Annotated in this window: 46 protein-coding genes and 1 pseudogene (1 of these 47 running past the window's edge); 19 read left to right on the plus strand and 28 right to left on the minus strand. The window is 39.5% G+C overall.

Going from position 1 to position 57671, the window contains the following annotated elements:
- Window positions 1–411 (plus strand): annotated as a pseudogene (locus ACSHXM_RS03505) (hypothetical protein); the annotation flags it as partial.
- A gap of 64 nt (window positions 412–475) precedes the next feature.
- Here the strand turns inward: ACSHXM_RS03505 and ACSHXM_RS03510 are convergent.
- Entirely contained in the window at window positions 476–913 is a 438-nt protein-coding gene (locus ACSHXM_RS03510; RefSeq protein WP_435687341.1) for a DUF3010 family protein, read from the minus strand.
- A 232-nt stretch (window positions 914–1145) separates the two neighbouring features.
- Here ACSHXM_RS03510 and ACSHXM_RS03515 point away from each other — a divergent pair, with 232 nt between their 5' ends.
- Window positions 1146–2084, plus strand: a complete 939-nt coding sequence (locus ACSHXM_RS03515) for a hypothetical protein (RefSeq protein ID WP_435687342.1) — start codon at window positions 1146–1148, stop codon at window positions 2082–2084.
- A 123-nt stretch (window positions 2085–2207) separates the two neighbouring features.
- Here the strand turns inward: ACSHXM_RS03515 and ACSHXM_RS03520 are convergent, their stop codons facing one another.
- Complete coding sequence (locus ACSHXM_RS03520) at window positions 2208–3050, minus strand: LysR family transcriptional regulator (protein ID WP_435687343.1); 843 nt, start codon at window positions 3048–3050, stop codon at window positions 2208–2210.
- Between the two features lie 115 nt (window positions 3051–3165).
- On the opposite strand from ACSHXM_RS03520, the gene rimK reads away from it, so the two are divergent.
- From rimK to ACSHXM_RS03545, 5 genes are read left to right on the plus strand one after another with little or no spacing between them, the layout of a single operon-like run.
- A complete protein-coding gene (rimK, locus tag ACSHXM_RS03525; RefSeq protein WP_435687344.1) occupies window positions 3166–4071 on the plus strand; it encodes a 30S ribosomal protein S6--L-glutamate ligase in 906 nt (301 codons plus the stop codon).
- 19 nt (window positions 4072–4090) lie between these two features.
- Window positions 4091–5125, plus strand: a complete 1035-nt coding sequence (locus tag ACSHXM_RS03530; RefSeq protein WP_435687393.1) for a succinylglutamate desuccinylase/aspartoacylase family protein — start codon at window positions 4091–4093, stop codon at window positions 5123–5125.
- Window positions 5122–5556 (plus strand): ATP-dependent zinc protease family protein, encoded by a 435-nt coding sequence (locus ACSHXM_RS03535; protein ID WP_435687345.1) that lies wholly within the window; start codon window positions 5122–5124, stop codon window positions 5554–5556. The genes ACSHXM_RS03530 and ACSHXM_RS03535 overlap by 4 nt, the downstream gene beginning before the upstream one ends.
- A 31-nt stretch (window positions 5557–5587) precedes the next feature.
- Entirely contained in the window at window positions 5588–6448 is an 861-nt protein-coding gene (locus ACSHXM_RS03540) for a mechanosensitive ion channel family protein (RefSeq protein WP_435687346.1), read from the plus strand.
- A 28-nt stretch (window positions 6449–6476) separates the two neighbouring features.
- Complete coding sequence (locus tag ACSHXM_RS03545) at window positions 6477–7400, plus strand: CorA family divalent cation transporter (protein WP_435687347.1); 924 nt, start codon at window positions 6477–6479, stop codon at window positions 7398–7400.
- A 124-nt stretch (window positions 7401–7524) separates the two neighbouring features.
- Here ACSHXM_RS03545 and ACSHXM_RS03550 read toward each other — a convergent pair whose 3' ends face one another.
- Window positions 7525–8922 (minus strand): PhoH family protein, encoded by a 1398-nt coding sequence (locus tag ACSHXM_RS03550; RefSeq protein WP_435687348.1) that lies wholly within the window; start codon window positions 8920–8922, stop codon window positions 7525–7527.
- A gap of 235 nt (window positions 8923–9157) precedes the next feature.
- Between ACSHXM_RS03550 and rapA the strand changes: the two genes are divergently transcribed.
- From rapA to ACSHXM_RS03570, 4 genes are all read left to right on the plus strand, one after another.
- On the plus strand, window positions 9158–11992 hold the full coding sequence (rapA, locus tag ACSHXM_RS03555) for an RNA polymerase-associated protein RapA (RefSeq protein ID WP_435687349.1): 2835 nt from the start codon (window positions 9158–9160) through the stop codon (window positions 11990–11992).
- Window position 11993: 1 nt separating this feature from the next.
- On the plus strand, window positions 11994–12650 hold the full coding sequence (gene rluA / locus ACSHXM_RS03560; RefSeq protein WP_435687350.1) for a bifunctional tRNA pseudouridine(32) synthase/23S rRNA pseudouridine(746) synthase RluA: 657 nt from the start codon (window positions 11994–11996) through the stop codon (window positions 12648–12650).
- Between the two features lie 491 nt (window positions 12651–13141).
- Entirely contained in the window at window positions 13142–13999 is an 858-nt protein-coding gene (locus ACSHXM_RS03565) for a DUF3530 family protein (RefSeq protein ID WP_435687351.1), read from the plus strand.
- Between the two features lie 123 nt (window positions 14000–14122).
- Window positions 14123–14455, plus strand: a complete 333-nt coding sequence (locus ACSHXM_RS03570; protein WP_435687352.1) for a hypothetical protein — start codon at window positions 14123–14125, stop codon at window positions 14453–14455.
- A 48-nt stretch (window positions 14456–14503) separates the two neighbouring features.
- On the opposite strand, the gene ACSHXM_RS03575 is transcribed toward ACSHXM_RS03570, so the two are convergent.
- From ACSHXM_RS03575 to ACSHXM_RS03585, 3 genes are all read right to left on the minus strand, one after another.
- Entirely contained in the window at window positions 14504–15754 is a 1251-nt protein-coding gene (locus ACSHXM_RS03575; RefSeq protein ID WP_435687353.1) for an AmpG family muropeptide MFS transporter, read from the minus strand.
- Window positions 15755–15826: 72 nt separating this feature from the next.
- Window positions 15827–16780: a diguanylate cyclase gene (locus tag ACSHXM_RS03580; RefSeq protein WP_435687354.1), complete on the minus strand. Its 954-nt coding sequence runs from the start codon at window positions 16778–16780 to the stop codon at window positions 15827–15829.
- A gap of 11 nt (window positions 16781–16791) precedes the next feature.
- Window positions 16792–17808, minus strand: a complete 1017-nt coding sequence (locus ACSHXM_RS03585) for a response regulator (RefSeq protein ID WP_435687355.1) — start codon at window positions 17806–17808, stop codon at window positions 16792–16794.
- 555 nt (window positions 17809–18363) lie between these two features.
- Here ACSHXM_RS03585 and ACSHXM_RS03590 point away from each other — a divergent pair.
- The 4 genes from ACSHXM_RS03590 to ACSHXM_RS03605 all read left to right on the plus strand — a co-directional run bounded on the left by ACSHXM_RS03590 (window position 18364) and on the right by ACSHXM_RS03605 (window position 24279).
- Window positions 18364–18963 carry an RNA polymerase sigma factor gene (locus ACSHXM_RS03590; RefSeq protein ID WP_435687356.1) on the plus strand — a complete coding sequence of 200 codons (600 nt, stop codon included), beginning with the start codon at window positions 18364–18366 and terminating at the stop codon, window positions 18961–18963.
- Window positions 18960–20153 (plus strand): FecR family protein, encoded by a 1194-nt coding sequence (locus tag ACSHXM_RS03595; RefSeq protein WP_435687357.1) that lies wholly within the window; start codon window positions 18960–18962, stop codon window positions 20151–20153. The genes ACSHXM_RS03590 and ACSHXM_RS03595 overlap by 4 nt, the downstream gene beginning before the upstream one ends.
- 95 nt (window positions 20154–20248) lie before the next feature.
- On the plus strand, window positions 20249–23080 hold the full coding sequence (locus ACSHXM_RS03600; protein ID WP_435687358.1) for a TonB-dependent receptor domain-containing protein: 2832 nt from the start codon (window positions 20249–20251) through the stop codon (window positions 23078–23080).
- A 386-nt stretch (window positions 23081–23466) separates the two neighbouring features.
- Entirely contained in the window at window positions 23467–24279 is an 813-nt protein-coding gene (locus tag ACSHXM_RS03605) for a lysostaphin resistance A-like protein (protein ID WP_435687359.1), read from the plus strand.
- Between the two features lie 182 nt (window positions 24280–24461).
- Here the strand turns inward: ACSHXM_RS03605 and ACSHXM_RS03610 are convergent, their stop codons facing one another.
- The 9 genes from ACSHXM_RS03610 to rppH form a co-directional block, all read right to left on the minus strand.
- Entirely contained in the window at window positions 24462–25679 is a 1218-nt protein-coding gene (locus ACSHXM_RS03610; protein WP_435687360.1) for an MFS transporter, read from the minus strand.
- A gap of 114 nt (window positions 25680–25793) precedes the next feature.
- Window positions 25794–27752, minus strand: coding sequence for an SDR family oxidoreductase (locus ACSHXM_RS03615; RefSeq protein WP_435687361.1), 1959 nt, complete (start codon window positions 27750–27752; stop codon window positions 25794–25796).
- A 32-nt stretch (window positions 27753–27784) separates the two neighbouring features.
- Window positions 27785–29041 (minus strand): Tm-1-like ATP-binding domain-containing protein, encoded by a 1257-nt coding sequence (locus ACSHXM_RS03620; protein WP_435687362.1) that lies wholly within the window; start codon window positions 29039–29041, stop codon window positions 27785–27787.
- 77 nt (window positions 29042–29118) lie between these two features.
- Window positions 29119–29988: a phosphoenolpyruvate hydrolase family protein gene (locus tag ACSHXM_RS03625; protein WP_435687363.1), complete on the minus strand. Its 870-nt coding sequence runs from the start codon at window positions 29986–29988 to the stop codon at window positions 29119–29121.
- 44 nt (window positions 29989–30032) lie between these two features.
- Window positions 30033–30911: an alpha/beta fold hydrolase gene (locus ACSHXM_RS03630; RefSeq protein ID WP_435687364.1), complete on the minus strand. Its 879-nt coding sequence runs from the start codon at window positions 30909–30911 to the stop codon at window positions 30033–30035.
- 216 nt (window positions 30912–31127) lie between these two features.
- Entirely contained in the window at window positions 31128–31877 is a 750-nt protein-coding gene (locus ACSHXM_RS03635) for a helix-turn-helix domain-containing protein (RefSeq protein WP_435687365.1), read from the minus strand.
- A 108-nt stretch (window positions 31878–31985) separates the two neighbouring features.
- Window positions 31986–32837, minus strand: coding sequence for a thymidylate synthase (locus ACSHXM_RS03640; protein WP_435687366.1), 852 nt, complete (start codon window positions 32835–32837; stop codon window positions 31986–31988).
- Window positions 32838–32892: 55 nt separating this feature from the next.
- On the minus strand, window positions 32893–35181 hold the full coding sequence (ptsP, locus tag ACSHXM_RS03645; protein ID WP_435687367.1) for a phosphoenolpyruvate--protein phosphotransferase: 2289 nt from the start codon (window positions 35179–35181) through the stop codon (window positions 32893–32895).
- 22 nt (window positions 35182–35203) lie between these two features.
- Window positions 35204–35734: an RNA pyrophosphohydrolase gene (gene rppH, locus ACSHXM_RS03650; protein WP_435687368.1), complete on the minus strand. Its 531-nt coding sequence runs from the start codon at window positions 35732–35734 to the stop codon at window positions 35204–35206.
- Window positions 35735–35835: 101 nt separating this feature from the next.
- On the opposite strand from rppH, the gene mutH reads away from it, so the two are divergent.
- Window positions 35836–36519 (plus strand): DNA mismatch repair endonuclease MutH, encoded by a 684-nt coding sequence (gene mutH / locus ACSHXM_RS03655; RefSeq protein WP_435687369.1) that lies wholly within the window; start codon window positions 35836–35838, stop codon window positions 36517–36519.
- Between the two features lie 541 nt (window positions 36520–37060).
- Here mutH and ACSHXM_RS03660 read toward each other — a convergent pair.
- The 3 genes from ACSHXM_RS03660 to ACSHXM_RS03670 form a co-directional block, all read right to left on the minus strand.
- On the minus strand, window positions 37061–38491 hold the full coding sequence (locus ACSHXM_RS03660) for an aldehyde dehydrogenase family protein (RefSeq protein ID WP_435687370.1): 1431 nt from the start codon (window positions 38489–38491) through the stop codon (window positions 37061–37063).
- Window positions 38492–38500: 9 nt separating this feature from the next.
- Window positions 38501–40144 carry an acetolactate synthase large subunit gene (locus ACSHXM_RS03665; RefSeq protein ID WP_435687371.1) on the minus strand — a complete coding sequence of 548 codons (1644 nt, stop codon included), beginning with the start codon at window positions 40142–40144 and terminating at the stop codon, window positions 38501–38503.
- 192 nt (window positions 40145–40336) lie between these two features.
- A complete protein-coding gene (locus ACSHXM_RS03670; protein ID WP_435687372.1) occupies window positions 40337–41410 on the minus strand; it encodes an inorganic triphosphatase in 1074 nt (357 codons plus the stop codon).
- Window positions 41411–41600: 190 nt separating this feature from the next.
- Here ACSHXM_RS03670 and ACSHXM_RS03675 point away from each other — a divergent pair, with 190 nt between their 5' ends.
- A complete protein-coding gene (locus ACSHXM_RS03675; protein ID WP_435687373.1) occupies window positions 41601–42212 on the plus strand; it encodes a TIGR04211 family SH3 domain-containing protein in 612 nt (203 codons plus the stop codon).
- A gap of 69 nt (window positions 42213–42281) precedes the next feature.
- Here ACSHXM_RS03675 and ACSHXM_RS03680 read toward each other — a convergent pair whose 3' ends face one another.
- The gene (locus ACSHXM_RS03680; RefSeq protein WP_435687374.1) at window positions 42282–43421 is read right to left on the minus strand and encodes an enoyl-CoA hydratase/isomerase family protein; all 1140 of its coding nucleotides are present in this window, start codon (window positions 43419–43421) and stop codon (window positions 42282–42284) included.
- A 162-nt stretch (window positions 43422–43583) separates the two neighbouring features.
- Here ACSHXM_RS03680 and ACSHXM_RS03685 point away from each other — a divergent pair, with 162 nt between their 5' ends.
- A complete protein-coding gene (locus tag ACSHXM_RS03685; RefSeq protein WP_435687375.1) occupies window positions 43584–45239 on the plus strand; it encodes a response regulator in 1656 nt (551 codons plus the stop codon).
- Here the strand turns inward: ACSHXM_RS03685 and ACSHXM_RS03690 are convergent.
- The 6 genes from ACSHXM_RS03690 to ACSHXM_RS03715 all read right to left on the minus strand — a co-directional run bounded on the left by ACSHXM_RS03690 (window position 45236) and on the right by ACSHXM_RS03715 (window position 52638).
- Complete coding sequence (locus ACSHXM_RS03690) at window positions 45236–46558, minus strand: allantoate amidohydrolase (protein WP_435687376.1); 1323 nt, start codon at window positions 46556–46558, stop codon at window positions 45236–45238. The genes ACSHXM_RS03685 and ACSHXM_RS03690 overlap by 4 nt on opposite strands.
- 3 nt (window positions 46559–46561) lie before the next feature.
- Window positions 46562–47641 (minus strand): adenosine deaminase, encoded by a 1080-nt coding sequence (locus ACSHXM_RS03695; protein WP_435687377.1) that lies wholly within the window; start codon window positions 47639–47641, stop codon window positions 46562–46564.
- Between the two features lie 5 nt (window positions 47642–47646).
- Window positions 47647–48891: a pyridoxal-phosphate-dependent aminotransferase family protein gene (locus ACSHXM_RS03700; RefSeq protein ID WP_435687378.1), complete on the minus strand. Its 1245-nt coding sequence runs from the start codon at window positions 48889–48891 to the stop codon at window positions 47647–47649.
- Between the two features lies 1 nt (window position 48892).
- Window positions 48893–49726, minus strand: a complete 834-nt coding sequence (locus ACSHXM_RS03705) for a sulfite exporter TauE/SafE family protein (protein ID WP_435687379.1) — start codon at window positions 49724–49726, stop codon at window positions 48893–48895.
- Between the two features lie 65 nt (window positions 49727–49791).
- Window positions 49792–51366 carry a gamma-glutamyltransferase family protein gene (locus ACSHXM_RS03710; protein WP_435687380.1) on the minus strand — a complete coding sequence of 525 codons (1575 nt, stop codon included), beginning with the start codon at window positions 51364–51366 and terminating at the stop codon, window positions 49792–49794.
- Between the two features lie 93 nt (window positions 51367–51459).
- Entirely contained in the window at window positions 51460–52638 is a 1179-nt protein-coding gene (locus tag ACSHXM_RS03715) for an amidase (RefSeq protein ID WP_435687381.1), read from the minus strand.
- Between the two features lie 441 nt (window positions 52639–53079).
- On the opposite strand from ACSHXM_RS03715, the gene puuE reads away from it, so the two are divergent.
- Window positions 53080–53997, plus strand: coding sequence for an allantoinase PuuE (puuE, locus tag ACSHXM_RS03720; protein WP_435687382.1), 918 nt, complete (start codon window positions 53080–53082; stop codon window positions 53995–53997).
- Window positions 53998–54086: 89 nt separating this feature from the next.
- Here the strand turns inward: puuE and ACSHXM_RS03725 are convergent, their stop codons facing one another.
- The 3 genes from ACSHXM_RS03725 to ACSHXM_RS03735 all read right to left on the minus strand — a co-directional run.
- The gene (locus ACSHXM_RS03725; protein ID WP_435687383.1) at window positions 54087–55076 is read right to left on the minus strand and encodes an FHA domain-containing protein; all 990 of its coding nucleotides are present in this window, start codon (window positions 55074–55076) and stop codon (window positions 54087–54089) included.
- Window positions 55067–56353 carry a S1 family peptidase gene (locus ACSHXM_RS03730; RefSeq protein ID WP_435687384.1) on the minus strand — a complete coding sequence of 429 codons (1287 nt, stop codon included), beginning with the start codon at window positions 56351–56353 and terminating at the stop codon, window positions 55067–55069. The genes ACSHXM_RS03725 and ACSHXM_RS03730 overlap by 10 nt, the downstream gene beginning before the upstream one ends.
- A gap of 93 nt (window positions 56354–56446) precedes the next feature.
- Window positions 56447–57671 carry the 3' portion of an alginate lyase family protein gene (locus ACSHXM_RS03735; protein WP_435687385.1) on the minus strand. 113 nt of this gene lie beyond the right edge of the window, so the window shows 1225 of its 1338 coding nt (coding positions 114–1338); its start codon lies off the right edge, out of view — the gene reads right to left on this strand; the stop codon is at window positions 56447–56449.

Genomic DNA, 57671 nt, shown 5'->3' on the forward strand with positions numbered 1-57671 from the left:
ATTAAAGCTTATGACTTGCCTAAAAATACCTTCTCCGCAATAGTTCCATCTAAAAAGTTAATTCGTCCTTTAAAAATAATTTGCGTCCTAGGCCTAATAATTGGACTGACATTATTTTTCTGTGGTTACTTCGAATTGTTTTATCAACAAAACTATTACACTTATCAAACGACTAACCTAACGCCTGATAAAGGCCCATCATTGTCTTTTCATCTTACCGATAAATATCATGGAGAAAATTATGAAAGCGTGTTCGCTAAACATGTTTATAGTTACAAGTTGATTGGAGTTAGAAATATCCCAAGACCAGAAAACAATTGGTTAAAAGCCATAGGTTGCTTAGTCTTACTTGTAACCATAGGAGTCATAATAAGAAGGTGGTTGGAGATAAAACATAATAAATCCCCCTAATAATCTAAACGTTACTTACGTTGAGCCCAAACAAATTTAAACATAGCGAGACCTTAGGCATATCTTATATTTCGTATTTGTCTTTCATTAAATAAGCAAAGGCTGTGTTAAACGCTGTTTCTTGGAACATTTTTAATCCAGTCTCAGCCATAGGCACATGTACAGGATTACGTTTCAAAGATTCTTTAATCTCAGTTGGGCCAAGTACGATCACTTCTACATCGTCTAACAATTCTAAAGCGGCTTCTAATTTAAAACCCACAGCGCCACCAGCAAATTTGCCTTTCATTGGGCGTTGACGAATAACAATTTTGTCAATTTTGTAATCTTGTACTAATTGGGCAAAAGACTTTTGGAAATAGCGCAAATCTTTGGCAATAGCATTTTTAGGTAGGCTTAGTTTTCTGGCACGGCAATCTGGAATTTGAAACACTTCATCGGCCAAAGATAACAAACATAAGTTTGCATCGTTACTACTTAATTCAACACCACATACACGCATGACTTTACCCTCAAATTTAATTGAGCAGATTATACCGTAAAGATGAAACCGCCGTTATCTAATATTTGATCAATTCAAATACGATATTATTTTCTTACGATTGGGAGCCTTTAGCAGATATTTAGACGTTTGATTTTTATAGTAAAATTGTAATCTTGGTCAATTTAGGATAAAAATTAACCTATACTAATAATCACTATCGATAAGTAGTCATCAGATCATGGTCTTATTTATGAAACGATTCGTCTCTATTTTAATATTTAGCTTCTACTCCATGTCTATCTATGCCGTGCAATTGACTCATGATACGTCTAAGCAAGATGGTAAAATGTTTTTTAATTACCAATGGGAAGATCATCAAAAACAAACCCAATCACTAAATTTTGATTTACCTCTTAACAGCATTAATAAAAAACATCACAAAAGGTTTGTACCCGAGTTAGCCCACCAGTATGTGTATATTGAGTTGCACAAAGCAGCGAGAGCTATTAACCCAAAAGAAGCCAGTGTCAAGATCCGCCGCAAAGCCAGAGACATAGAAATAAAAGTCACCAGTCGCTCACAAAATTTATTAGATAAATGGCAACGTTCAATGAACCAAAGCCGCGAGAGTGCGTTTGATCAATACCTTGAAGACAACTACCTCAGCCACTTTCGAACTCACTTAGGACAAAAGGTAATTAAGCCCGATCATTTGCGTTACATTGCCGAGAGTAAATCGCCTTTATTGCCTATTGCTCAAGCGCTATATCAAAAAGTGCCAGAAAATAGTGAAACGCGCACATATATCAACTTACTGTTAAGTTGGGTACAAAGTATCCCTTACAGCACCTTAGAAGACAGATCCACATCTAACGGTGCTGGATATTTACCCCCACCACTTGTTGTAGCAAGTAACCAAGGAGATTGTGATAGTAAGTCTGCGTTAATGGCGAGTTTAGTCCGCTCATTACTGCCTGATGCAAAAATGATCATGCTGTATTTACCGAATCATGCTTTATTGGGGATTAGCCTGCCCTTCAGAACAAGTGAAAGAAGACTTAACATTGATGGCACAGAATATTTGCTGATGGAACCAACAGGCCCGGCTAATACAAAATTAGGTGAAATTGCGAATAGTAGTAACAGCGCGATAAATGGCAATCAACACAGTTACGAAATTATCCCTTAGATGTTAGAGCGTGTTGATCTTTGCTGATCTCAAGTTTTATTGTTCAAATAAATTAAATAAAAAGGTTAAATTCACTATTTGATAAAAATAATTTATTAAAGTATTAACTTTAATTAAACAACTTTATCCTCGAACATATGGAAATAAAATCAAAGCGTCTTGTATAAGTTGATATTTATTACTCTTAGCTAAATATATCGCATAGACTTCTCGGCTGTATTCATGTGAACCTTTGACTTTAAATAGTTTATTTTTTCTCAGATACTCAAAGCACATTTGTCGAGGTAAATAAGCACATCCACCAGCTTCAAGAATAAAGTTTAGCGCTATTCGAGGTTGGCTCATATTGTGACGGAAGATAGTATGCTCACCATAATCACGCTGAATCTGACTATTAACTGATTCTCCGTAATCTACCAATACCATATTTTTTATTTCATCAATGACCAAATTTGGATCTGTAGAAACCAGCTGGAGCGGCACGGTTGCCACTTTTTCTGTGACAATATCTTCTATATAAGGTGGTTCAAATATAAATGCAATATCAACTAAACGACCGACTATTTGCTTTCTTAATTCTAGTGGTGAATAGGTGTGTGTAAACAAGTGAACATCATCTAAGTTTCGGTCGATTTTTTGCAGCCAATCTTGTAAAACGATATCCCAAATTGACATCATAGAGCCTACAAATAATTGACTGGCATTGTCTTGGGCAACACCAACATCTTGTTTGATTTTTTGCCACATAATAAGCATCTCGTTTGCATGCTTTGTTAGCCTATGTCCTTCAGCCGTTAACTTTAAACGTTTTTGACTTCGGTCAAACAGTAGCACTCCAAGCTCTTCTTCTAGCTGTTTAATTCTGCTGCTAATAGCGGCTTGGGTTAGAAACAAATTCTCCGCAGCGATTCTGACGTGCAACGTTTGGCTAACTTCAAGGAAGGTGGTTAAGAGTTCAATTTTCATAATTTTAATAAAAAATATTTATCAAATAATGCATTTTATTTTGTTTTATTTTTTAAAAACTTTCAACTAAATTTCTCTCAACAAAAACATCCCCCTAACTTCGTTGGAACAAATAATGAAAATTGCAATTTTATCTAGAAATCAAAATCTATATTCTACTCGCCGCTTAAAAGAGGCCGGTGAACTACGTGGACATGAAGTTGACATTATCGACACATTACATTGTTACATGGACATCACAAGTAATTGCTCGGCGGTTAGGTATCACGGTAAAGAGCTTCCTAAGTATGATGCAATTATTCCTCGAATTGGCTCTTCAATTACTTTTTACGGCACGGCGGTTGCTCGCCAGTTTGAAATGATGGGAACATTCAATGTGAACGAGTCAGTAGCGATAAGCCGCTCTCGCGATAAATTGCGTTCTCTGCAACTACTTTCCCGTAAAGGCATTGGCTTACCGCGAACTGGTTTTGCAAGTAAACCAGATAATATTAAAGATTTAATTAAGAACGTTGGTGGAGCCCCACTCGTTATTAAATTGCTTGAGGGAACCCAGGGAATTGGTGTGGTTTTGGCCGACACCGCTAAAGCCGCAGAAAGTATTATCGAAGCTTTTATGGGATTAAAAGCCAATATATTGGTTCAAGAGTTTGTTAAAGAGGCTGGTGGTGCTGATATTCGTTGTTTAGTGGTGGGTGGACGTGTTGTAGCGGCGATGAAAAGACAAGGAGCTGAAGGAGAGTTTCGCTCTAACTTACACCGAGGCGGCAGTGCTGAAGTAATCAAGCTAACCAAAGAAGAGCGCGAAACTGCAGTTAATGCTGCCAAAGTTATGGGTTTAAATTTTTGTGGTGTGGATTTGCTTCGCTCTCATAACGGCCCAATGGTTATGGAAGTTAACTCATCTCCAGGTCTTGAAGGTATTGAGGTAGCAACTGGACTCGATGTAGCCAGTAAATTAATTGAATTTATTGAAAAAAATGCCAAGCCTAATGCCAATAAAACCAGAGGCAAGGGATAACAGTTAAAGAGAAACTATGATGCATGAATTGAAAATAGGCGAATACACCATTTTACCTGGGCAGACTAAAAAGATTAATCTGCCTGTGGCAAAGCTATATACAGATGCTGATGTACATTTACCGGTTTACATCATAAGAGGCAAAAAGCCAGGCCCCACTATTTTCGTGAGCGCTGCGGTTCATGGTGACGAATTAAATGGCATCGAAATAATTCGCCGCTTGATTAACTTAAAAGGCTTCAAAATTTCCTCAGGGACGTTAATTGCAGTACCCATGGTAAATGTGTATGGCGTGGTTAATCAATCACGTTATATGCCAGATAGGCGAGACTTAAACCGCAGCTTTCCAGGCTCTTCAAAAGGATCTTTAGCAGCACGAGTGGCTAACATTTTTTTGAAAGAAATTGTTAGCCATTGCGACTATGGAATTGATTTACACACGGGTGCTATACATCGCTCTAATTTACCTCAAATAAGGGCTCAACTAAAAGACGAAGAAACGATAACACTAGCCAAAGCTTTCGGTGTACCAGTAATTTTAAACTCTGAGATTATTGATGGCTCTTTAAGAGATGCTGCGGTTGCTAGCGACACGAAAGTTTTACTTTACGAAGCGGGCGAAGCCTTACGTTTTGATGAGTTTTCAATTCGAGCTGGTATCCAAGGCATAATAAATGTTTTACGTCATTTAAAAATGATCCCTAAGGGACGAGTAAGCAAGAAAAAAGTGAATCACTTTATTGCAAATAATAGTGGTTGGGTGCGAGCCACAAGTAGTGGTGTTGTCACACATCACTATGGATTAGGAGACCAAGTTGTAAAAGGAGATGTACTTGCTGAAATAGGCAGTCCTTATGGCGAAGTATTAGGTGAGGTGTTAGCCAATAAAAGTGGCGTCATTATTGGAAAACAAAACATCCCGTTAGTACAGGAAGGAGAGGCTATGTATCACATTGCCTATTTTAAAGAAGATGATGAACAAATAGTGGAACATATCGGTAACATCGAAGCCGATCTAATTAACGGCAAAGAGAACAGTGAGGAACTATTATGACCAACAGAATGGTAATAGGCCATATTGAGAATTTAGATTTACCTGAGCTAGGCATTTCACAGCTCACAACACGGGTAGATACAGGCGCACAAACGTCATCTTTACATGTCGATAATCTGCAACGAACATTTATTAAAACTAAGCCAGCTGTGTCTTTCGATATCCATCCAGAAATTCACAATGTAAAAAAAGTGACTTCTTGTATTGCTTTGTTGCATGATGTTAGAAAAGTAAAATCATCTAACGGTATCAGTGAGCAACGTTACGTAATAAAAACGCCAGCAATACTTGGGGAACATACTTGGGATATTGAAATCACCTTAACCGATAGATCTGATATGACCTATCTGATGTTATTAGGTCGCCAAGCTTTAGGTAATAGTTTTTATATCGACGCGTCAACCGCGTTTGTCGCGTCACATAGTGATTAAGCAGTGCATGAGTAGATATTAAGGAAATGAGATGCTTGAACAAATAAAGTACTGGTTAGGTTATCCTCTTTTTACGTTTAATGAAAGAACTGTCACACTAATTGAAGTACTTTCTGTACCTTTGTGGCTGATTCTCAGTGTTTGGTTTGCACACCTGTTTATTAGTAAGTTGGGAAATAAATTACGCACCAATAATAAAGACCCTAATGTAGTCCATTTAGTACAAAGGCTCTTATATATTGTGGCTTTAGCTGTCATATTTATTACAACTTTATCCATGCTTAATGTGCCTGTAACAGCCTTTGCCTTTTTATCAGGCGCCATAGCGATAGGCTTTGGTTTTGGCGCACAAAACATCATTAATAACTTCATCAGTGGCTGGATTCTAATGGGTGAGAAGCCAATTAGAATAGGAGACTTTTTAGAGGTTGAAGGTGTTAAAGGTGTGGTAGAAGAAATTAATACTCGCTCTACTCGTGTCAGAAGAGTTGACGGGGTACATATGTTAATTCCTAACAGTAAGTTATTAGAAAATACCGTTATCAATTGGACATTGCGAGATAAGCTGATTAGAGGAACTGTCGAAGTAGGTGTTTCTTATGGTAGTGATTGTGAAAAAGTCAGAGAAATCATGCTTAAAGTGACTAACGATCAACCTGAAACTCTGACAGACGATGGAAGAAAGCCTCAAGTGTTTTTTAAAGAGTTCGGCGATAACGCTTTACTATTTGAGGTGTACTTTTGGATAAACTCTCAGGTTGAAGGGGGATTAAGGTTAGTCGCAAGTAACATTCGCTTCGATCTTGATAGCGAGTTTAATAAGCAAGGAGTTGTGGTGGCATTCCCACAACGAGATGTGCACCTTGATGGTGTGATTCAACTTAAACGCTAATATCTAATTAGCTAGGAAATTAGAGTAGATGAACAGTTCAACCTCAACCTTTACCTACACATTAGGCACACCAGGTGCTGCCTTTACTTGGCATCACTTAATTAGTGACGAACAAGCTTCAATTTCAACTTTAGACACGTTAAACATCCCAAAAGCGGCAAAAGAAGGATTACTTGCAGACGAAACCAGACCAAAATGTTTTGAGATAGACAACGGCTTTTTTGTTTGTTTACGAGCGATTAACTGTAATGGCTCAGCAGAGCCTGAAGATATGGTTTCTATACGTATTTGGCTAACCAAAGAAAAAGTCATTACCACAACAAAAACTGAGCGAGGACTTAAGTCTATCCAAGAGTTGTGCAAGGATATAGAAAAAGAATATCCGATCAAAGATGTTGGCGTGTGGTTTTGTAACTTGCTCGAAAAAGTTAGCCACAAAATTAGTGAACAGGTTGATGAAATTGAGTTCGCTCTTGAAGCACTCGAGGAACAATTAAATGCAGATCCTGATAGTGTCAACAGACAAGCCGTCATCAATATTAGAAAACAAGCTGCGCACATTAAACGCTTTATCTCTCCACAAAGAGAAGCACTTGAAATACTTCACTTTTCTTGTGATTTTATTAGCCAAATTCAAACCTTTAGAATAAAAGAATACTCAGACCGGGTGCTGAGGTTTTTAGAAGAATTAGAATTGGTGAGAGAACGCAGTATATTAATTCTAGAGGAGCTCAGGTATGCAATTGCCGAAAAACAAAATGAGCGCATGTACGTATTATCTCTAGTTACCGCGATATTTTTGCCTTTGTCTTTCCTAACCGGAGTGTTTGGTATGAATGTTGGGGGGTTACCTGGTGTAGAAGAACCCACTGCCTTTATCATATTGGTTATATTTATGGCTTTAGTTGCAGCTTTGATTTTTGTCACGATGAAATTTAAACGCTGGATGTAACCCTAAAAATTCAGCATTTTTCACCACGGTAGTTTAGCTATTACATACTCGTGAGCATATTAACAATACCTAAAAACAATCAATACCAAACCAATGGTATTGATTGTTTAGAAGAAGTAGAAACTTACAACTGCTCTTCAGCAAACTCTGCTAGTCGACTACGCACAACACCATCCAAATTAAGCGTGGCACTGCCCGAAAAGTTTTTAAACTTCTCAACTATGTAGGTCAAACCCGATGTCACTGCGCTTAAATAATTACTATCGATTTGCGCTAAGTTACCACTACAAATTAGCTTAGTGCCTTCACCACAACGAGTGATAATAGTCTTAAGCTGTGCGGCGGTCAGGTTTTGTGATTCATCAAGTATAACTATGGCATTTTGAATACTACGACCACGCATAAAGTTCACAGATTTAAACTGAATATTGGCTTTTTCCATGATGTAACTCATAGAGCCTTTCACGTTTTCATCGTTTTTATGCAACACTTCTAACGAGTCGGTAATCGCAGCTAACCAAGGTGCCATTTTTTCTTCTTCGGTACCTGGTAAAAAGCCAATCGACTCGGCTATTTCTGGGGTACTACGGGTAACAATAATTTTGTCATACATGTTACGTTCGACCACCATTTCTAAAGCTGCCGCCAAAGCCAACAATGTTTTACCACTACCTGCTGGTCCAGTTAACACCACTAAGTCAATATGTGGATCTAATAAGGCATGTAAGCCCATTGCTTGGCCGATATTTTTAGGCGTAATTCCCCACGCTCTGCGCCCCATTAAACGTTCATAACCTAAGTCGAGCACCTCTAAATGGTCATTCGTTACCGACTCCACTAATCCGGCAAAATGTTGACTATCATCTAACAAAAATTCATTAACGTAAGCTTCGGGTAAAACCTTACGATCTATAGTATGAATGGTATCCCTGCCTTCGGTACGACTGTCCACAGCTTTCACTGTCTCCCAAAAGTCACCTTCAAACTGGTGATAACCTTTAGACAAGTATTTAATATCTGTGACAAGTTGGTCTGTACGATAGTCCTCTACATGCCCCAACCCAGCACCTTTAGCTTTAAGGCGCATATTAATATCTTTGGTCACCAGTACCACTTGTCGTGGACTGTTTTTAGCTTGAAGGTGTAGGGCACAATTAATGATACGGTTATCATTTTCATTGCTGGTAAAGACTTGTTGTGATGCAGGCATGCCCAAATCTACAAAAATCGACAAGCTCCCGGTTGGCGCATTGTCACCAGCGGCAAGCCCTTGCATGGATACCCCTTTCATTAACTCTTCTGGGGTAGCATCGTGAAGTAAATCTTCCATTGATCGAATAGATACGCGAGCATCCCTAGCCACATCTTTTTTGCTGTCTTTAATATGATCGAGTTCTTCTAGAACTGTCATAGGTACAACAACATCATTTTCTTTGAAAGACAAAAAGGCAAGGGGTTCGTGAAGGAGAATATTGGTATCTAACACATAAATTTTTGAATCTAGTGCTTCTTTTTTTGGCATCCGGCGCTCCTAAAGATTTGGAAAACAAACCTGTAAGTGCATATTTGAATAAGTCTCAAGTGCCTTGGGTAAACCACTGAGCTGAAACAAACGAACTACAGGTTTACATAAAACCAATTTTTAAATCGGTTAACACAACAATAAACCACTTTCTTCTGACATTCATCTACTTTTAGAAGTACAGGCCAAAATTTTTGGTACAATGCGCGCCGCGAATTTTTAGGAGACTCACGCTATGGCTAAGCCACACATTTTTGCCCTCGGACAACGTTGGTTAAGCGACACTGAAACCGAATTAGGGTTAGGCACCATAGTGTTATTGGAGGCTCGTAGCATAACGGTACTGTTTCCAGCCACGGGAGAAACCCGCGTTTACTCTGCCCAAACCGCACCGTTAACACGCATAGAGTTTGTTGTAGGTGATACGGTTAATAGCCACGAAGGCTGGGAAATGTTAGTTGAGCACGTTGAAGAAATCGACGGCCAATTAATTTATATCGGTGAAAGGCCCGACAATAAAGAAGCGGCGATTTTAAAAGAAACCTTTATCGACCATCAGTTTCAACTTAATCAACCGGAACAACGTTTACTTAATGGCCAATTTGATCACCCCAAATGGTTTGATTTACGTGAACAATGTTTGACTCATCAATTTGCACACAGCACCTCACCTTTACTGGGTTTTGTAGGGGCTCGGGTAGATTTAATTCCTCATCAGCTGCATATCGCCTCAGAAGTGGGCAGTCGTCACGCACCAAGAGTGTTATTAGCTGACGAAGTCGGCTTAGGTAAAACCATAGAAGCCGCCTTGATTATTCATCAACAATTACTCACCGCTCGTGCACAAAGAGTATTAATTGTTGTGCCTTCTAGCTTAGTGCATCAATGGTTAGTCGAGATGTTACGTCGGGTGAATTTAGCTTTTTCTGTGTTTGATGAAGAGAGATGTGAGGCCATGGCAGAAGATGCCAGCAATCCATTTGAAGCCGAACAATTGGTTATTTGTAGTTTAGACTTTTTAACCCACAACAGCCGTTATTACCAACAAGCTTTAGAGGCTGAATGGGATTTAATGGTAGTGGACGAAGCCCATCATTTAACCTGGTCTGAAGGACAGCCTTCCCAAGAATATCAAGTCATTGAAGGTTTGGCTAAAGCGACTAAAGGCGTATTACTGCTTACCGCTACACCAGACCAACTTGGTCATAAAAGTCACTTTGCTCGACTACGGTTACTTGACCCTGCACGTTTTCATGATTATCAAAGTTTTGTGGATGAAGAAAAACAATACAGCCAATTGGCCACCGCGATTAATCCACTCTTAAGCGGCAATACCCTTAGCCAAGATGATCTAGCTGCGATTGAGAAATTTGCCGATGCTGATATGTTACAAGGGATCAATCAAGCCAGTAACCAAGAAAAAACCAAACTATTACACACTTTATTAGATCGCCATGGCACAGGTCGAATGTTGTTTCGAAACAGTCGAGCTGGGGTCAGTGGTTTTCCAGATAGAAAATTATTTAGTTATTCACTGATTCAACCTGAAGAATACGAAAATATATTGGCAGAAGATCCCACCAATTTACAACTTCAACTTACTCCAGAAAGACATGCTGATGTGGTGAATACTTGGGTTGATTTTGACCCAAGAGTGGAATGGTTCATCAATCAATTAAAGTCACTAAAAGGTGAAAAAGTTTTAACCATTTGTGCCAACGCTAGTACAGCGATGCAATTATCAGAAGCATTAAGAATCAAAGCTGGTACTCGCTCTACTGTATTCCATGAAGGAATGAGCGCGGTAGATAGAGACAGAGCCGCACACTATTTCTCTCAATCAGAAGACGGCGCTCAAGTGTTAATCTGTAGTGAAATAGGCAGTGAAGGCCGTAACTTCCAGTTTGCTCACCACTTAATATTGTTTGATTTACCATTAGTGCCTGATCTATTAGAACAACGCATAGGACGACTCGATCGAATTGGACAAAAACATGATGTGTGTATTCATGTGCCTTATTTTGACATGAGTGCCCAACAAGTTTTGTTGGATTGGTATCACCAAGGATTAAATGCATTTGAGCATACCTGCCCTACCGGTATGACTGTGTATGAAGAAACCCAAGAGTCGCTTGAATATTGTATTGAGCAACCCCAAGACTTTGCCGCTTGTGAAACTCTTATTAATCAAACAGCGAGTTTGCACAAAACCTTAAAACTTAGATTAGAAGAAGGTCGTGACAAACTTTTAGAACTCAACTCTTCAGGCCAAGGCCGTATAGATGCGTTTCTAGGGCAAATATTAGATGCTGAACAATCGCCCAAATTAGAACTTTTTATGAGTCGTTTGTTTGATGCCATTGGTTTTTTACAAGAAGACCATGGCGAAAGCTGTTATTTGTTGCGCCCAACTGAAACCATGCTCAGCCCACTGCCCGGCTTAGATGAGGAAGGCATGACGGTCACGTATGAACGTACCACAGCCACGTTAATAGAACATGTGCACTTTTTAAGCTGGGATCATCCTATGATCCAACATGCAATGGACATGTTAACCACAGATGTAACGGGCAAAAGTTCGGTGGCGTTTTGTCATGACAAAAGCCTCCCTGCAGGTGCCTATTGGATAGAGTGTTTATTTGTTTTATCTGCCAAAGCAGATAGGCATTTGCAACTGTCTCGCTTTTTACCACCGACACCAATTAAAGTGTGTATCGATGCAAATAAAACCATTATCGACAAACAGTTTATTCAATTAGACAGCGTGCAATCAAAAATGGGTAACCAGTTAATCAATGCTCTCAAACCACTATTAGAGAGCTGTTTACAACATGCACAAATCCAAGCTGATAACCAAGCTAAAACCATCAAAGATTCTCGTATCGAGTTAATGCGCGAATTATTAGGTGATGAGTTAAGCCGATTACAAAGTCTACAGAAAGTGAACCCAGCGATCCGTAACGAAGAAATTAAACACGTGAGTAATCAAATCAGTGATCTACAAGATGTCATGGCTGAGGCTAAATTGAATTTAGAAGCGGTTCGTTTAATAGTGAATAACCCGAAATAACATGGCATTACTCAACTACAATCCACCTACAACACCTTATTTAACCATCGTTTTTAAGGATGAAGACATTGTAGTTTTAAACAAACCAAGTGGATTATTAAGTGTGCCGGGTAAAGCACTAGAACATAGGGACAGTTTACAAAATCGCGTTCAACGAGTTTTTCCGACAGCGACCGTAGTCCATAGACTAGACATGGCCACATCTGGATTAATGATCATGGCCTTAAATAAAGCCGCTCATAGGCACATTTCAAAACAATTTGAATTACGTGAAACTCACAAAACCTACCAAGCCATAGTGTATGGAAAAGTGACTACTAAAAGTGGCGAGGTTGATTTACCCTTAATATGTGACTGGCCTAATCGCCCCAAACAAATGGTCGATCATGAAAGAGGTAAAAAAGCCTTAACTCAATGGTCGGTATTAGAACACTTTGATAACAGTACCCGAGTTGAATTAAAGCCAATAACCGGTCGTTCTCATCAATTACGTGTGCATATGCTGAGCCTAGGCCATCCCATTATTGGTGATCGTTTGTATGCCTACCCAGATGCCCTCGCCATGGCTTCACGCTTGAATCTACATGCAAAAACCTTAAGTTTTAGACACCCCCAAACAGAACAAACCTTAAACTTTGATACTGAAGTACCATTTTAAAATTTCTATCTTTAACAAAAAAACTTGTCACTAAAAGAATGCCCAGTTTACGCAACACATGCTTTTGATTTTTCCCGACTACAAATTCCCCGACAAATTCATGGCTTGTAAGATGGCCAGATATGGACATCTGGACAAGGCAATCTTTTATAGCTGGGAGCGGCTTATTGCCGGTCTGACATAGAAGCCAATAATTTGGTGGAATAGGGATTTGTTTGGAGGTCGGCTTTTCTTGGTGACTTCTTTTAGCTGTTGAAAAGAAGTCACTGGTGCGGCAGGGACGCAGTATCAAAAACACAATGGATTGTGGTGAACGAAGTGAATGCTTGGTGTGCGAAGCACATACCTTAACACTAATATCAATTAAAGAACTTCCCTCACCTTTCCGATACAGTAATATCAAACCAAGCTAGAGTTGTTAGATCATCAAGTCTCTATTATTCATTTTACTGATTGTTTCTACTTTCGGTCATACAGCCATCGATAGCCAATTGCTCAAACGATTGGACTTAGAGCGTAGCTTATTTCCTGAAGACTATAAGAGTATGCAGTCTGGCGACAAACAAGTGTTTTACGTCGAACATGAAAATAACACGGCAATCACTCGTGGTGTGGCGATCTTAATTTCTGATATTGGAACAAGTATGGTCAGCCAGCAAGGCCTCGCCCCTTTAGCTGCTGAATTGAACAAGATTGGTTGGGCAACAGTTTTATTATCTGCACCAGAGTTACCCATAGAAATGGATACAGCAGCAAAAGAACAAGGCGAAGAAACAAGCGAAACTGAAGCTGTCGAACCAGCTTCATCCAATGAAGAGCCACCCGCCACTTCCCCTGCAACCACAGAGGGCGCCTCTACAGATTCAACTGCCGATACGATACATAATAAAACGTTAGTGTCTAAACTCACTGATGCTGAATTTGATAAACAGCAGGAAGCTTTTGTCTCTTTACTTAAAGTAGGCGTTAATAAAGCTGGCGAATACCCAGGTTTTTATTTAGTTATTGCACAAGGAAGCAGCGCGGCGTGGATAACAAAGGTATTTTCAGAATTTAAATCCAACATTCCAGACGCTTTTGTAGCCGTTAGTCCTTTTTGGCCAGATAGAGAATACAACCAAAAACTGCCGAAAATTATGGCTAAAACGCCTATGCCTGTATTAGACATTTACAGCCAGTCAGATAATAGTTGGGCATTACAAACAGTTAAACAACGAGAGTTAGCGGCAATTAAATCTTTAAAATTACTTTATCGACAACGGCCATTAATTGGGGCAAATCAACATACCCAAAAAAGTCGATATTTAAGTAAAGAAATCCACGGTTGGCTCAGTCATATGGGCTGGTAAAGATAATAACCAATTATTGAATCGGCGCAAACTCTCAAAATAATTGCTAAGAATTTCTGTGAAAAATAAAATTTTCGCTATACTTTAGGCAAATAATCCATATAAAGAATACCGAATTTACCCGTGCCAACCGTTACCCATTTTGTAAAACGAAAATCGCAGCAACTGGCTTTTTATGTCAGAGGTTTTCTACAAAAGAAAATTGCTTATTCTGAATTGGATTTATTTTTTTGGGATACGATGGAGGAGTGGGCTCAAGTAAAAAGTGGCAAACAACAACCTTACGAACGAACCGAGCAAGTTTTCTGGCATGTACTACATCAAGTTCACTATTGGCCTAAAAATACTCTACAAGAAGATTTGGTGTTACGAGAAGAACTAGAGATTTGTTTAAATTTTCTTGAAGGAGAAGAACAATATCCTCTCCCTTTAGATTGTATTGGTATCCGCCCCTAATTTTTTAAGTATTCCACTTCAAACAACCCCAACTTGGCTTAGCTAACATTAATTATCTGAAGGTTCTTGTTTTGCATTCCATGGCGCTATTTTCACCAACATCAACATCCCTGGTATGGCACACACAAAACAGATAACAAAAAACTGTGTATAGCCTACTGACTCAATAATAAATCCGGTCGTTGCACTAACAAAGGTTCTAGGGATAACTGCGATGCTAGACAACAAAGCAAATTGAGTGGCAGTAAAATGTTTGTTGGTAGATTTTGCCATAAACGCTATGAGTGCTACAGAGCCTAAACCCACGCCCAAATATTCCAATCCACTAGCCAAAGCTAAAACAAAATGGTTGTAACCGACTATAGACAACAACACGTAACCTAAAATAGATACTATTTGGAAAAAACCAAATATCCATAAGCTACGATTTATGCCTAGCTTAATCATGGCTAAACCACCTAATATGGTGCCTACTGTAGCACCTATGGTTTTAGATATTTTAGCAATAGAGCCAATTTCAACGGTGGAAAATCCCATGTCCATGAAGAATGGGGTTTCCAGAGCCGTAGCCATACTGTCACCTAATTTATACAAGATAATAAACAACAAAATCCATACTGCATCTTGCCAATTTGTGCGTTGGAAAAACTCTTTAAACGGCTCGATAACCGCTGAACGAAGTGATTGGGGTTCTTCACCAGGCTTCGATGACTCTTTAATTAATAACGTAGTCACTAAGCCCACTAGCATAAATACAGCAATGGATAAGTGAGCAACAGACCAAGGGAAAAAACCAGCCAGAATCATAGCCAAAGAACCCGGTACAAATGATGAAATACGGTAAGCTTGGGCATAAAAAGCATTACCTGCACCTAATTCATCATCTGGCAGTATTTCTCTTCGGTAAGCATCAATGACAATATCTTGGCTAGCACTAAAAAAAGAAATGGCCGAAACCAAAATAATGATATGGGTGAGTTGGCTAGCAGGATCAAACAGGGCTAATGATGCCATTAATCCAATCAGTCCTATTTGGGTCACAAACATCCAACCTCTGCGCCGCCCAAAGAATGGCAACACAAAACGATCCATCACAGGCGACCATAAAAATTTCCAAGTGTATGGGAACAAGACTAGGTTAATTAACCCTATCGTAGCTAAGTCTATTTCCGCAGCACGCAGCCAAGCAGGCACAAACTGGATCAAGAGGTATAAGGGCAATCCCGAAGAAAAACCTGTGGTGATACAAATAAGCATACGCTTATTCAAAATGGCTTGTTTAAAACTTTTTTGGGTCATTTAGCACAACTTGATGGCTGCTACCTATGTAAGCAGCAGGAATTACAAAAGAATGATATAAGCTGTTAAAAGCTACTCGGCTAAAACGACTTGGTTCCTGCCAGCTTTTTTAGCTTGGTATAAAGCTTGGTCTGCCTGATTTAGCCATTGGGTATAATCTTTAAACTCAGATTCAAATCCAGCTACCCCTATGCTAATCGTACATTTAATTTCCACCTCATCATGGATAATAACCAGTTTTTCCACCAAACGGCGAATGCGTTGAGCTACATACTCGACATTAGCAATAGGTGTATCCGGCAAAATCACTACAAACTCTTCACCACCATAACGGCCAGCTAAATCAGTTTCCCTTATGGCTTTTCGAATTACTCCCGCGACTCCTTTAATAACGGCATCGCCAGCAGGATGGCCATAAGTATCATTTACCTTTTTAAAATGGTCGATATCCATCATCAGCAAAGAAGAAGGCGAATCACTACGTTTATCACGCTTAAATTCAAGCACAAACTGCTCTTCCCAGTACCGTCGGTTATATAACTCGGTTAACCCATCTATTCGGCTAATTTGTGCCAACTGGCTATTTAAAGATTGCATACCCAGTCGGCTTACCGCTTCATTGGTAACGTCATATATAACAATACAAATTTGATCAACCTGACCACTTAATGAGGCCAATGGAAAGATGGTGATATTCTGATACATGAATTCACTTAGCGAGGTTATAGGACGATTGCTGTCAAACTTAAATAAATAAGGCCGTTGTTCCCAAATCACAAACACAGGACTTTTAAGCATAAAGGCTGGATCGGCTTTTTTCTTTAACCAACTTTTATCAATTTCTGGGAAAAAATCAAAAACACATTTGTCTTGAATATTGCCTGGCGCAATATTACTGTGGTTTTCCATAAATTGATTCCACACTTTCACATTGTAATCTTTATCTAGTACAACGATTCCTACTTCTATTGATCCCAATAGATCGTGTTTCCAATGCATTTCTACAAGGCTTTGATCAAGTGCCATAAAATGTAACCTTAATGAGTACTTTGAACTAGCTTATCGAACATTAAGTCGATAGCTTTTTTCGGGAATAATAAAAGTAAATCAAAGTTAATACTTTGACTCTTTATGGAATAGGCGATTTCTATCGCAAGCAAGCTATCTTCAGTATGCATAGTAGAGCGTAATATATCGTCTAAATCACAATGCCGCCCCAATATAATTGGGTGGTTATGGCTAAACACTGAGTGTAACTGAGCAGATAGGGCCCGCAAACATGCACCAATCAATATATTCGATACATCCATCAGGGCTTCTAGCTCCAAGGATGAATTACTATTATCATCCTCATAGCCCAATAGTTTAACCATATTGGCAAAATTGGAGTCATTAAAAATAACTAAAGCTTCACCATTAATTCCTGCGCTGATAAACCCTTGAGAAACTGCAGAAACACTTTCGTTTCTTTGTACATCGGCTATCGCCATATGTAATTCATTATTTGTAATCAAATTAACATTGGGAATGGGTAAATCAATAAACTCATCAAGCAACTTAGCCAAGCTTTCGCCAGCTTGCCCCATGGCTATATTAGCCATTTCTCGGTAAGCATCGAGTTTATCTGCTTTATTTTCTTTTTCTACTGGTGCAACACTTTCAGCACGTTTAGTAGCTGTCGCTTCTCCCGAGTACAAACCATATTGTTTCAGGATTTCAATTAACTTAGCGTTATCAGTAGGTTTCTTAATGAAATCAATGGCACCAAGATCTAACATGCGTTTACGAGCCTCAGGCTGAACATCACCCGAAACAACTATCACCATGACAGGCAAATCTTCCTTTCGAATGATCTGCATGGTTTCGTAACCATCTAGAACTGGCATGTTTAAATCCAGAAACATCACTTCGGCTTTGCCAGCGCGAATTTTTTCTAGGGCCTGTTCACCATGTTCGGCAAAACTGATATCGACATCCCAACCATCGGGAATAGAACGCTGCATTTGTTTACGAGCAAAACTAGAATCATCACAAATCAGAACTGGTGTTGTCATAGTTATAAATTACCTAACTTGGCTTTTTAAACGTTGAATAAATTGCCATCAAAACTTTAAAAGAGGAATACTTTAATTACTTTTGTATTCGAAGTCATTGATATTAAAACCAAAGATTTCTTTATATACTAGGGTTAATTAACACATTCAGCAAGATAATTGCTGATAGGATGAAAGCAAGCGTTAGTTATCCTAATTATAATGCATTCAAATCACCATCATATGTGCAAAAATCTCACCCCAACTGGTATCAAAAGCGCATTTAATACAAGGCAAGTTAGTATCTTGTATTTTCCTCTTAAAGCCCCCTATTTCTTTGCAAACTTGTAATTGAAATTATTGACTGATACCAAACATATCTAATCATCAAAAATGCATTCATTACTATTTAATTAAAAAATGTATAGTAGATTTAATAAGGTCAAGCGTCTAATTATTGAGAACATTTAAAACTAGATTGCTAACTGCCAAAAGATAGGTTCAACCAATTGTTTTTAAAGTGTTTTTATTTTTAAGTTTAGAATTTTCGGTTAAAGAAATTCATAGGACGAAGATGTGACTCAAAAAAATGATTTACCAAAAGATACAAAAAATGAAAGTATTTTGCATGTTTTTACGCGTTATAAATCTGCTTTAAAATATTTTATTTCTGGCTTGGTCATCAACTCTCAAGATGTTGACGATGTTTGCCAAGAAACCTTTTTACGCACCTATAAATCTTCTTTAGAAACTGAAATTAAAACGCCAAAATCTTTCATGTTTAAAGTTGCTAAAAACTTGATTTATTCAGATTTTAGACGAGCATCAACACAATTGAATGAATATGTTGAAGATATCGATTTAGTTGACTGTGAATTAGAGTTAGATAATTTAGAAAAAAATAGCATTGCTCAAGAGAAACTAGGTGTAATGTGTGAGGCAATTGCAGGTTTACCCAATAAGTGTCGACAGGTGGTTGTTATGCGAAAAGTGTATGGCATGAAAACTAAAGACATAGCAAAACGTATGAATATTTCTCCGGTCACCGTGAGTAACTATATAACGAAAGGAATGTGCGCGTACAATGACGCTAGAGAAAAATATACAAATGAACAGCCAATTAAAGCTGCAGTTAAACCAAATAACGTCTCCATCAAATCGGGGAGAGCATTATGAAGTCTAATGTTGAAGGTTTTACCAATAGAGCAAAAATCAATGAAGAAGCCGCTCAGTGGGTGTTGTTACTAGAAGATACTCCTGATTTATCTAGCCAACAAATAGCAGAGCTAAATGCTTGGGTGGCCACCAGTGACATTCATCGTGAATGTATAAAATCCATGGCTAGCTCTTGGGGAGAAATGGATTTACTTTCAGAAGTGATGTTACCTCAAGAAATGCACAAACCAACGCTAGTCGTGACTTTATCAGCAATGATACTTTCACCTTTTAAAGCTTCATTCCTGTTTTTGCTAGAAATGATTAAGCTGACTAAAAAATTAATGCGCCCAATTGTTTTTGCCCCAGCATTAGTGTGCGCAATTATGGTTGTTAGCGTCATGACACTTCAACCAGAAAATCATCCAGTCAACACAACGCTGGTGACAAATTTGGGAGAGAATTTACGTCATGACTTACCTGATGGTTCAAGTTTATGGTTAAACAGTTCGAGCAAAGTACAAATAAATTACAGTGCAAACTTTCGCCGAATTAGTTTATTAGATGGTGAAGCGCATTTCGAAGTAGCTAAAGATGCAACACGCCCTTTTGAAGTTTATGCAAGTGATCGCTTAGTTCGAGCTATAGGCACTGCTTTTACCGTACATAAATTACCCTCAAAAATCGAAGTACTGGTAAGTGAAGGAACCGTTGAATTAGCTATTGTTGATGACAGTTTAGTTGTGGTACCAGATGACTATAAAGCCATAGAAATTGAAAAAAACTATTCAGAGAGAACCGTTTCTACAGGGTCTTCCACTACCTTGATACAGGCCTCAAATCAGCCTATTTCAATGAAAAAGAGATTAGGTAAATTATCTGCTGGACAACGAATTAGTATACCCATTGAAAATGATAATCTAAGTGAAATTGATGAACTAGATACAAGTGAAGTCACACGTTTTCTGTCTTGGAAGGATGGTAAATTGGTATTTGCTGGGGAGTCACTGGAGGAGGTAATCCAAGAAATAACGCGGCATACCCAAGTTAAAATTGATGTACTAGACCCTAAATTAAAGTCAATGCGTATTGGAGGGCAATTTCAAGTAGGCGAAACCGATACTTTATTTCATGTTCTTGAGTCGGGTTTTGGTATTAGTGTAAAAAAATTAGATGCTAACCATGTGCAATTACGAGTAAAAGAAAAATAAAGTAATTTATGAATAGTAGATTTACATTCCTCATACATCTTATTAACAGACAAGTTAATAGGATGTTTATAGTTGTTAATTTATTAGGCTTTTGTTTGTTTGCATTTAATGCGCAAGCTAAAGAGATTAACCAGGAATATGATTTTAATATTCCAGTTCAATCTTTAAGTCAGGCTCTTAATGAGTTATCAGATGTCGCTAAGATATCATTTCTATTCCCCTATGAACTTGTTGAAAACAAGACGGGTAGTTTAGTTCAAGGCAAATATACGGTTCAACAAGCTCTTAGTTTGTTGCTGAAAAATAGTGGTCTTGAAGGTGAACTTTCAGATAAAAAAGCTTTTGTGATAAAGCCATTATCCCCGAAAAGTCAAAACAACGAAAATTTGGGAAAAGAACCAATGAACACTCAAAAAACTTTATTAGCGTCAATATTCACTATGCTGTTCTCTTCTGCGGGTAATGCACAAGATGCAGACACAAACACGGCTGAAAATAATGCAGCTCAACTAGAAGTCATCACTGTTAATGCACGTCGCAGAACAGAGAATTTACAAGAAGTACCAGATACTGTGGTATCTATGGGCGAAGCGCTGATCAGTCGAGCCAACATCACAACAGCGGTTGATGTAACAACTCGCATGCCAAACGTTTCAATGGTGGAATCACTCAGCCCCACGTCAACTTATATTATGGTGCGTGGTATCGCTTCGGTTCGAAATTCAGAGCCAGCTGTTGCCATGATCATTGACGGTGTACAGGTAGGTAGTGCCACGGAAATGTCTCAATCATTTTTTGACGTTGAACAAATTGAATTACTAAAAGGGCCACAAGGTGCATTATACGGGCGTAATGCAATCGGTGGAGCGTTAATCGTAACCTCTAAAAAACCAGGTGACACCTTAGAAGGCAAAATAACCACAGGCATAGGTAATGGTGGTTTATTCGAAGTGTCAGGATCTTTAGCCGGTCCAATTACTGATGATTTATATTTTCGGGTAGCTGGTAACAATCGTTCTTTTGACGGCCTTATTCATAATGAATATTTAGAAGGTCTGTTAGAAAAAAGTAATGCAGGCGTTGTAGGTAAAGTTCAAACTGATTCGTTAATGGACTTTCAGAAAAACAACGACTTTAGAGCGCAGCTTTTTTGGGAAGCTAGTAATAAAACAACCGTCAATTATCGCTTTGCAAAAAATGATCTCACAGCAGGTGCCATGTTTTATAGAAACATTTTCCGTTTAGAAAGTGATGAAAATGCAACCTATGAAGCGCCTATCAGTAGTGAGAGCAACCCAGTCGCAGTGCGCACCATTGATACTAATACCTTAAAAATTGACCATGAATTTGACTCAGGCACATTAACCTCAGTCAGTAACTATACCGACACCAATGAGCGTTATGGTGTAGCCGGTGAAAATATTGGTAGCAATAGAACAGCAAACGTATGGTTCCAATCTGCAGCTCAAGCAACAGAAATGGTAGACAGCTTTGCGCCGGGCGGAGCGAATGCTAATCCTATTGATTATGCATTTTTTGAATCATCGGTAGGTGGTAACTCCCGAGCTGGCGTTTTTGCTGGAAGCGACCAACAATATGATGTACAAACTTTTTCACAAGATTTACGTTTTGTATCTGAAGACGATGGTGGGAAATTTAGTTATGTTGCTGGCGCCTATTTATTATTAACCGAACGAGCGGACAGTATTAGGGCCACTTGGGAAGTCCCCAGTGTCGGTTCAGATATAGGCGAATCCTTTACCTGTGATCCTAAATATCCTGGCGGTCCTATTATTAGTGACTTCTCCTCTTGTAGTGGTGTGATTTTATCAACACAAAATACCCAAGATAATTCAGCTTGGGCTATGTATTTTAGTTCAGATTACAAAATTACAGACGAGTTAACCTTAACCACAGCTCTTCGTTATGACGAAGATTCACGAGAAGTGACTCGTATTGATGGCCCGACAGTAGATACTATGGGTAAAGGTGTGGGGGCATTTGGTGCCGATTGTGATTCAGTGGCAGATCCAGATAATTGTGCAGTAACAGGCTCTAAAGTATCTGACACGTTTTCTGCTTGGCAGCCTAAAGCTTCTCTCGCCTATGTACCCAATAAAAACTATACCTACTATGCAACTTACGCCAGAGGTTTTAGAAGTGGTGGTTTTAATGCATCAGGTGCGTTATTAACTGACACGTATAAATCAGAAATACTCGATAGTTATGAATTGGGTATTAAAGCAAGTTTGATGGATAACCGCATGAGAGCCAGTGTTGCAACCTTCTATCAAGACTATGAAAACGTCCAACAATTTGAATTTGATGGCAACGTATTTATCCAAAGTTTGTATAACATTCCTGAAAGTACAATTAACGGTATAGAAGGTAGTATCGAATTCGCAGCAACCGAAAATTTAACTATAAATGCGGCATTCGGTCTTATGGATTCTTCGATAGACCAATACGACCCTGCTATTCGTGACAATATTGAAGAACAGCTTGGTGGAAGAATAGCCAATGGAAAAGCCATTCCAGACCATACTCAAGATGACTTTGATAATAACTTTAAGGGCGCAAAACTGCCTAACTTTGCTCATCAAACGGCGAATATCGGTATGCAGCATAACCTTCCGCTAGGTGATAACTATTTAATCACCAGAATTGATTATAACTTCTCAAGTGACCAACAGTGGTGGTTAGACGGTGAAGATCATCAAGATAATGTTGGTTTATTTGACGCCAGTATTGGTTATGAGTTTGAAAACGGTTTGGAAGTCAGAGCATGGTGTAAGAACTGTACTGACGTAGAATATGATTCTGAATATTCACCTGCTGAACGTGAACTTTTTGGTGGTGCTGCGAAAGATCTTGCCTATCCAGGTAGAGGCCGAACTGCTGGAATAAAAGTAGAATATAGCTTTTAATCACTGATTTAATACTTCACTTCCAAAACGCTGAATTCAGTTAATGAATTCAGCGTTTTTTATTTGTTTATTGAATGAGATTAATTTTACTGTGCACGACAAACGCATTGTTCATGGCCCATCGGGTAATCTGTCAGCCGATTGGCAAAAAGCTATGTCTAGCACTTAAAAATGAAGAAACCATAGAATTAGAACGCACTACCTGTATACCTACTTACATAATGACAAGGTCATTTGGGATGAGTTTATTGGTTAATTATAAGTTTGCCTCCCTATTATATTAAAGGTTTAGACTTGTAAGAGCTTAAAGCGTTCGTTATACATAGTAACGTTCCCATTTGAGAGTGATACTGTCATTTAAGACAAGTCATAGAAAGGACGGCACTGTGGTTGAAACAAAGCTAAGAATAGTAATCAAAGCATTTTCGATTTGGCTGATCTTCCAAGGGCTTTTCTTCACATTCGGGGCATTAGGGGGTGTGGTGCCTAAATGGGCTTTGGCAATTGTGTTTGGCGGATTTCTTAGTACCCTTATGCTGTATATCACTTCGCTTTACCTAAAAAACGATATTCTCACAAAGACCGAACTAGGACTGAGTTTTTCTATTAGCTCATTAAAACGCGGAACACTGAGCTTTATCATAGGTATAGTGTTCTTTGCCTTTTTCTATCTCTGCTATTTTGGGTTGACTCCTATTATCGTCTTGCATGTCGAACAACCCGATTTCGTTAATAGCATAATCATATCTTTGTTTTCTTTCATTGCTCTAGGTGCCATGGAGGAAATAGTGTTTAGAGGTTACTTTATGCGAAAACTGGATACTGCAATTGGTATCAGGGCCTCTATTTATGTGACCTCTATTGCGTTCGGTTTATATCATGGCTTCGTTTTTGACAGTATCACTGGCCCAGCTGTCTGGGGGCTTGTTTATGCTGTTTTGGCATACTGGACCAAGGGACTGGCAATTCCCATTGGTTTTCACATAGGCGTAAATTATCTTCAAGCCCTGTTTAGCCAGAAAGAAAAATGGGTATCGGGCATTTGGTATTTTGATTTGCAAGAAGGGGCTGCGATATTCACGGTTGAGCAGGTGTCTATTGGTTTAAAACTATTTATGCTGCTGTTAGGTATAGCTCTTGTTGAATATTACTTACGCAAAGTTCGTCATGCGACTATCAAGACAACTCAACTAGCATGAAAACTAATAGGCTATTTAGAAAGTTTATTAACAAAATTACAGCTCCACTTTCATACGAAAATGAAGCTCAATCAGTTGACTGAGCTCACTAATCGCTTCCATATTATCCATTGCCCGTTTTAAAAAAACGGTTAAACACAAAGCTCCACATACACGCCTTATATGCAGAGATTTAAATTTACCTACACTTCAACAGCCTCAGTAGTTTTTTTAGATTGCATCCAGAAAAAGAGAACTGCGAAAGCAATGATCAGGATAGCTGGAAATATGGCCATGGTGCCTAGAGTAGCTTGGCCGGCAACCAACTCTAGCTCATCGCCAGTTAACCCCTGAGCTTTAGCGGCCGCTTTGTCAGAATCTATCCATGCTCCGATGATAGGCTGGAAAATGGAAGATGAGAACATGCCAACTGCACCTACGACTGACATGCCTAAAGCGCCACTAGCAGGAATATATTTTGCGATAAATCCAATCATATTTGGCCAGAAATAAGCGACACCCAGTGCAAAGAAAATAGCAGCAACATAAGCCATTGAACCTGTTTGTGTTGAAAACAGGAAAACACCAATTGTTGTCATTATTGCTGATCCGAGCAACACCCCAGTAATATCTAATTTTGCAACAATCGAACCACCGAAGTAACGAGCCACGGCCATTAAACCTGTGACTAAAGCTAATATAAGCATTGGATGCGCGCCACTTTTTGCCAGTATGACTCCCACCCACTGCTGAGGACCAAACTCTGAAATAGCTGTTAGCGCCATGCAGAAAAACATAAAAATGAATAGAGGGGACATCATTGCCGACAGATTCCCACCGATTTGAGCCGCTTTTTCCACTTTAGCTTTAGGCCATGATTGGCCAAAAAACAGCCATGCATAAATAATGGTTGGGATCATAATCACCCAAATTTGTGACTGCCAGCTCATAGCAGCATCAGTCATAAACTTGGAAATAAGTGCTCCAATCACAATGCCACCAGGAAACCACATGTGGAAACGATTAAGCTTAGTATTAACCTCATTTCCTGAATACATGTCGGCAATCATAGGATTACATGCGGCTTCAGTGCAGCCATTTCCCAAACCAATAAGGAGTGTAGAAATAAGTAACATTTCATAACTCCCCGCAAAGATGGTAAGAATAATGCCAGCGGCATGGGCAAATAGAGCAAACTGCATGATCACCTTGCCACCCACTTTATGATAAATGAGACCACCCACCACCATGGATATAGGAAACCCTAAAAACCACATTGAATTGATAAAACCTAATTGACTGGCGCTTAAACTCAGCTCGCTTCCTAGTTGTACTAATATTCCCGCTCTAATACTAAACGATAATGCTGTGGTAATAAGAGCGAAGCAACTACCATAAAAAAGTCTATTATCTGTCTTCATTTCAACTTCCTCGATTTGATTTGTTATCACGTCATGCAAAATTTAAAACGACACTTATTTTCCCGAGCTCAGGTTAAATTAAACATTTCGCTTCGAATAAATTTATACATACTTTTAAATCACCCGGTCATTTCCACCATCAACACTAAGTTGTATACCGGTACTTTTTGACAATGTGCCATCTACGAATGCCGAAACAGCTAAAGCCACATCACGTGAGGTTATTTCTGCACCCAGTAAATTCCGTTTTTTATATTCATCCACCGTAATTCCATAACGCTGAGCGGATTTTTCTAGTGCGCCTCGGGTCCACAACTTGGTATCGAAAACTGCGTCTGGATGAATAGCGTTGACGGTAATCCCATCTTTAACCAACTCCAGAGCAGCAACCCGCATAAGTTGAGTGAGCCCAGCTTTAGAAACCGAATAAGCGGCAGCCCCAGCGCCCGGAGCAGGTACGTTTCTTGACCCCATAAACACTACAGCCGGATCAATCCCGTAACGTAAATAAGGAATAGCTTGTTTGAGAAGTAGCCGATGTGAGCTTAAGTTTACGGCTAGTGTACTGTCCCAATTATCATCATCTAAATCTTCGATGTTTTTTCCAGTGCGGAAAATCCCAGCGTTTGATACTAAAATATCGATGCCACCGTATTGTTCCACTACCTCTGCTAACACACGACTAATTGCACTTTCATCGGTTAAGTTTACGACTTTACCTTCGAAGCCAGCTTGGTTCATTTCACTTTGAATGTCGGGATTGATGTCGAGCCCCACCACGACAGCACCTTGTTCAAACAAACGCTTTGCACAAGCTAACCCAATGCCAGCCGCTGCGCCGCTGACAATTGCGATTTTTCCAGTCAGTTCAGGGCCTGCCTTTTGAGATTTCAATTTTGCTTGTTCTAGTGTCCAATACTCAATGTCGCGCAAGTCCTGCTCTGTTAAGCCTTGCCAACCACCTATTTCATCTGCGTATTGCAAGGCTTGTAATGTAGCCTTTGCAACATCTGCTGAAATAGTTGCACGTTTCAAATTAATCCCAAAACTACGACTTTGGCCACTTTCAAAAACGGCCCAATGAGGATGCGTTTTTAACATTTGTAACTCACTGTTGTCTGCCCGCTCAAAATACGCTTGATACTCAGCATCAAAAGCGAGCATTTCAGACTCTGGATTTTGACCATGCAATAACGCAGGAAAAGGTTTGTTATGTAAAACATGCTCGGGGGTCAGGGTTCCATTACGCAATAGCTCAGTAATACGTTTGGTTTTTTCTGCCGATATGCTAACAGCAGGCTTAGAAATCAGCGCTTGGCCAGCAAGAATAGAAGCTGCTTTGCGATATCGAGCCACAGATATTGGGTCGACAACTGGCAAATTTTCAAAGCAGGGTTCACCCAACTGTTCTAATAAAAAGGTTTCCGCTTTTCCTACCGCTTCCACCATATTGTCATAGCTAATTTTAGCATCATCAGAAAATGTAAAAACACCATGATGTTCTAGAATCACCGTATTTATGCCTTCAAATTGGCCATTATCAATAGCTTCTTTAAACTGAAGTGCGAGGTCAAACCCCGGTTTTACATAGGGCAAAAACAGTACGTCATCACCATAAATATTCTTTAATAAATTTAAACCATCTGGGGAGTTAGAAACCGTTAATACTGCATTTGCGTGAGAGTGATCGACGAATTTAAATGGGATCAACGCATGTACAATAGCCTCAATCGAAGCGCCTGCAGCATTAGGATCTAATCGAGCTACCTTTAAATCCTTTACCATGTCATCGTCACTGAGTGTTTTAAGTTCAGCTAAACGTATTACTTTTTCAATTTCTAGCGCGGTGTAACCTTCAGCCCCCATAGTTGCGAGATCAAAACCACTGGCTTTCACCCAGATAATATTTTGCGTTTCACCAAAACGGTTGGTGGCGGTTGATTTTAACGATGTGTTGCCACCACCGTGCAATACCATAGCCGTATCAGCGCCAATCAGTCGTGATGTATACACACGCAGATCTAAATCGTTTGTTAGCTTACGCGCCTCTTGGTCATTCCATAAATTTTTCATATTGTTCAACTTCTCTAATTTATTGATACAAATTATTCTTCTATCAAAGCGATTAATGTGTCGACCGCCTTTTCTACGAAAACACTGTCTTCTGCGTTATTGTTCATTTCTATTAGTTCGATATTTTTTGGTAGGAATTTTTCTACTGCCTGCCTTAACACTTCATCACTTTGAGGGTCAAATAAGTCACCATTGGCCGCGGAATAACTACTTACGCCTTTAGTGGGCAACATAAACACAGTTTTCTTTTTGCTATAGGTAAGGCGTTTACATATTTCACTGATAATGGCTGTGACTTCTTCGCCATTGGTGCGCGGAACTAAAATGACCGGATTGTGATAACTGTATAGATGATCTTTATATTCTTCTGGCACGGTATTAGGTTCATCCAATAAAATGCCTAGATGATCGATTCCTCCAGGAACCACCACTTGAGGCAGGCCTAATTTCCCAGCGACGGTTAAACGTTCTTCATCTGCAGCCCTCACTCCGTGGTACAGGGCGTCTGCAATATCGCCTAAACCGAAGTCAAAAACAGCGGTAATAATGCCGTCTTTCATCATTTGTTCCATGGCGCGACTGCCCGCCCCTATGGCATGAAAAACGATGGGCTCATAGCCTCGTTTTTTGAACAGTTCCATGGCCTTCATTGTACCTTGGGTAAGCACACCCAAATTTGAAATTCCGACAATGGGTTTCCCTTCAGTAAACTCCACTTTTTGATAGGCATTAGCCATACCACAAGCAGCTCCAGCTGCATTAGATAAAACTCGTCGAAAAAACGGATTTAGCCCCAAAATATCACTTACCGAAAACATCATGGTGATGTCTTTAATCCCGACAAACGCTGACGTATCTCCAGAAGCCATAGTTGAAATCATGATTTTGGGAAACGCATAAGGTAACGCTTGCATCACCATACAACCATTGTTGGTCCCTTGGGTTCCGCCTAGGCTAACTAACGCATCTATTTTCTGTTCATGAATAAGCTGATTAACTAACTTTATCGCGCCTTTCACCATCACCTTGGAAGCTTCTTGACGAGATGGGTGCTCTAATAAAGCGGCCAGAGAACTACCGCCTTCTAAAGCCACTTCGTCTTTATGAATATCAACCTCAATATCAGTAATACCGACTAAGCTAATATCAATTAATAACGCCTTTCCGCCGAGAGCTTGTACTTCTTCTCGTAAGAAATCACACTCGGCTCCTTTCGTATCCATAGTCGCTAAGACAACTACGGTTTTTTTAGGGCTTAAAGTTTCTGCACTACTATTTTGGGTCTTCATTGCCGAATTCTCTTTATAGTTATCTCATTGACTAGTTGTTGATAAACCTGCTGGAATATCTTTAACAAACATGTGTTTTAGCTATTGTTTTTGTGAGAAAAATTCAAAGCAGTAAATTCATTTGCAGCAGCAGATACCGCTCGTTCGATAGGTAGACGCTCAGTTGAAGACCCGGTCCAAAAACCGTGACCAGATGTATGATCGAGCATATATTGGGCATCACTCGGGGTTTCCATAGCCGCGCCATGCCCCACTAAAATAACCTCAGGATGAAGCTTGCGAACTGCAGCGTAAACCTCTTCTGTTTCAGCAGCCGTTTGCTCAATAGTGCAGCCATTATCATAACCACTGATCCCGCCTTTAGTGGTACCGGCGTGATAACAAAAAATGTCAGGCTTCGCTTGTTCAGCTATCTCATTAGCATCTTCTGGGGTAAAGGCTAAACCAATAGTGACCATGTCCATCTCTTTAGCCAAGATCAACATGTCTATTTCGTTTTGTAGGGTAATACCGGCACTTGTGAGTACCTTAAAAATCTCACTATCTTTATCTACATAACTAATAGAAGGCCCAATGTTAGATACTGAATTCACTCCCATTCTCTGACAGTCTTCCAACACCATGCGCATGTCTTTAAGCGGGTCATTTGCATTTAAACAGGCACATACAAAAGACTCTCCCTGCAGTGCAGGCATAATATCTTCTCGGGTATAATTTAGGGTCTGTTGATTTGAGTCGAGTATTGGCCACATCATAGACATAGTGCCCATTCCATTTGCTCTGAGTCTGGCACCTGAGAATGTGTTAATACAATCAACGCCAGACTTTTCCAACAAACTGGCGACTAAACCACTGCCTGCACTGGCAATCATTATTGGCTGGCAATCAGTCACTTTTTTTCTTAGTTTTTGTAAAATTTCATTTGTCGAAATTCGATTAGTAATCATTTTAAAAGCCTCGTGCTAAGTTCAGTCTGGTGGTGCAAAATTTTTTATACGGTTCCCAGCTCGAGCTTGCGGCACTGGCTGGAATCGGCCGAAAGAAATTCATGTATTAACTGTGTTAATTGGCGCTGATGTTCTTTAGGTCGGTGATAGCGAGAAGGTAATTTTTGATAGCCCGCGTTAGGGATCACATCTGCAATTTTTTCTGCAATTCTAGTTGGATGTAATGGATCTTCTTCATTACCAAAAACGATCGTGGGCTGCTTTATTTGTTTTAATTGAGAGACATGTTTAAAAGGAGCGTCGTTAACTAAGTTATTTAATACCGGTGCTGCGGATATTGCTTGAGCACGTGTAAAGAGTCCTTTGATCGACTGAGCGCTTGCTGGGTTATCAAATTCTAATTTTTGAAACCACAATTGACTTAACAAATGCTCCCTAGCTCTTTGAAATCCAGCATATTGAAGGTCTTCACCAATATTTTTTACAACTAACAAATTTGGCACCGCAGCACTGTCTAACCAAGCCGGGCGAACTAAAATCAATCCTGCAACACACTCAGGTTTTTTTAACGCTGCTTGAATGCTAATACCTGCCCCCATGGAAATGCCCCCAAAGATGGCTCTTTGGATACCAAGGTGGTCAAGTAAGGCCAAGACAATATCGCTGAAGGTTTCAAAACTAAACCAATGTTTGATATTTTCTGATGAATTGATGATTGTTTGGCCATGGCCTGGCATATCTAAGGTCAGTATTCGACGGTAACTTAATCCACTCACTGATTGTTCAGATTGACGCCTATCTGCGCCTAATCCATGCAAAAACACTAATGTTTCTGCCTCATCACCTTTATCTACGGATCCCTGTTTATCACTTTCATTTAACTGATAAGCAATGTACTGATCTTTGAACTGAAAGAACGCCATGTGTAACCATCTAATTCACTAATGAATGTATTACAAAGATAAGTGAAGAGCGCGAGTAGGTCTTTTACATATTGACTGATTTTTATAACATTTCGCTTATACCTGGATTTACTTAGCCATAGAGAAAGCGACCAAACGTTAATTTTAGAGGGAAGAAAAGTATTAATGAACTGGGTAAGCTAATTGCAGTGATTTTAGCTAAGTCTATTATTAAATTTAAAAATGCCAGCGTTCTCTATACTTTTTAGGTGAAATATCTAAAGAAGCTCGGAATTGTCGAGTGAAATAACTTTGGTCACAAAATCCACAGCGCATGGCAATATCCGTTAAACCTTTGTCTGTGGTTTTTAGTAAATGACAAGCCGCTTGGATCCTGACTTTTAAAATAAATTTTTGCGGAGGCATAGTAAATACAGCTCTAAAACGGCTGCGAAATTGACTACTAGATAGAAAGCACATATCAGCAAGTTCAGTCACATCAATCACAGTATGATAATTATCCTGTATGTGTTTGATAGCTTTAGAAAATGGTTGGTAATCTTCTGGTAGGCTTTCAGACTCACCCATAACACGTGAGGTACCCATTACGCCATGCACTTCACCTTGATGATTAAAGACAGGTAACTTGCTTGTAGTAACCCAAATAATATTGCCGAGTTCGTTCACGATCAGCTCAGTACGATTTACTATCGATTCAGCGTGATGAATAATTCTAAAGTCGTCGTGGCGTATCGCATCGGCCACTTTTTTTGGAAAGAATTCATATTCCGTTTTACCAATAACGTCTGATTTGTTGCTTAAGTTAAAAAGCCGAGAAGTCGCCTCATTGCAGAGTACAAATTGGCAATTTTTATCTTTAATGTAAAAATAGATATCAGGCAAAATATCGAACAAGGTTTCTATATTGCCGTGATCACGCAACTGTTCCATGAATTTTTCTGTACGTGGATCGACACTTACTGTCATTTATGTACCCCAGCTCAAACAACCATTGGCTCAGGTAATATTTATATCACCTTTCGCTTGCTAGGGTGTACAAAAAACGTACCAGCGTCAATTCATAGTGATAACAAACTAAACAGAGAACGGATATTTAATCGCAGGGTGATGTTGGTAGTTCTCTACAGAAAACTGCTCTAAAGTCACCCAAGTTTCTATGTCTTCCAAGGTTTTGATACTAGGATCAATCTGCAAACTAGGAGAGGCGTAAGGCTCTCTTGTGATGTGTTCTTGTTTCATCAACTCAAGCTGATCTTCATAAATATGTGCATTAACAATTTTATGAAAAACCTTACCCGGTTTTAGCCCAGTTATTCTTGCCATTAACGCTAAAAGAGTAAAACATTGAACCTGATTAAAGTTTAAGCCTAGAGGCACATCACAGCTGCGCTGATAACTATTTAAATATAAGGTGCCATCCAATATGGAAAACTGATGTTGGAACATACAAGGGCGCAAACAACCTAGATGAAATGCGGCAGGGTGATAGAAAGTTAAAATCTCTCCTCTATCATCAATACCATTAGATAAATCCTCTACGATTTTCTTTAATAGATCGATTGAACCACCGTCTGGCTTTGGAAAGTTTCTGGCCATCTTGCCATACACTAGCCCCATATCGTCTTCACCTTTACGAACAGGGTTACTTAGCCAGGCTTGATTGTCATTGGCATTAGCGTTCCAAGTATTACAACCAATCTCTCTAAATTGAGCGGCACTATCGTAACCTCTGAGGTAACCGATTAATTCTGCAATGGCGGCTTTGAAAAAACTTTTTCTGGTGGTATCTAACGGAAACTCATTTTCGTCCACGTTATACACAAAATCAGCGTTAATCACAGTTAAGCAACGTTTACCGGTTCTTTCGTTGTAAACCCACTTTCCTTGATTAATGATTCTTTTGCACAGTTCTATATATTGACTCATTTTACGAATACTTCTTTAATGTTGATTTTGTAAATACCATTGAGTGGAATTTTACTTAAATACCAGCTCTGACTAGGCCACCTAAGCCTGATAATTCTAGATACAAGTTTACTTCATCTCGTACGTCTTGCGGATTATTTAAGGTTAATACCTTAGCTAATAATTGTTCTGATTCGTTGCGACTGATGTTACGTACAATCCATTTCACCTTGAGCAAATTGTGATTATTCATACTCAGTTTTCGATAACCCATAGCCATCAGCAGCACAACACCACCTGGCTCCCCAGCCAATTCACCACATACAGTAATGGGCACTTGTAACATTTCTGCATGTTTAGCAATAGTATTTAAAGCGCTTAACACGGCTGGATGGTAACTATCATATAACTCAGATACACGAGCGTTATTTCTATCCACCGCTAGTAGATATTGGGTTAAATCGTTACTACCGACAGAAAAGAAATCGACTATCTTAGCCAATTGAGGCAGTTGGTAAATCACCGCAGGCACTTCCAACATCACACCTATTTTAGGCATATTTAAGTGCTGCCCTAACAATTTTGCATCCTCTTCGACTTCATAGAAAGCCTGTCTAATTAGGCGTTTTGCTTCACTCACCTCACTGACAGACGTAATCATAGGCAACATGATGCTCAGGTTATCTAATCCAATACTGGCCCGTAACATGGCACGTATTTGTACTAAAAATATTTCTGGGTGATCTAACGTTAAACGTATGCCACGCCAACCTAAAAACGGATTTTCCTCAGTTATCGGAAAATAAGGTAAAGGTTTATCTCCCCCTACATCTAAAGTACGCATAGTAAAAGGTTTATGCGGTTCGGCGATTAATAACTCTCGATATAGGTCAGCTTGCTCTTGCTCTGTGGGAAAACGCTGGCGCATCATAAAGGGGATTTCGGTTCTGAATAATCCCACTCCATCTGAATCTGGATTGATATTATTTTCAGACTCCAGTGATAAACCTGCATTGACGAATAAGTTTAACTGGCACTTATCTTTCGTCATAGCAGGCAAGTTATCTTGAGCGTGAATTTTCTCAGATAATAACTGCTCTTCTAATATTAATTGTTCAAACTCATGTCGTATTGTGACATTTGGAGAAACAATGACATCGCCAGTGTACCCGTCTAACAATATGTCTTTTTGATCAAGTAAGGTAATAGGTACGTCTGTTAGTCCCATTACGGCAGGCACCCCCATTGCTCTTGCCATAATAGCGGCGTGGGAGTTGTTAGAGCCACGCATTGACACTATGCCTTTCAGTTTTTCGCTAGGGAATTCAGCTAACATGGCGGCAGTGACTTCTTCTGCAATTAAAATGGAATGATCTGAAGGTTCACGTTTAGTGGCCTCGTCATTACCTAACCCTAGAATATTGGCTAAAACTCTGTTTCCCATGTCTTCAACGTCAACGGCTCGTTCACGCATATAAGTGTCATTCATAGATTGAAATTGGCGAATAAAGTTTTCAATGACCATTTTTAAAGACGTTGGCGCATCCCAACCACCTTTAATTTTTTTCTCGACCTCTCTCCCCAGACTATTCGCATCTAATAAGTGATGATAAAGCTGGAAAATCGCTCGCACATCATCTGGAACTTCGCCTTGAATACGCTCAGACAATACCGCCATGTCCTGCTGCGTTTTTTTAACCGCCAAACGGTAATTTTCAATTTGCTCTTCTGTGTTGTCACTACGCTTATGCACGTGACTATGAATATTCACCATCAAGTTTTGTAAAAAACCAACACCTGTCGCCAACCCTGAGGAACCAGGCACTCCTCTTAGAGACTTTTGCCAATCTTTGGGCACATTTTCAGCTAATGAATTGATAGAACCACGGGCTTTAGCGTTAGAGATTTCAACTGCAAGTTGCATCGCTAAGGTAACTAAAAATGCCTCTTCATCTTCACTAAAACGTCTTTTTTCTCGTTGTTGTAGGGTTAATACCCCTAAAACTTTTCTTTGATGAATGATGGGGGCGCCTAAAAAGGCGTGATAAAGATCTTCTCGAACTTCAGGGTAATGTTTAAACCGAGGATGGCTCGGTGCGTCACTAATATTTATGGGCTCTTCACGTTGCCCAATTAACCCAATTAAGCCTTCAGAAAAACCTATAGAAACTTGACCTACGGCCTCAGATGCTAAACCTTGGGTTGCGGCTAAAATAAAATGTTGTTGTTCATAATCGGCTAGATAAATACTACAAGAGTCAACCTTTAAGGCCTCTATCAGTCTGTGCGCCAGACAACTCAACGCCTCATCCAAAACGGGGATTTGGTTCACTTCCTGAACGATGCGTTTAAGCGTGGTTAACATAATCCTTATTTACCTTTCGTATTTAAGCCTTACGTCGGCGTTTTGACTTATGAGATTGCCCTTGAAAAGGTAGCGCACCTTCTGGCATAGCGACTGATGCAAATTCTTTCATGACTCGTCGGTATACATCTTTTTTAAAAGACACTACGTTACGAACTGGGTACCAAAAGCTCACCCAACGCCAATTATCAAACTCAGGGTGACCTGATTGTAATAAATCGACATCATCTTCTTTGCAGGTTAATTGTAACAAAAACCACTTTTGTTTTTGACCAATACAAACAGGGTTACTGCCTTGACGTACTAGACGTTTAGGCAATTTGTATCGTAACCAATTTTTAGTCACTGACAATATTTTTACGTGTTCCGGCCGCAAACCCACTTCCTCATGGAGCTCACGATACATAGTTTGTTCTGCAGTTTCACCTTCGTCAATTCCCCCTTGCGGGAACTGCCATGAATGCTGTCCATAACGCCTAGCCCAAAAAACTTGACCTAACTCATTACAAATTACTATGCCAACGTTGGCGCGGAATCCTTCGGCATCAATCACTTAGACTCCCGAGAACTCAATTCTTTTAATGTCATGCATTCTTCCATAAACTACAGCTTATTCAAAGGAATAAAAAAGCATTAGGCCTAGTTGTATTCAGAATGAAAGAGTATATTTTTCCAAAAACCGAGCCCCAATCCATACCACAACTGCTTAACCGTGCAGAGGTGTTGGCTGGAGTGACCTTAGGTGAACTTGCCGATATTAATAATATTAAGACGCCAGATAACTTTAAAAGGGAAAAAGGCTGGACAGGGCAACTCATCGAACTTTGTTTAGGTGCAACCGCAGGATCAAAGTCCCAACAAGATTTTGCCCAACTTGGTATTGAACTAAAAACGATCCCCATAGACGAATATGGCAAACCTTTAGAAACCACCTATGTATGTTATGCACCTTTACTAGATGTAGCAGGCATTGAATGGCATACCAGCAACATAAGAAATAAAATTCGACAGGTCTTATGGGTCCCAATAGACGGTAGAAGAGACATTCCGCCCAGAGACAGACGTATCGCCACACCGTTCTTATGGACACCCAGTGCCGAACAAGACAACCAGCTTCGTATGGACTGGGAAGAGTTAATGGAAATGATCGCCCTAGGTGAAATTGAAAACGTCACCGCCCGCCGAGGTCAATATCTACAAATTCGCCCTAAAGCGGCAGACGGCAGCGCACTAACCGAGGCAATAGGTAAGAATGGACAAAAGATCCAAACCCGCCCAAGAGGGTTTTACTTAAAAAAAGAATTCACTCGTCAAATATTAAACAACGCGTTTGCTTAAAGTATGCTTATGATGAGAAAAATAAACAGGCTACAAAAATTGATTTTAAATCTAAATGGATTATCAACCAAAACCGAGCAAATTTTGCCAGGTATCACTCATGAAATAGCTGGACAGTTATCGTAAGGCATTAAACGTCTCGTACTGCTTCAATCGGTTTTATTCTGCTTTTAAGTGGCAAAGCCATGCTTTTTATTTACCCGCGAATCAAAGCTCGCTATTTTTTATTACAAACTCTAAATGACAATTGGCATGGATAGCCAATTGAGTGGTGTTTTGTCGGGAACAAATCAGCACGACTTTTGGAGTTTATAAAAAATAGGAGAAGAGCTTTGCCGGAGCTCGGCATTTCTTGTTTACTTCTTTTTGCTGTTGAAAAGAAGTAAATTGTTTGTCAGGGATGACAATCGAAAACCCGCAATGAATTGCGTGAGCACAGCGAATACTTTGTGTGCGCAGCACATAAATAAGCTCCGCGTATAAACAAAAACACCTCCAAAGCAGGAGGTGTTTTATTAAACTTAGTTTTAAAAACAAGTTTCTATTGTGGTGTACGTAACACCATCAAACGTATCTCAGTCATATCTTCCATGGCAAAGGTAATACCCTCACGGCCTAAACCTGATTCTTTAACGCCACCATACGGCATATTGTCCACACGCCAACTAGGCACATCTCCAATAACCACACCGCCTACATCCAGTTCATTCCAAGCTTTGTTAGCTTTATAAATGTCTCGAGTGAAGACACCGGCTTGTAAGCCAAACTGACTGTTGTTGACTTCCTCTAAGGCTTGGTCAAAGTCACTAAATGAACTCAATACAGAAACTGGACCAAATGCCTCTTCGGTGTTGATTGCGGCATCGTTTGGCACGTTTTCAAGCAAAGTGGCTTGCAACATATTACCATCACGTTGACCACCACATAACAAGGTGGCACCGGCGGCTACGGCTTCTTGCACCCAAGTATCTAATCGAGATGCTTCGGATTCAGAAATCATTGGGCCAATAAAGGTATCTTCATTTAACGGATCGCCATGTACCAAGTTAGCAACACGATCAGTATAACGCTGCTTAAAATCAGCATAAATAGAATCATGTACGATAACTCTTTGAACACTAATACAGCTTTGTCCAGACTGATAATAAGCACCAAAAACGATACGTTCGATAGCATCATCAAGGTCAGTGTCGTGATCGACTACGCAAGCGGCATTACCACCTAACTCCAAAATAACCGGTTTTTTACCTGCTTTAGCTTTTAAGTCCCAACCCACTTGAGGAGAGCCAGTAAAACTAAGCAACTTAAACCTGTCGTCAGTGGTAAATAAATCAGCGCCATCACGGCTACAAGGCAAAATTGAAAACGCTCCTTTAGGTAGATTCGTTTCAGCTAATATTTCACCAATAATCAAAGCACCCAAAGGTGTGCGACTAGCAGGTTTGAGCACAAACGCACAACCGGTAGCTAATGCTGGCGCGACTTTATGTGCGGCCAAATTTAACGGAAAATTAAACGGAGAAATAAACGAACATGGACCAATAGGTACACGTTTGTACATACCCGTATAACCTTTCGCCCTTGGGGTAATTTCTAAGTTCATTACCTCACCATGCATACGCACTGACTCTTCGGCAGCAATCCGGAAGGTGTCAATTAAGCGAGTCACTTCACCACGTGCATCTTTAATTGGTTTACCGGCTTCAATGCATAAGGCGTGAGCTAATTCGTCAAAACGCTCTTCAAAACGTTTAACACAATGATTGAGAATATCTTGACGCTCATAGGGTGCCATTTTATTAAGCAAAGGCTGGCTAGCCTCTGCAGCTGCAATTGCTTGGTCAATCACCTTGGCATCTGCTAAAGCAGCATGGGTCGCCACTTCATTAGTGTACTTATTGGTGATCTCTAAACCTTGATTAGCAAAAACTGCTTCATTGGCTAAATAATAAGGATAAGCTTTAGCTAACATAATAATTCCTTATACTGCGGCACTTCGCACACGAAGTGTTTTGTTTAAAGTTTCGTCGTTTAAGGTGTAATCCACTGGCACATCAATTAAATGTACGCCCGGTTCAGCTAAACATTTTTGTACTTGAGGTAACAAACCAGCAGCTGAATCAACACGCCAGCCCTTGCCTCCGTAGCTTTCAACATATTTAACAAAATCTGGGTTACCGTAATCTAGGCCAAAGTTTTCAAACTCCATATTAGCCTGTTTCCATTTGATCATACCGTAGGCATCATCGCGCAGGATAATAACCACTATGTGCAGATTCAAACGCACTGCAGTTTCTAGCTCCTGACTGTTCATCATAAAGCCGCCATCACCACAAACAGTGATAACAGGTTTATCTGGATGCACCATTTTAGCAGCCATGGCTGAAGGTAAACCAGCACCCATAGTCGCCAGCGCGTTATCAAGTAATAAAGTATTAGGAAGCGCTGCATGGTAATTACGTGCAAACCAAATTTTGTAAACACCATTATCTAAAGTCACTATGCCATCATCAGGCATGGCTTCGCGAATATCACGTACAAATCGTTCCGGTAAAATAGGGAAACGGTCATCATTTTCACTTTCAGCTTTGTGAGCTTCATAAGCTTGATGAACTTTGTTAAAGAAAGAGAAATCCCAATTTGGATTAACATCAATCTGTTCTTTAATTTGCCAAATACTATTGGCCACGTCACCTAGAACTTCTAGCTGTGGGAAATACACAGGGTCTACTGCGGCAGTTTCAAAGTTAACGTGGATTACTTGTCTATTATCATCGTGGCTCATAAAGAATGGTGGTTTCTCTACCACGTCATGACCAACGTTGATAATCAAGTCTGCGCTATCAATAACTCTATGCACAAAGTCACCTGATGATAGGGCTGTGTTCCCCATATACAGATCATCTCTTTCGTCCAAAACGCCTTTACCTAGCTGCGTAGTCACATAAGGGATACCTGTTTTATCAACAAACTCTCTAAGCATTTTGGAGGTTAATTTACGATTAGCGGCAGCACCAATTAATAATAAAGGAGACTTAGCGTCTTTGATCATCTCAACGGCTTTATTAATTGCTTTGTATTCCGCAATCGGACGTCTTGAAACACTGGCAGTTAATAATTCGGCAACTGTATCTTCTGCTGCAATATCTTCTGGTAATTCGATATGAGCGGCACCAGGACGTTCTTCGTGAGCTAATCTGAATGCTTCTCGGATGGCAGATGGAATACGGTCTCCACTGACTAATTGAGTGGTGTATTTGGTAATTGGACGCATCATGTCAACAGCGTCAATCACTTGGAATCGTCCCTGTTTACTGGTTTTCACTGGCTTTTGCCCAGTGATCATTAACATAGGCATAGCACCTAATTGTGCATAAGCGGCCGGTGTAACTAAGTTTGTTGCACCGGGTCCAAGAGTAGATAAACACACGCCAACTTTACCGGTTAGGCGGCCATAAGTAGCAGCCATAAAACCTGCGCCTTGTTCGTGTCTGGTCAAAATAAGTTTAATTTTTGACCCTCTCATTGATTCTAATAAATCCAAGTTTTCTTCACCTGGAATACCAAATATATATTCGACACCTTCGGCTTCTAAAGCTTTTATAAATAAATCAGACGCTTTCATTGGCGCTCCTGTTAGTTTTGTAGGGTTAAGTCCCAATCTTAAATACCTGTATAGAAGATAGGACATATTTTTGAAAGGTCTTAGCCTTTCTTTATTTTTATATTTGTTACTCATCAACTTAATTAAACTTTAATGAGTTCTTAAGCTTATACTCCACCGAATCATATGTTCCAGTAAAGCATAAAAAACCGATTACTTAACACTTTTTGGAATAAGCGAATTATTGTTAACAGACCATTTTTTTTCTAACAAAATTTGGACAATGTCTAATTGTAAAATCGTTACACTTGAACGAAATAAAACCTTACCAATAGCCGATGACTTATTGGTAACCTCTGGTTCATTGGTAATTGTTGATTCCACTTGGTCCCATTCTATCTTCAGTTGTTTTAGTCTTTGCAACACATCTTTAAGTAGAGGGGCGTCGTAATTTTTAAGAAACTGATTAACGGTTAACTCAAACCTATTAAGTACCTCTGAAATTTGTATCACAGCATTGGGGTTGTATGTATCTTGCAATTGACTAATTGAAAATTGCAAACAGTTAAGTAACTGCTGAACATTATGTTCAAAAATATCACTGGTTATTAATTCAGCATTGTCTTGCAAAAATAATTGTGGCGCTTTTTGTGGTTTATTATCTGCTAACCTATAACCTCGAGCCGCTTTGCTATCTTGCCCAATTGGCATATATACAACTTGAAGAAGTTGTTTTGCCAAAGTAAATAAATCAGCTGGTTGACCTTTTTTTAACTCAAGTTCAACTTCACAAATAGTTGTATGTTGACCATTAGCCGATATTCTTCCTTTGTCCCAAACCATTTCGATTTGACACTCAGGGGTAATATCCAACAAATAAATGTGGCGTACAAAGTTAGTTGCAAACAAAGTCGATAGATTTTTCTGAGTGGTGTTTACATCAAAATCTGTGGGCCAAGCTTTTGGATCAAACAAAGATAAGTTAGGTGTAACTTGCACACCTTGTTGTTTATCAGCTAGTTGTACATTGAACTCAGGTCTTTGATGAAGAGCACCGATTGACTGACCAGCGGTTTTAAGAGTTTGCTCTAAGTTTTTACCATTCCCTCGGATACGTAACCCAATATCATTAATACGTAATTGCCGATCCTGTGTATCAAAATAATAATTACTCAACTCTACCTTTTGGCGAGTCACACCACACCGTAAATTTGGTAGAAATTTTTGTTCAATAATATCGCCTGCATTTTCTGCAGCCAATAATTTTAATTCAATCTCGTATTCCATATTTTTTAAATAATAATCAATACCTTAATTTCAATAACTGAATATTGTACCATACCTTGATGCTGCCCATATGTTAGTTGCTTAAATGCTAAACAATACAAACACTAATAATGCGCAAAACCAAATAGAGACTTGCCTTTCTTTTAACCACACAATACCATCTATGCTGAATTTAAGGAGTTTATAGTTAATGATGCGTAAGCAAATCGTTTTTTTATCGTTATTAATCGCCAGTTGTTTTTATAGCCTGCAATTGACTGCACAAGAAAACACCACAACAAGTGGTGAAGTTCGGTATATTTCTGACGATTTATTTACCTACATGCATGCTGGGCCGGGTCTTAACTTTAGAATATTAGGATCGGTGACTGCTGGCGCAAAAGTGACCCTGCTTAACATTGACAAAGAAAACAACTTTGCAGAAATTCTTGATGAAAAGAATCGTAAAGGTTGGGTAGACGCAGACTATATCAATAAAAACCGTAGCGTCAGAGAATTGGTACCAGGTTTACAACAACAAGTTGAAGAACATCAACTAGGTTTACAACAAGAACTAGCCAATAACGACATACTGAACCAACAAATATCAGATTTAAACGCAGAAATTAGCCAACTTAAAAAGACATTATCTAATTCAGAAAAAACCAAAGCTGAAATTGCACGCACTTTAGAAAATTATGACCAAAGTGCTGAAATGGAATGGTTAACTCGAGGCGGTATTTTGGCTATAGTGAGTTTGTTATTAGGGATTATCATTACCTACTTACCTAAGAAACGCCGTAGAAACGACAACTGGATGTAATCAAAATATTTTAATTCACCTATTAACAATTGTTAAGATTCGCTATTAACGGCAACGTTTAATTAATGCTTATTGTAACAATTTTAGTGGGTGATCTTGTGCACTCCATTTAGCTGAAAAAAAGTCTTTGATAACCTTATTGGGAACTTCATCAACCGCTTTAAATCGCCAGTTTGGATGATAATCTTTATCAATCAATAATGCCCGCACACCTTCTTGAAACTCTCCATATTCAGCACATTTACAGGATAGAATCAGCTCCATTTTAAGGCATTCAGCTAAACTTAACCCCTTGGCTGTATGTAATTGCTTAAATACTAAAGCTTTGGATAAAGATGACCCTTTCTGTAAATTAGCTTGTGCTTCATTTACCCATTCGTCCGTTTCACTTTTAGCCAAAATGTATGCCTCTGCCTTTTGCACAGAGTCTTGGTTCATTAACTCAGTTAACCATACCTGGTTTTCCTTTAGTCGGTTAATCGGCAATTGCTCACTGTGTTTATCTTGTAACTCCTGGCAAATTTCACTTAACTTAGCTGCCACGTCTATTTTTTGCCAATTGGTTAACTTTAGCTTCTCAAGTAAGTTGGACTTGAGCTTATGCGGCATAAAATAATTCGCCAAGTTTGCGTAGATAGCTTCTGAGGCGTTAATACTTTTTCCCGTTAAACCTAAAAATAAGCCGCATCCAGCTGGCATTTTGTTTAAGAAGAAACTGGCGCCTGCATCTGGATATAACCCAATACTAATTTCTGGCATCGCTAAACGGGCATTTTCAGTGACGACTTTATGACTTGCCCCACTCATTAACCCTAAACCACCTCCCATCACTAAACCGTTACCCCAAACTAAAATAGGTTTACTAAAAGTATGGATTGCATAATCTAATTGATATTCTAAAGAAAAGAATTCTTTTAAAGGGTGTATGTCACTCGGTGATGAAACCTTGTGCTGTGAAGGCATATTGTGCTCATGCATAGAATGATACATGGCAACAATATCACCACCAGCACAAAATGCTTTATCCCCATCCCCTTCTAAAATCACTAAAGCGATATCCGGATCATCTTGCCACTGTTTCAAAGTAGATTTTAAAGATGCAACCATATGTATATCTAACGCATTAAAAGCTTTAGGTTTAGTTAGGGTTGCACAGGCGATTTTTGCTTGTCCAATGGTTTGAATATAAGAATACGTAACGCCTACCACTTACTTTGTTACCTGCTTAGAAAGTATATTGATGTAACTATATACCATGAAATAAATATCTATAACTAGCATATAAAAATGACCGCTATGTTTATAAGTTGAGTCTGCTATGCTTAATTAGTTAATATTTTGTGCGGTATTTTCAAGGGATTATCCTATTTTATGTCATTTAGTAAGATAAAAGTTGCAGTCGTTGAAGACAATGGCATGGCTCGAGCAAACCTGCGTAATCATTTGTTAGATATGGGGTTTAATCAAATCGGCTGTTTTAGTAATGGTCGCGAACTCAAAGCGAATATGCGTAACCAAAGGCTTGACCTTCTGCTCATGGATTTTCACTTAGGGCAAAATAAAAATGGCGTCGAAGTATTACAAGATTTAAAACAACAGGGGTTCATTAACAACTCTACCTGCATTATGTTTGTTACCTCTGATCGACTGCCCTTAATCATAGGTCAGATTGTCGACGTGCATCCCGAAGCGCTAATAGTAAAGCCTTACACCATTCGCAATTTAATGAAAAATATTTCCAATTGCCTAAACCTACATAGTTATTTAAAACCAGTCTATCAAAGCATGGATGACGACAACCATGAAAAAGCACTAGAAGAATTAGATTGGCTATTGGAAGAAGAACCAAAACCTCGTCAAAAAAGTGCCCTCATTAAACTCAGAGCTAGAATTTTAACCAAACTAGAACGTCATTCCGAAGCAGCTAGTCATTATCGAGAGATCCTACAACGTTCAGACAAAGTCATTTGGGCCAAATGGGGATTAATTCAAAATTTATTCTTAGATGGACAAATTGAAGAAAGTGAGACTTTATTACACGATTTAACCGAGTCTCAACTTACCAATGATAAGGCTTGTGAATGGCTAGCTAGGATCAGCATTAGCAATAACCAATACAGTAAAGCTGAAAACTATATGCACCAGATCCGTGAGGGAGAACTTTCCATTCCGGCTGCGCGCTTAAAGGCTTATATTTATCAATCTCAGCAACGGGGTGAAGAAGCAATCAATTTACTGGAAAAAAAGCGCGAGTCCAATCGCTCTATTAGAGAAAGGTACGATGAAATATCACTAGATTTAGCCCGTTGTTATTTAACCGAAGCTGAATTAAAAACTGGCAATGACCGTACACCAGATATTCAAGTGGCAAAATTTTTAATCGGTGCTGCCGGTAGAAAACTATCTGATCCAGCTATGGCCCAAAAGAAAGATTACATGTTAGCGACAGCCGCTTTTTTAGAGGGAAACATTGCCAAATCTAACGAGATATTGAGTCGTCCTGGAATGCAAGATTTACATGAGGCTGAAATTTCCACCATTACCGATGCTGTGCATGCATGGCGTAATGTAGGCAATACCGAAAAAGCCAAAGAATACCTTGAACTGAGTAAAGAAAAATTAAAAGACATTGATGAGGGAAACAGTAAAACAATATCCACAATGTTGGTCACCAAAGGTGAAGAAGCCATTGGAGAAAGAAGACCACAAGCTCTCGAGTTTAACAAAATCGGATTACAAAAATTTGCCAACAAAAAATACTTGGCTGCTACCAAAGACTTTTATCAAGCCTATAAGTTGTTTCCGAGAGAATTGGCTTTCAGCTTAAATTTGTTACAGGGCATGGTTGATGCTGAGTTGACTGAATTTAAAAAAGTTAAAACCTTGGAGTTTTTAACTGAACTACAAAGCAGAGAGTTAAACAATGGCAATAAAAAACGTTTAGATGAAATAGTGCAACGTATTGTTAAGAAAAAACACGTGTATTTTATGGATATGCCTAACGAAGAAACACCAGAAAAAGCCTAGTTCGATGTATGGACTTCCAGTTCAATCAAAGTATTGACTAAACCTTGTAGTGCTAAATCAACATCTTCAACGTAAATCAACTCATCTGGATGATGACTTACCCCTCCTTTACATCGAACAAAATACATAGCCACATCGGTAATTTCAGCAATTGCCATCGCGTCATGCCCTGCTCCACTCATTAATTTTACCGGCGGTAAATCCATATTTGCTAAAACTTTCACCTGCAGATCTTGCATCCATCTAGCACACTTCACAGCACTCGCATTATGCACTTCAGTCCACTGACTAGTTAAGTTTCTTGCGTGACAAATAGCCTCAACTTTACCTTGGATCTCTTTTACTGCCATATCTCGCATATCGTCATAATCGGAACGAATATCCATAGAAAATATAACTTTTCCGGGGATCACGTTCACTGCACCCGGTTTACTCTCAATACGACCAACAGTTGCTACAACTGAATAATCTTTAGCTACCTGTTCTATGGTCAATATGGCGTTGGCAGCGCCTACCAAGGCATCTTGACGCATATCCATAGGCACAGTTCCAGAGTGTCCTGCATAACCTGTTAGTTCCACCTCAAAACGCCTCGCTCCAGCAATGGCAGTAACTATGCCTAAAGCTCTATCATGTTGTTCTAAAACCGGACCTTGTTCAATGTGAACTTCTAAATAACCAAGTAGGTTGTCTTTTGCTCGGCTAGCCAATTCAACCTTTGCTGGATCGAAGCCCACGTCGTGAAAAGCTTGATCTAAACTAATATGTTCTTTGTCTTCCAGCGACCACCAGTCAGACTGCCAAGTATTAGCCACAGCACGGCTACCTAATAAAGTACTGCCAAATCGAGTACCTTCTTCATCACCAAATCCAATAATGTCTATATGGTAGTTAAATACTTTTTTCTGTTGATGAAAATACTGAATGGCAGCTATGGCTAACAGCACGCCTAAAATACCATCATATTTTCCAGCATTAGGGATCGAGTCCAAATGAGAACCAATCAGTAAGGTTTTAATCTCTTCTTCCGTTTGAAATTCATTAGCTGTTTTTCCAAAATATCGGCCACATACGTTACCCGCTTGATCCACCCAAGTAGTCATTCCACCTTGTTGCATCCAAGTCTGAACCAATTGGTTACATGTCATATGTTCTCTGGTCATGTAAAAACGACTAATGCCGTGCTCAGTAGCTGAAATACCAGCTAACTCATCACACCAATCCATTACTTGCTGAGCAAGTTCTGGAAAATCACGTGGCGTTATAATTGATTCAATCTGTTCAATCGGTTCAATGACAGGTGGAAATCTAAGGTTCATGTATTACTTCTCTTTAGCATTAAATTGTTCAACATAGCTAATGAGCTTTTGAAGAAAAAATTGTTTTTGTGGATAACTAATAAAACTAGCAGTAAAGCTATTGTGAGCTAATTGTATGGCTTGCAGTTGAGTCATTGGAAATGCGTCAGCTAAAGCAAAAAAATTGTCATTCAAATAACCACCAAAATAAGTGGGATCATCGGAGTTCACTGTTACCCGAATATTTTGGCCTAACATCTTAAAAATATTATGTTGCTGCATATCTTCATACACACACAAACGTACATTGGATAAAGGGCAAACAGTCAAAGGTATTTGATGTTGAGCCAGATATTCCATGAGTTTAGGATCTTCATCAGCACGAATACCATGATCAATTCTGTCAACTTTTAGTAAGTTAATAGCTTGCCAAATATAATCTGGAGGGCCTTCTTCACCAGCATGAGCCACTATTTTAAAACCTTCAGCTTTGGCTTTAGCAAACACGTCTGTGAACTTACTAGGAGGATGGCCTAATTCCGAACTATCTAAGCCAATACTGGTGATTTTCTCTTTCCATAACAAAGCACTTTCTAGGGTTTCAGCAGCACTATCAGCGCTTAAGTGCCGCAAAAAATTAAGCATTAACTTATAGCTCAAGCCAAATTGTTGCTCAGAATCTTTTAGCGCCCGTAAAGTTCCACCTATTACAGTGTCAAAGCTTATACCTCGTTGGGTATGGGTTTGTGGATCGAAAGACAGCTCTGTATGTAAAATATTGTCAGCTTTGCAATGCAGACAATAGTCCCAAGTTAGATCATAAAAATCTTGCTCGGTTTGCAACACTCCCGCGCCTTGGTAATACAGATCTAAGAAGCTTTGTAAATCAGAAAACTGATAAGCCGCTTCTATTTCTTCAACACTTTGATAAGGCAAAGCCACTGAATTTTTATTCGCCAAATCGAACATTAATTGGGGCGAAAGCGACCCATCTAAATGTAAATGTAACTCAGCTTTAGGCAAGCCAGCTAAAAACGCTTTGCTCGCAAGTTGTTTTACCTTATCTAATCTAGCTAATTGGTTAAATTCAGTAGAAGCCTGCATGATGATTATCCGTAAAAATTTAAAGCAGTATCGGCACCTGCATTGGCCTGCATGTTATGACCCGCTCTGCATAACACAGATTCTAATGCCACTAATGTCTGCAAAACAGCGTCTTTTCTGGCGTTATAACCCATAGTGCCGATACGCCAAATTTTACCGTGTAAGGGTCCAAACGAGGTACCAATTTCAATGCCAAAATCTAACAACATACTTTGGCGGATCGCTTCGCCGTCAACGCCTTCAGGAATATACACACCAACAACATTTGTCATTTTGTGCTCTTGATCACCAAACAGTTTTAAATTCATGGCACTGAGTCCTTTAGCCATAGCGTTTCCATGTAACTGGTGGCGAGCAATGACTTGCTCCTTGCCTTCTTCCAAAAGTATTCGTGCACATTCACGTGCACCATATAACATGGTTGTTGCTTCAGTATGATGGTTAAGCCGTTCTTCTCCCCAATAATCCATGATCATTCCCAGATCAAAATAATTAGAGCGAATAATTTGGCCTTGTCCATCGAGGTGATCTTCAGTACGGATCCCAGCTTCAATATGTTTACGCTTTTTAATTGCCTCAACGGCTTTTTCACTTAAAGTAACGGGTGCACTACCAGATGGCCCACATAAACACTTTTGTAAACCAACAGACACCGCATCTAGCTGCCATTGGTCTGTTAAAAATGCATTGCCCCCTATGGATGCCGTGGCATCAGAATAAAACAATACATCATGACGTTGGCAGATCTCTCCCAATGATTCTAACGGCTGTAACATAGTGGTAGAGGTATCGCCTTGCACTATCGCCAACATTTTTGGTTGAAATTGTTTAATGGCGTCTTCGATTTCATCTGGCGTGAACACTTCACCCCATTCCTTTTCAATGGTATGAACTTGGGCACCACATCGTTGGGCTATTTCTGTCAGCAAGTGACCAAAACGACCAAACACTGGTACTAACACTTTATCTCCCGGTTCCAGCATAGAGACCAATACAGCTTCAATACCTGCTCTTGAGGTACCATCGACTAAAAATGTCCATTGGTTTGCTGTACTAAACACGCCCCGATAAAGTGCCATAGTTTCATTCATACACTCAGTCATGGCAGGGTCATATTGACCTACCAATTGCACAGACATAGCACGCAGTACTCTAGGGTCAACCGTAATGGGTCCCGGTCCCATTAACAACCTAGGTGGAGGCGAAAATGGGCGTAATAAAGAAGATGCGGGTTGAAATAATTCAGACATTTTAAGCTCCTACTAGTTGATACAGCATACGAGAGCCGCTGATACATAAAAATAATGCAAAAATACGTTTTAACATGACCGAATCTAACTTGGAGCCAAGTTTGGCACCCACTGGCGCCAACAAAATAGTTAAGGGCACAATACAAAGAAAGCCAGCAATATTGACTAAACCTATAGTGGCATCTGGCGCATCATTAGGTGTTGCAGCCAACAACATGGCGATAGCCCCTGGCAATGAAATTAACAGGCCAAATACTGCTGCGGTGCCAACGGCTTTATGAGAAGGATAATTACAAGCACTCAACATGGGTACACCAATAGTGCCGCCACCAATGCCGATCATCACAGAGAAAAAACCAATACTTGAAGACATAATACCTTGGCCAGCCATGTTAGGTAATTGCTGCATCACGGGTTTGGCATTTGCTCGAAGCAACATATTCATCGCCACTAAAATGGCAATCACACCAAACAATCCACTAATCAATTGGCCGTCAATTCTGGTTGCCATGGCACTACCAAAAATAACACCCACTACCATGAAAGGTGCCCAACGTTTTATCAGTGGCCAATCAATATTGCCCCGACCATTATGCGCTTTAATTGAAGAAATACTGGTTGGTACTATGACTAATAAAGAGGTACCTGTTGCCACCAAAATAGCGGTTGCTGAAGGAATACCTAACATTTCTAGCACAAAATAAAATACCGGTACTATGACAATACCGCCACCCACACCTAATAACCCAGCTAGGATACCGGCGACACAACCTGTAGCCATCATGGCGATTACAACAGGTAACCATTGTGTGACTAAATCAGAAAACTCATTCATAACTTATTTATTGCTCCCGCAAATCATATTTTTAACTTTTAAATCTTTGCTACTAAACTCTTGCGTTAATATTTAGAAACGCGACCTTGACCATCACTTCGGTGATCACTGGCTGCCTCTACTTGGCCTGCATCAGACAATACTATCGCCCCTGCATGGCCCATTAATTCATTTACACTATCTACCGCTCTAAGTTGATGGCCTTGCTGTATAAGCTCTTGACCTAAATCAGCAAAAAGATCTTGCTCCATTTTTAGATCATGTTCGTTACTGCCCCATGTGCGGCCCAATAACCATCGACCTTTATTTACAGCTTCTTGTAAATTTAGATTCTCATACAGATACCGACTCATTATTGCGGCTTGGGTTTGTGGCTGACCTTCTCCGCCCATAGTGCCATAACTAATACGTCGACCATCATTTAACACTGCAAATGCAGGGTTAAGCGTATGAAAGGGTTTATGTTCTGGCTTTAAGGCATTCACATGGTTTTCTTGTAAGCTAAAACTGGTACCACGGTTATTCCAAACTAAACCATATTCAGGTATCACCACACCTGAACCAAACTCCCAATAGATACTTTGAATAAAACTAACCATAGTGCCATTTTTATCTACACATCCCATCCAAACTGTATCACCTTCAGCTGATTCTCTTGGCCAAGGTAGCGCTTGTTGACTGATATTTTTGGCTAGACTCGCAATGTGAGAGGGAGATAATAAAGACTGCCAATTTTTGGATAACCTACGAGGATCACACACCTCTTTATCACGCACTAAAAAAGCTTGTTTTGTGGCTTCGACTAAAGCATGGACTTTTTGTGCTTCAGACCAATCATCTTGATAAATTTCATCATAAATTGCCAAAATAAGTAGCGAAGCTATACCTTGAGTGGGTGCAGGTAGATTGTAAAACTGACCTTTACTGGTTTTCACTGACAAAGGTTGTAAAACTTTTGCCTGATAGTTTTGTAAGTCGTTTAATTGAATGGGGCTGTTGGCATCACTTAACGACTTTGCCAGATTTTTGGCTATATCACCTCGATAAAAACTATCTACACCTTGCTCAGCTAATTCAGTTAAAAAATGCGCCAATTGCGGATTTTTAAATAACTCACCTTTTTGCAGTGGTCTTGAATTGGGTTCAAATACAGCTAAATACTGAGATTCAGCACTTAACTCTTCTGACACTTTTTGACTAGCATTTTGTAGACTCTGAGTAACTTCAATCCCTTCTTTGGCAAGCTTAATTGCCGGAGCTAATAACTGGCTGAGTTCAATAGATTCTGAAAACACACTGGCGTATTCACGAGCCTTTTTCCAACTGTCTAACGTTCCGCCCACCGTTAATGCAGCTAACCCACCACGACTGGGTATTTGCTCATGACCTAATTTTTTATAAAACTCAATGTCAGCGCTTTTTGCCGCGTAACCACAACCATCAATACACACAGGCTCTTGATTAGGCTTTTGAATGACCCAAAATCCGTCGCCAGCCAAACTATTCATGTGGGGATACAACACACTGATAGCAGCTGCGCCTGCCACCATAGCATCAATCGCACTGCCACCTTGTTTTAACACAGACATGCCAATTTCACTGGCTTTTGCGTGGGGTGCAGTAAAAGCAATATTAGACATATTCACCGCCGTTATTTTTGCATTGGTTTTTGTTCTGGTTATGGTGCTGATCATTATGCTGGTTATAGGTTGAAATTTTATCCATTAATAATCTCATGACACAAGATCCTGAGCCGCGTCTATTAACTCAAGGTCACTAAACTGAGTGCCTAATAAAGATAAACCAAATGGCGCGTCTTCATCGGTCAATACAGGTAAATGTAGTTGAGGTAAACCTGCCAATCCTGCTGGTGCCGTTAAGCCCATTAACTCACTTCTATAGTTTGCCATCCATTTATCAGTTGCATCTAAAAGTGGTGACGCTGAAGGTGTTGTCGGCAACACCACATAATCAGCTTTTGAAAACCACTCTGATATTTGTTGCTGAATCTTTGCTCTTTGTTGTAAGGCTTGCTTAAAGTCTTGCTCTGAAATGGTTTGACACCAATCAAGTCTGATTTGAATATCTGCAGCAAACTTGGGCTGAGTTTCTAAGAACCAATCTCTATGTGTTTGCCACAAGTTATACCCTTGCAACACTCTAAAACATTCACTGGCTTGTTTTAACCAATCACCAGATATCGTTAGACGATCTGCTTGCGAAAGCGCTTTCTGGCTGTCTAACCATGCTTGATGAGAAGTTCGCCACAGTAACTTTCCATCAAGTTCGGGCTCTAAAACCGCCACTTTTTTTATCTCTAATGGTGGCTGATTAGTATGCTCTTTAACTTGGTCAGGTAATAAGACCTTGGCCACTTTCTGTAAACTTTTCAGATCACGCGTCATCCACCCAACAGTGTCAAACATAGGAGCCAAAGGCACCATGTTATCCATTGAAATGGCCCCATGAGTTGTACGTAAACCAAAGAGGCCATTGTAACTTGCCGGCACCCTAATCGAGCCACCAGTATCAGTGCCTAAACCAATATCGGCTTGGTCTGTAGCGACAGCAATTGCAGAGCCACTGCTCGATCCGCCAGGTAAACGGTTTTTAGCCTTTGGATTTACAGGTGTTCCATAATGAATATTGCAGCCATTTAAACTGTAAGCTAATTCATCCGTTTGGGATTTACCTACAAACTCAGCGCCAGCTTTAAGTAAAGTATCCACTACACTTGAGGTTTGTGTTGGAATATCGTGGCTAGCCAACCAATCAGGATTACCCGCTCCAGTGGGCATTCCTGCAATATCAAATAAGTCTTTTACCGCTAATTTTAGCCCAGTCAATAATTCACTGGTTTTAGCGACACCTATCTTATCTTGATATGCAAAAATGGATTGATCAATCGGCATTACGTTTCCTGCTGAATTTCTCAATAAGTCATTGAGTAATTTACGTGTTGTTTAGTACTGGAATATATAAAACCCAGCGAAATACTGAGTATTGAGCAACGATTATACCATTTCCTGTCCAATTGGTTATCTTTTTAACAAAAATAGATATATTCTATTTAAATCAATTAGTTGAAAACCAATTACCAACATAATTGACGTTAAATTTAAAAAGTTTATTCAATATAGACTTGTGTTTGTGAACTAGCTTGGAGCATATTTGAGCCCACGATGCACCAAAAAAGTGTTTATTACGAGGCGAACTTAAGTTCATCAACCATCAAATCGAAGCTAATACGATGGCACACTAATTGATTACAAATTGATAAATAACCTTGATTTAGATATTTAAAACGCAACGCTGAATACAACTCAGTACTTTTCATACTAGGAATGACCAAGATGGACATAACACCCGATTCAAATTATCCAAGAGACCTCATAGGTTATGGAGAACACCCACCAAAAGTCACCTGGCCAGGCTCTGCAAAAATTGCGGTGCAATTCGTGATTAACTACGAGGAAGGCGCAGAGAACTGTATATTACACGGCGATGCTCAATCAGAAACATTTCTATCAGAAATAATTGGCGCAAAAGCATATGAAAATCGACATATGAGCATGGAATCGATATACGAGTATGGCAGTCGAGCCGGATTTTGGCGCCTGCACCGATTATTTAATAAATATCAAATACCCGCCACTGTATACGGCGTGGGTATGGCTCTACTTAGAAACCCGGATGCTGTTGAAGCCATGCAAAAATCTGAGTGGGAAATTGCCAGTCACGCCTATCGTTGGATTGACCACCAGTTTATGTCAGAACCCCAAGAACAAGAGCAAATTGCGTTAGCCATTGAGGCACATACACAAGCAACAGGCGAGCGCCCTCTAGGTTGGTACACGGGCAGAGACAGCCCCAATACCCGTAAATTAATATGTCAGCAAGGCGGTTTTTTATATGACTCAGATTCTTATGCTGATGACCTACCCTACTGGAATACTGAATACGGTAAACCTCATCTAGTCATCCCATATACATTAGACACCAACGATATGCGTTTTGCTGCTCCACAAGGCTTTAACTGTGGCGATCAATTTTTTACTTATCTAAAAGATAGTTTTGATGCATTGTACGCTGAGGGTGACAACACGCCTAAAATGATGAACATTGGTTTGCATTGCAGAATTATTGGTAGACCAGGACGTATTCAATCTTTAGAGCGCTTCATTAAATATGTCGCTTCGCATCAAGATGCTTGGGTGTGTAAAAGAATCGACATTGCCAAACATTGGCATCAGTTTCATATGGCTGAATAACCTAGAATAAACTCAGGTTTGCATAAAAAGAACACTCTATCTGCTCAAATTTAACTCGAACAGATAGAGTTCTGTAGCCGACTTCAGTTTTAATGTTCTGCTAACATTTTATCCGCTTTAGCATTTCTACGTTCCGCTTCACGGGTACTGGCTTGATATAAACTATCAGTGTTCTCTACCCAAGCTTTTGCATCCTCGGTGCCCGCTATCAAATAAGATTCAGGGTAAATGTTCACAGCATGACTAGGATAAGAATTCACTCTGTCGTCAGCCATTTTATACCCAATGAAGAGGCCTTGCCCGGTCAACACCAATCCTAACGAGATGTAACTAATTTTTTTGTAACTAAAGTGAGTGGTGAGATACAAGACTGCCCACATTGCAGAGGCAAAGAGTCCAAAGGAAATCAATTTTTCTATCAGCACTAAAATGAAATTACCACCAAAATTAAAACTCAAAAGCCCATTAAATTTAGAGGTTAAAAGCGTCATACATCCCCAGGTCGCACTAATTACGATACAGGTAAAAAAGCGCACTTCCTTTTTAAATACGTTAGATGCTCCGGCCACAAACAGCCCGCCTATAAATAAGGTAATCACCACAGATAAATCTTTGACGATGAGTTTAGACCAGACTATTTCTGTGGATTGGGAAAGATAACGACTGAATACAGATAAACCCAATACTATGACCATCATTAATAATGCCCAGTACCAGCGGTTGGCACGTTGGGACATATCTTCCAGTACAGTCATTTTTACTGTTTTAGCCAATGGTTGCTGACTACTCACCACGCGCATGAATATGTTACCCACCACAAATGGTTGGCCAAGCTCAAACGGTACATTAGATGGAATGGGTTGATTTTGTTCGGTTTTCACACCATTCACAGACTCTTTATCCGTTACCCAAACTTGTCCATCCTGCACTGAGATATTTAAATGGTAAGGACAAACATATTGACCCTGTAACACAATATCGTTGTCATAGGCTCGACCAATATTTGCTTGGTTACCTGTCAGCTTATAATAATCTTGCACTTTGCCATTTCGAGACAATATTTCTAGTACTAATGCCATTGAATATTCTCCACAAATTTAGTGGTAAATGCCTGCCCAGTCCCTCGACTAATGCCATTTAAAGAAAACTTAGCGATTAGCGCTTGGTCATTTTTTCCTAACAACAAAGCTCTAAAACTGACATCAAATAAACCTGGGTACAATCGGTAGGCTCGCACGCAAGTTGATGTTTTCATAGTGTGATTAGTCTCATTTTCAATCACACCTTGTTCACAATGATAATTAGTTGTATCACGTGTACTAATACTGCTCTTAGACGAATTATGGCGCATTGCTCTTTGATATAAGTTCGCAAGTTGCAGTGAGTTCAGCTGATTACTGTTTCTCAACTCAAAACTATATTTAAACCCAGATAATTTTGAGGATGAATTGAGTGATACCCATTCACGTAACTGGCATCCAGTGCTCACTCGATCATATTGGCGCTTTTCATTACTTTGATTAGAACTACTACCACAAGACAAAAATTCAGCTATTTTTTGAGGCACAACGGCTGAACCTAGCGTATCCGTGGGCCACTGAGAACTTAAAATAGGCGTAAATAAAGCGGTTTGATAGTCGGTTAATTGTTGGGTGATTTGAGCGGTGAAATCGTCAGATTGAGTGCTCTTGGTTTGATTTTTAGCAGCTTGATAAGAATCAATTAACGCATGTAACTTTCCAACGGGTACTAAGGAGCCAATTTGATTGCCTCTGGTAGTGACATTAATGCCTACGACTTTAGAGTCCGACTGAATGGTTGGTCCACCAGACATACCAGGGTTAATAGAACCCGTAAGGTTTATTTCTTCGGTAAACCTATGATTAATTAAACCATTAAAGGTTCCTGGTACAACTATCATGCCTAAATCAAGAGGATTACCAATTGAGTATAAGTCCTGACCTTTTTTAGGCAGATTATCCGCTAATTCAAAAAATTCGGTGCCAGTTAATTCTGTTTGTACCAAAGCGAGATCGTTAATCACATCAACATCGACTAGTGTAGCCTCATGCTGCTTGCCAGCTAAATCAATAAATTGCACTACAAAGTCTTCAGGCAGCGCTACCACTCTGCTAATCACATGATAATTAGTCACCAGCAAACCTGACGTATTAACAAAAAAACCAGAACCAAAACTGACTTTTTGTCCTGATACTTTATTAACTATGGTGACTTGAACAATCTTATTTTCGTTTTGTTTAATCAAATCATTAGCAGACAATTCTGCCAAGGTAACTGGCATAAACACTAGGTTGATGAGTATACAAAGTGTGAAGCTTACTACTCTTAAAAACATAACTTCCCTTATGTTGCGTTTGGTAATCCACATAGATTCTAAACTAAAGGGAAGTAATGATATAGGTTCCTAACCTTAACAAAAGGATTACTATTAATAGTAACAACGATAATGGGACTTTGAGCCATCAGGATCCATTTTTAACAAACGCGCTAAATTAATACTTTGTGGTTTAGGAGATATTAATAAACACTGTGCTAGTTCGGCTCTGTCTTCTTTCACTACAAGAGGAATTAAATCTTCAATAGCTTGCAAATATTTGTCATCCGCATACTTTTGGTAAGCAACTTGTAAAAAGTAAAATAAGCGTCCGCGACGCATTTTTTTATCTTCAACATTTTGCCAGTAGCCTTGTTCTTTAATCGCAGGTAATAAAAAGTCAATCGCGCTCTTTAAGCTACTGCCATTTGGGCTTTGATAGTGCCACATATCTAAACCAAGATGATCGCCCACTCGAGCAGCAAAAAAATAAGCTTCAAGATTAAACAATGAATAATGCAAAGGTCGTGTTCTGGCTAATTCATCAGGTTGAGCCCCTGATGGTTTAACCTGCTGCTCTAAACGAGTATCAAATACTCGTTTAGTATATTTTTTTGCTAAGGCATTTTTTCCGGTGAATAATGCATAAGCTGCAACTTGGGCCTCGCAATAGGTTCCATGATTATTATGTGCATCACAGGCTCCTTGCCCTAATTCATTGTTTAACAACCAATTTAAATATTCGCCAAGCCAGTTTTTAAATTGTGTTTGCTGGCCAGAACTCAACGCACCAGAGTCCGATAACAAGCCAACATCGTCGATTAAACGTATAAACCAACGAGTTTCGATCACCCCGTATTTACGTCCATCACTTTGACCAGGAACGGCTTGACCATAGTGTAAACTAGGGTTCATACCTGAGGTAGGATCTAAGAACCATGTATTAATCAGCTGAGACGCCTTCTTCGCATATTTTTTATCTTTAGTATAAAAATAGGCAAGTGACAAATCACTGATTTGAAACAACATTTCATTCATGACAATTTTATCAGAACCATTAGTTTTACTACTTGGGTTTACTTGCCCGTCTTTTTTAATCCACGGTAATCCATCTGATTTAGTTTCATCTGGCCACCAATAAGGTCCAACACTAATGTAATCTTTTTTACTGCCACTAGGTGGCGTTAAACTTTTATCTAATACAGATACAGAATCTTTTTTTAATCCTATTTCAGCTTTTACTAATAAGTTTTTCACCACTTGGTTAAGGACAGGATCACCGCTTTTGTAATCAGCGTAACTTGACTCTAACCACGCTTGGTCAATAGAAATAAATCGA

Origin of the sequence: Paraglaciecola sp. (assembly GCF_051252315.1) — a bacterium.
GTDB lineage: Bacteria > Pseudomonadota > Gammaproteobacteria > Enterobacterales > Alteromonadaceae > Paraglaciecola.

Bases quoted from the DNA above. Each gene is read 5' to 3' on its own strand.
- ACSHXM_RS03535 (WP_435687345.1), top strand. From the start codon at position 5,122: ATGACCAACAGAATGGTAATAGGCCATATTGAGAATTTAGATTTACCT.
- ACSHXM_RS03690 (WP_435687376.1), bottom strand. From the start codon at position 46,558: ATGAACCTTAGATTTCCACCTGTCATTGAACCGATTGAACAGATTGAA.
- ACSHXM_RS03705 (WP_435687379.1), bottom strand. From the start codon at position 49,726: ATGAATGAGTTTTCTGATTTAGTCACACAATGGTTACCTGTTGTAATC.
- ACSHXM_RS03710 (WP_435687380.1), bottom strand. From the start codon at position 51,366: ATGTCTAATATTGCTTTTACTGCACCCCACGCAAAAGCCAGTGAAATT.
- ACSHXM_RS03575 (WP_435687353.1), bottom strand. From the start codon at position 15,754: ATGACCCAAAAAAGTTTTAAACAAGCCATTTTGAATAAGCGTATGCTT.
- ACSHXM_RS03625 (WP_435687363.1), bottom strand. From the start codon at position 29,988: ATGATTACTAATCGAATTTCGACAAATGAAATTTTACAAAAACTAAGA.
- ACSHXM_RS03695 (WP_435687377.1), bottom strand. From the start codon at position 47,641: ATGCAGGCTTCTACTGAATTTAACCAATTAGCTAGATTAGATAAGGTA.
- ACSHXM_RS03580 (WP_435687354.1), bottom strand. From the start codon at position 16,780: ATGGCACTTGATCAAAGCCTTGTAGAAATGCATTGGAAACACGATCTA.
- ACSHXM_RS03620 (WP_435687362.1), bottom strand. From the start codon at position 29,041: ATGAAGACCCAAAATAGTAGTGCAGAAACTTTAAGCCCTAAAAAAACC.
- ACSHXM_RS03685 (WP_435687375.1), top strand. From the start codon at position 43,584: ATGTCATTTAGTAAGATAAAAGTTGCAGTCGTTGAAGACAATGGCATG.
- ACSHXM_RS03700 (WP_435687378.1), bottom strand. From the start codon at position 48,891: ATGTCTGAATTATTTCAACCCGCATCTTCTTTATTACGCCCATTTTCG.
- ptsP (WP_435687367.1), bottom strand. From the start codon at position 35,181: ATGTTAACCACGCTTAAACGCATCGTTCAGGAAGTGAACCAAATCCCC.
- ACSHXM_RS03515 (WP_435687342.1), top strand. From the start codon at position 1,146: ATGAAACGATTCGTCTCTATTTTAATATTTAGCTTCTACTCCATGTCT.
- ACSHXM_RS03530 (WP_435687393.1), top strand. From the start codon at position 4,091: ATGCATGAATTGAAAATAGGCGAATACACCATTTTACCTGGGCAGACT.
- ACSHXM_RS03630 (WP_435687364.1), bottom strand. From the start codon at position 30,911: ATGGCGTTCTTTCAGTTCAAAGATCAGTACATTGCTTATCAGTTAAAT.
- ACSHXM_RS03615 (WP_435687361.1), bottom strand. From the start codon at position 27,752: ATGAAAAATTTATGGAATGACCAAGAGGCGCGTAAGCTAACAAACGAT.
- ACSHXM_RS03675 (WP_435687373.1), top strand. From the start codon at position 41,601: ATGATGCGTAAGCAAATCGTTTTTTTATCGTTATTAATCGCCAGTTGT.
- ACSHXM_RS03730 (WP_435687384.1), bottom strand. From the start codon at position 56,353: ATGTTTTTAAGAGTAGTAAGCTTCACACTTTGTATACTCATCAACCTA.
- ACSHXM_RS03725 (WP_435687383.1), bottom strand. From the start codon at position 55,076: ATGGCATTAGTACTAGAAATATTGTCTCGAAATGGCAAAGTGCAAGAT.
- ACSHXM_RS03510 (WP_435687341.1), bottom strand. From the start codon at position 913: ATGCGTGTATGTGGTGTTGAATTAAGTAGTAACGATGCAAACTTATGT.
- ACSHXM_RS03715 (WP_435687381.1), bottom strand. From the start codon at position 52,638: ATGCCGATTGATCAATCCATTTTTGCATATCAAGATAAGATAGGTGTC.
- ACSHXM_RS03635 (WP_435687365.1), bottom strand. From the start codon at position 31,877: ATGACAGTAAGTGTCGATCCACGTACAGAAAAATTCATGGAACAGTTG.
- rapA (WP_435687349.1), top strand. From the start codon at position 9,158: ATGGCTAAGCCACACATTTTTGCCCTCGGACAACGTTGGTTAAGCGAC.
- ACSHXM_RS03520 (WP_435687343.1), bottom strand. From the start codon at position 3,050: ATGAAAATTGAACTCTTAACCACCTTCCTTGAAGTTAGCCAAACGTTG.
- rimK (WP_435687344.1), top strand. From the start codon at position 3,166: ATGAAAATTGCAATTTTATCTAGAAATCAAAATCTATATTCTACTCGC.
- ACSHXM_RS03665 (WP_435687371.1), bottom strand. From the start codon at position 40,144: ATGAAAGCGTCTGATTTATTTATAAAAGCTTTAGAAGCCGAAGGTGTC.
- ACSHXM_RS03550 (WP_435687348.1), bottom strand. From the start codon at position 8,922: ATGCCAAAAAAAGAAGCACTAGATTCAAAAATTTATGTGTTAGATACC.
- ACSHXM_RS03670 (WP_435687372.1), bottom strand. From the start codon at position 41,410: ATGGAATACGAGATTGAATTAAAATTATTGGCTGCAGAAAATGCAGGC.
- mutH (WP_435687369.1), top strand. From the start codon at position 35,836: ATGAAAGAGTATATTTTTCCAAAAACCGAGCCCCAATCCATACCACAA.
- puuE (WP_435687382.1), top strand. From the start codon at position 53,080: ATGGACATAACACCCGATTCAAATTATCCAAGAGACCTCATAGGTTAT.
- rluA (WP_435687350.1), top strand. From the start codon at position 11,994: ATGGCATTACTCAACTACAATCCACCTACAACACCTTATTTAACCATC.
- ACSHXM_RS03660 (WP_435687370.1), bottom strand. From the start codon at position 38,491: ATGTTAGCTAAAGCTTATCCTTATTATTTAGCCAATGAAGCAGTTTTT.
- ACSHXM_RS03545 (WP_435687347.1), top strand. From the start codon at position 6,477: ATGAACAGTTCAACCTCAACCTTTACCTACACATTAGGCACACCAGGT.
- ACSHXM_RS03595 (WP_435687357.1), top strand. From the start codon at position 18,960: ATGAAGTCTAATGTTGAAGGTTTTACCAATAGAGCAAAAATCAATGAA.
- ACSHXM_RS03640 (WP_435687366.1), bottom strand. From the start codon at position 32,837: ATGAGTCAATATATAGAACTGTGCAAAAGAATCATTAATCAAGGAAAG.
- ACSHXM_RS03585 (WP_435687355.1), bottom strand. From the start codon at position 17,808: ATGACAACACCAGTTCTGATTTGTGATGATTCTAGTTTTGCTCGTAAA.
- ACSHXM_RS03540 (WP_435687346.1), top strand. From the start codon at position 5,588: ATGCTTGAACAAATAAAGTACTGGTTAGGTTATCCTCTTTTTACGTTT.
- ACSHXM_RS03610 (WP_435687360.1), bottom strand. From the start codon at position 25,679: ATGAAGACAGATAATAGACTTTTTTATGGTAGTTGCTTCGCTCTTATT.